The sequence below is a fragment of the Acuticoccus sp. I52.16.1 genome (assembly GCF_022865125.1).
GTDB lineage: Bacteria > Pseudomonadota > Alphaproteobacteria > Rhizobiales > Amorphaceae > Acuticoccus.
Genome location: NZ_CP094828.1, coordinates 1708128 through 1764336, shown reverse-complemented (window position 1 = coordinate 1764336; position 56209 = coordinate 1708128). Strand labels below are relative to the sequence as shown.

Sequence of the window (56209 nt, the reverse complement as noted above, 5' to 3'; positions counted from 1 at the left end):
TTTCGGGTTCGCGACAGCGGGCGTGGCCACCGCGCTGACGATGAGGAGAACGCTGAGGGCTTTGGCCATCCAAAGCACAAAAGCGCTGCGATGACGGGGGCTTGAGGCGTGCATACGGTCCTTCGGCGCTCCGGCAGCGGATATCCGCACATTTGCCGGTCGGGCTTGAGCAAACACGCACCGCATTGCACACGATGAAGGGTTACGTACCGCTCAACCGACAGGGTTAATACGGATATACCGACATCGTCTGGATTGGACCTTGTCGCAGCACAAGCGCCGTTCCGGGGGATGATCGCCCGCCCGCTGGATTTTTAGCAAGCACTGAGGAGTTCGTGCAACATGCAGGCCGCCGACACTCTCGCCGCCGCCCGCGCGGGGACCCGCGCGAACGACACCCCGAGGGCGGGTCGCAGCGCGCCGGACGCGGTCGACCTGGCCGAGCTCGCCGCCGCGCGCGATGCGATCCGCGCCGTCCGCCCGGATCTCGGCGCGGCCGAGGCGGTTGTGCATCCGGCCGGATGGGACTGCCTGGCCGTCGAGATGGGGGGCGCGCTGTTCAAGTTTCCGCGCACGGAGGCGGCGGCGACGCGGCTGCGCGGCGAGCCGGCGCGGCTCGACCTCGCGCGAGCGGGCCTCGCGCGGCGGCATGTCGCAATGCCGTGCGTGCCGCAGATGCGCCTCCACACGGCGCCCCGGCTCTTCTCCGAGCACGCGATGCTGCGCGGGGCGATGGTCGACCCCGCCGCCTATCACGCGATGGGCCCCGCCGCGCGCGAGCGCCTGGCCGACGACGTCGCCGCCGTGTACGTCGCGCTGCACGAGGTCGACACCGCGCAGGCGCAGGCCGCCGGGGTCGGCCGCCTGCCGCCCTGGCCGCCGGCGGCGCAGCTCTTCGACGCGGCCGCCCGCGTGCTCGACCCGCCGTTGCTGGCGCGCGTCGCCGCGACGATGGGGCGGGTCGCGGTCAGCCACCCGGACGCGCTGGTCTTCGGCCACTTCGACACGCACGGCTGGAACATGGCCTACGATGCCGAGGCGGGCCGCTTGACGGGGCTGTTCGACTTCGGCGACGCCGGCCTCGGGGCGCGCCATACCGACCTGTCCTATCCGTCGTTCGTCTCGCCGGAGCTGACGGCGCGGGTCGTGCGGCGATACGAAGCGCGGGGCGGACGCCCCGTGGATCTGCCCCATGTCCTCGATCTCCACACGGTGCTGCGTGTGATCGAGATCGTCGACGCGGGGGATCGCCCGGCGCCGTTCGTCTGGGCGTTGACAGACTGGCTGGCGGCGCTCGATCGGTTACGCGCAAGGGGTGGCCCGTGGGAGGGCTAACGCCTTGGCATTCGGGGGAGCCTTGTCCCCACAAGATTGGATTCCCATGTTTGACGATGTCGGCGTCGGCCTCTTGCCAAGCCCTGCGTTGGGTTTACCATCGATCCCAGACGCCAGAATCTCCCGATCGACCGAGCCGGTATCATCGACAGGTACCGGCTTGCGCGATGTTCTTCGACGTTCCAGGATGGCGAGCATGACGAGGGTTCCGGACCGATCGGCACCGAAGCGGATGACGAGGGCGTTCGCGCGCCTGTCCGCGTCGCCGAGTGGGCCGGGTCCAACGGCCTCGGACAAGGACGAGGGCGATACTGGTGATGAGAACGGTGACGGGAACGACGCCGGCACGTTGGTCATCACACGGCCAAAACCGAAGACGAAGCGCCCGAACATGTACCGGGTGCTTCTGTTAAACGACGACTACACGCCGATGGAGTTCGTCGTTCACGTCTTGGAGCGTTTCTTCCAGAAGAATAGGGAAGAAGCGACCAGAGTTATGTTGCATGTCCACCACCACGGCGTCGGCGAGTGCGGCGTTTACACCTACGAGGTCGCCGAAACAAAGGTGACGCAGGTGATGGACTTTGCGCGAAAGCATCAGCATCCTCTCCAGTGTGTGATGGAGAAGAAGTGAGGAGCGACTGTGCCGTCATTCTCCCGAAGCCTTGAAAAGGCGCTGCACCAAGCGCTCGCCGCCGCCAACGAGCGTCGCCAGGAATACGCGACGCTCGAACACCTCCTCCTCGCACTGGTCGACGACCAGGACGCGGCCTCCGTCATGAAGGCCTGCAACGTCGATCTGGACCGGCTACGCCGCGACCTCAGCGACTACATCGACACGGAGCTCGACAACCTGGTCGTCGATGGCGACGACGATTCCAAACCCACGGCCTCATTCCAGCGCGTCATTCAACGCGCGGTCATCCACGTTCAGTCTTCCGGCCGAGAGGAGGTGACGGGCGCCAATGTCCTCGTCGCCATCTTCGCCGAACGCGAAAGCCACGCGGCATACTTCCTGCAGGAGCAGGAGATGACGCGCTACGACGCTGTCAATTACATCAGCCATGGCATCGCAAAGCGCGCTGGCGCCGGTGCCGAGCGCACCCGCGAGGCCGAAGAAGATATGCCGCAGGATGAAGCTGCGGGCCCGAAGCGGAAGACAGACGCCCTCGAGGCCTACTGCATCAATCTCAACGAGAAAGCCCGCAAGGGGAAGGTCGATCCGCTGATCGGCCGTGATCAGGAAGTCCGCCGCACCATCCAGGTCCTCTGCCGCCGGCAGAAGAACAACCCGCTCTTCGTGGGCGACCCCGGCGTCGGCAAGACCGCGATCGCCGAAGGCCTCGCCAAGCGCATTACCGAGGGCGACGTCCCGGAGGTCCTCAACGATTCCACCATCTTCGCGCTCGACATGGGCGCGCTGCTCGCCGGTACCCGCTACCGCGGCGACTTCGAGGAGCGCCTGAAGCAGGTCGTCAAGGAGATCGAGGAGTACCCCGGCGCCATCATGTTCATCGACGAGATCCACACCGTGATCGGTGCGGGGGCGACGTCGGGCGGCGCGATGGACGCCTCCAACCTCCTCAAGCCGGCGCTGTCGTCCGGCGCGATCAAGTGCATCGGCTCCACGACCTACAAGGAGTACCGCCAGTTCTTCGAGAAGGACCGCGCCCTGGTGCGCCGCTTCCAGAAGATCGACGTGGCGGAACCCAACGTCGAGGACGCGATCGAGATCCTGAAGGGCCTGAAGCCGCGGTACGAGGAGTTCCACGGCCTCAAGTTCACCAACGAGGCGATCAAGTCCGCGGTCGAGCTCAGCCACCGCTACATCAACGACCGCAAGCTGCCGGACAAGGCGATCGACGTGATCGACGAGACCGGCGCGTCGCAGATGCTGCTGGCCGAGAACAAGCGCCGCAAGAAGGTCGACGTGAAGGAGATCGAGGCGACGGTCGCCACGATGGCCCGCATCCCGCCCAAGTCCGTCTCCAAGGACGACGCCGAGGTGCTCCAGACCATCGAGCAGAACCTCAAGCGCGTCGTCTACGGGCAGGAGAGCGCGATCGAGACGCTGTCGTCGGCGATCAAGCTGGCCCGCGCTGGCCTCAGAGAGCCGAACAAGCCGATCGGCTCCTACCTCTTCTCCGGCCCCACCGGCGTCGGCAAGACCGAGGTCGCCAAGCAGCTCGCCGAGCTGATGGGCGTGGAACTGCTGCGGTTCGACATGTCGGAGTACATGGAGCGCCACACGGTGAGCCGCCTCATCGGCGCGCCTCCGGGCTACGTCGGCTTCGACCAGGGCGGCCTCCTGACCGACGGTGTCGACCAGCACCCGCACTGCGTCCTCCTGCTGGACGAGATCGAGAAGGCCCACCCGGACCTCTTCAACATCCTCCTGCAGGTGATGGACCACGGCAAGCTGACCGACCACAACGGCAAGAGGGTCGACTTCCGCAACGTCATCATCATCATGACGACGAACGCGGGCGCGGCGGACATGGCCAAGGCGCCGATCGGCTTCAACCGCTCGCGCCGCGCCGGCGAGGACGAAGAGGCGATCAACCGCCTGTTCACGCCGGAGTTCCGCAACCGGCTGGACGCGATCGTCCCGTTCTCGCCGCTGCCGGCCGAGGTGGTCCACCGCGTGGTCGAGAAGTTCGTCATGCAGCTGGAAGCCCAGCTCGCCGACCGCAACGTCACCTTCGAGCTGTCGGAGGCGGCCATCGCGCTTCTGGCCGCGGAAGGCTACGACGAGAAGATGGGCGCCCGTCCGCTCGGCCGTGTCATCCAGGAGCAGATCAAGCGGCCGCTGGCCGATGCGGTGCTCTTCGGCGAGCTGCGCAAGGGCGGCACCGTGAAGGTCACGGTCGAAGAGGACGAGAGCGGCAAGAGGAAGCTGGCGCTCGAGGCGATCGCCGATCCGAACGCCCCGGCCGACGACATCGAGGACGACGACGACGACGAGACCAACGAGGCGGAGGCGACCACCGGCCCCGGCTCGTCCGGCATCCCGCGCGTCCCGCTGTCGGGCTGACCGCCGCCGGCGGCCGCAGCCCCGACCACATACGACGACGAAAGCGCCCCGGCCTCCGGGGCGCTTTTTTCATGCGGCCCGCGCGGCGCGCCATGCCCGGGCGGCGGGCTCTGGGTCGGGGAAACGACCCGCGAATGCCGCCTCGGGGCCACGCAATACCGGCCAGGGGTATTGTCCTGCGCTCAAATCGACCGAGAACAAACCCCTCCGACGTGCCGATCCGTGACCGGACGCTCCACCCCCCGCAGGGAGCGCCCGTCTCGCGCCGCGCACCTCGAACCTGCCGCCGGGTTCCGTCGCGACGGTCTGGCCATCGTCGAGTTTCGCCGGAGAATTTCGGCTGTGCCGGAGGTTCGGGAGGTGCGCCGGGCTGCGCGTCGCGCTGGTGCGTCGAACCGACAACTGATGGAGGGCCCATGGCCGATGCAATCAAGACAACGCCAACGACCATCGACGATATCGACTACGAAGTCGGTCAAGACAACATAACCAAGAAGGTCGGGCCCATCTGGTTCGACATTCACAATCCGGTCTTCATCATCGCCGCGCTCGGGATCATCGGCTTCGTGGCGGTGACGCTCCTGTTTCCCATCGGCGCGACCGCGCTGTTCGAAGGTCTGCGGGGCTGGCTGACGTCGAACTTCTCGTGGTTCTTCATCCTCGCCGGCAACATCTTCGTGCTGTTCGGGCTGATGCTGGTCGTGACGCCGCTCGGCAACATCCGCCTCGGCGGCCCCGATGCGAAGCCGGACTACGGCTACATGGGCTGGTTCGCGATGCTCTTCGCCGCCGGCATGGGCATCGGCCTGATGTTCTACGGCGTGTCCGAGCCGCTGTCGCACTATAGCGCTGCGGTTGCGGACGGAGCCGGCGGGCCCGACAGCTGGGCGCCCATCGGCGGCGCCGCCGGCAACCCGGAGGAGGCGGCCCGCCTCGGCCTTTCGGCGGCGATCTACCACTGGGCGCTTCATCCGTGGGGCATCTATGCCGTCGTCGCGCTGGCGCTGGCGCTCTTCTCCTACAATCGCGGCATGCCGCTCGCGATCCGCACCGCCTTCTACCCGATCTTCGGCGACCGTGTGTGGGGCTGGACCGGCCACATCATCGACATCATCGCCGTTTTCGCCACCCTGTTCGGCCTTGCCACCTCGCTCGGCATCGGTGCCGAGCAGGCCGTCGCAGGCTTCAACTTCCTGTTCGGCACCGGCAGCGTCGAGGACGGCACGCGCACCGTCTTCGGGTTCGAGTTCGGCGGCGGGTCGGGCGAGGCCGGCAACAAGGGCGTGACGCTGAAGATCCTCTTCATCTGCGCGATCACCGCGATGGCGACCATATCCGTCGTGACCGGGCTCGACCGCGGCGTGAAGCGGCTGTCCGAGGCGAACCTGGTGCTCGCCACGCTGCTCCTGCTCTTCGTGTTCTTCGTCGGTCCGACGGGGGATCTGATCTCGATCCTGTTCGGCTCGCTGGCCGACTACGTCACCAACCTGCCGGCGCTCGCCAACCCCTTCGGCCGCGAGGATACCAACTTCGCGCAGGGCTGGACCGCCTTCTACTGGGCCTGGTGGATCTCCTGGTCGCCGTTCGTGGGCATGTTCATCGCCCGCGTGTCGCGCGGTCGCACGGTGCGTGAGTTCGTCGTGTGCGTCCTCCTCATCCCCTCGCTGGTGTGCGCGACGTGGATGGCGATCTTCGGCGGCACCGCGATCCAGCAGGTGATCGCCGACAACTTCCAGGGCGCGGCCGACGCGGACCTGCCGGTGCAGCTCTTCGAGATGCTCTCCCAGCTCCCGCTGGCGCAGATCACCTCGCTCATCGGCATCGTGCTGGTGGTCGTCTTCTTCGTCACCTCGTCGGACTCAGGCTCGCTGGTGATCGACACCATCACAGCCGGCGGCAAGATGAACGCCCCCGTGCCGCAGCGCGTTTTCTGGTGCGTGTTCGAGGGGGTGGTGGCGATCGTGCTGCTGGCCGGCGGCGGCCTCGCCGCGTTGCAGGCGATGGCGGTGGCGACCGGCTTCCCGTTCGCGATCCTGCTGCTCCTGATGTGCGTGTCGATCTTCATCGCGCTGGTCCAGGAACGACGCGCCCAGCGTTGACATGGAATCACTCCAATGGTGTGATTTGCCCGCGGCGGTTGTTCGCCGCCGCGGGCGTTCGCCAAGCGCGAACCTGCGCCCGGCCCCCGCTCGAGTGTGGAGGGACCGATGGTGTCGCGTGGCTCGTTCGACGATTATTTCGAGGCGCTCGGCCAACGAGAATCGACGGATAATTATCAGCTCGTCAGCCCGCTCGGCTTTCTCGGCAAATACCAGTTCGGCGAACTGGCGCTGAAAGAGATCGGCTACTACGAGGGCGACGGCACCGCCGCGCACGACTACAGCGGCGCCTGGACCGGCCGCGACGGGATCGACAGCACCGCCGAGTTCCTCGCCGCCCCCGCGATCCAGGACAAGGCGGTCCGCGAATATACCGAATGGAACTGGCGCACGCTGACCGAGTACGGGCTCGACGTCTACGCCGGACAGATCCTCGACGGGCAGGAGATGACGATCTCCGGCATTCTCGGCGGGACCTGGCTCGTCGGCTTCGAGGGGATGAGCCGGTTCCTGTGGTCGGGCGGGTTCGACGCGGCGGACGACCCCTACGGCACGCCGATGCAGGAATATATCGACCTCTTCAACGGCTACGACACGCCCTTCGCCACGACCCTGCGGCTGGACAATGCGATCGACGGCGGGGCGGGGGACGACCTCTTCATCGGCCTGGCGGGAAACGACACGATCACCGGCGCCGCGGGCGAAGACGGCGCGCGCTACCGCTTCCCGGCGGCCGAATATACGCTCACCAAGAGCGGCAACACGCTCCAGGTCGCTCACGGCGGCGCGGACGGGAACGACCTGCTCCACGGCATCGAGTACCTCGTCTTCGCCGACAGGACGGTGACGGTGGACGACCTGCCGCAGGGCGTCAGCCTCGGCGCCGCCCCCGGCGACGGGGAGACCCCGCGCGAGACCCCCGGCGGACCGCCGGTGCGGGCCGACGGTGACGGCCTCCTGCGCGGCACCCCCTTCGGCGACCTGCTGTTCGGCACCGCCGGCGACAACGTGATCAACGCCGGCGGCGGGTTCGACACGGTGCGCGCCAAGGGTGGCGACGACCTCGTGCGTGGCGGTGACGGGGGCGACGCGCTGATGGGCGCGGCCGGGGCGGACACCGTCTACGGCGGGCCCGGTGCCGACACCCTCTACGGCGGTGCGGCGGACGATGCGCTCGCCGGAGGGCGCGGCGGCGACCTCCTCAAAGGGCAGGCCGGCGCGGACACGTTGGACGGCGGGCAGGGGCGCGACCGTCTGGTCGGCGGTCCCGGCGCCGACGTTCTCACCGGTGGCGCGGGCGCCGACCGCTTCCTTTTCCATGCGGACGACGGGATCGACACCGTCACCGACTTCGAGCCCGGTCACGACACCCTCGTCATCGGCGGGGCGACGGCGCTGGTGGTCGCGGCGGACGGGCTCGGCAACACCGTGCTGGTGGGCGACGGCGTCGCCGTGACGCTGGAGGACATCACCCCCGGCCAGCTCCTCGAAGGGGACGTCATCGCCTGACCGTCATAGGCTGGCGCGATATGGTGCGCCGCCGGGCGAGGGGCTAGGGAAGCGGCATGTCGTCTCAATCGCTTTCCGCGCCGTCCGCCTCCCGGTGGTTCCTGCGCGGGGTCCTCAACGTCTTCTCGATCCCGGCGCTGGTGCTCTTCTCGGCGCAGATCGGCTTCGCGGCGTTGGCGCGGGAGGCCGGCTTCACCGCGGTCGAGGCGATGCTCATCGCGCTGCTGACCTACGCGTTGCCGGCGCAGGTGGTGTTCGTCGGCTTCGTCGCGGCGGGGACCAGCCTGCCGGCGGTCGCGCTGGCCGTCGCCCTCTCCTCGGTGCGGTTCCTGCCGATGGTGCTCGCCTGGACGCCGATCGTGCGGCCGCAGAACGGCGGACGCCTCGCCATGCTCGCCGTCTCCTGGTTCGTCGCGGTGACGTCCTGGGTGTTCTCGATGGTCACGCTCCCCACCCTGCCGCGCGAGGTACGGCTCCCCTTCTTCGCCGGCTTCGGCATCATGCTGGCGGTGGTCAGCACCATCGTCGTCGGCGTCAGCCACGTCATGATCGACCGACTGCCCGAGATGGTCGGCGGCGCGCTGGTGTTTCTGACGCCGATCTACTTCATCTGCGCGCTGTGGGGCGCGGCGCGGGTGGATGCGGACCGGCTGGCGCTGCTGTTCGGCCTCGCCATGGGGCCGGTCGCGGCCGCGTTGGTGCCGGGGGTCGATCTCCTGGTCTCCGGCCTCGTCGCCGGCACGCTCGCCTACGTCGTCGGGCGGATGTGGAAGCGGTGCGCATGACGGATCCGGTGACGCCCGCCGACGTGATGCCCGCTTTCGCGACCCTCGGCCCCTACCTCTCGATCTTCGTCGCGAGCTGTCTGCCGACGCAGGTCTGGCGCTGGCTGGGCGTCCTCTTCGCGGGCCGGGTGTCGGACACGTCGGAGGTGTTCGTGTGGGTGAAGGCGGTGGCGACGGCGCTGGTCGCGAGCGTCGTCGCCAAGCTGATCCTCAGTCCGGGCGGGGCGCTGGCGGAGCTGCCGCTGGCGCTGCGCATCAGCGCCGTGGCCTTCGGCTTCGCGTTCTACCTGACGACCGGCAAGCGCCTCGCGCTCGGCATCCTGTCGGCCGAGGCGGTGCTGATCGCCGGGTGGTTCATTCTGCGCTGAGGGCGGCGCGGAGCTTCGCGGCGGCGGTGCCGATCTCGTCCGCCGGCGCCATCTCGCCCGAGTGTGGCTTCAGCGGCACCCCCTCGTGGCGCGGCAGCACGTGGAAGTGGGTGTGGAACACCATCTGCCCGCCCGCGCCCTCGGAGAACTGCTGCACGGTGACGCCGTCGGCGGCGAAGGCGGCCTTGGCGGCGCGGGCGACCCGCTGCACCGTGGCGATCGTCGCCGCAAGGGAGGCGGGCTCGATGTCGAGGATGTTGCGCGAGGCCGCCTTCGGCAGCACCAGCGCATGCCCGTCGGCGCGGGGCATGATGTCCATGATCACGCGGGTCGCTTCGTCCTCGTAGACCGTCTCCGACGGGATCTCGTTCCTGAGGATCTTGGCGAAGATGTTGTCGGGGTCGTAGGTGGGCGCGCTCATGGGTCTCTCCGGTCGGGCAGAAGCGGGCGCATCCTAACGGCTGCGCCGCGTGAAGGAAGGTGCCGGCGGCCTACTCGCAGCGGCCGCCGTCCTTGCGGAAGGGAAGCGCCGCCTCGAGGTAGTGCTGGTGCATGTCCACCTCGCGCCGTTCCGCCTCCAGGTAATGCGCGACGGCGCCCCTGAGGCCCGGGTGGTCGATGTAGTGGGCCGAGACGGTCTGCGTCGGCTCGTAGCCGCGGGCGAGCTTGTGGCCGCCCTGCGCCCCCGCCTCCACCCGCTTCAGCTTGTGCGCGATGGCGAAGTCGATCGCCTGATAATAACAGACCTCGAAGTGCAGGAAGGGGTGGTCCTCGGTGCAGCCCCAGTAGCGCCCGAACAGCGTCTCCGAGCCGATGAGGTTGAGCGCGCCGGCGATCGGCCGCCCCTCCCGCTCGGCGAGAATCAGGCAGACCGAATGGCCGAGCCGCTGCCCCAGCAGCGAGAAGAACTCGCGATTGAGGTAGGGCCGGCCCCACTTGCGCGACCCGGTGTCCGTGTAGAACTCGTAGAAGGCGTCCCAATGCGCTTCGGTGATCTCGTCGCCGACGAGCCAGCGGATGGCGATGCCGTCGGCCAGCGCGTCGCGCCGCTCGCGCTTCACCTGCTTGCGCTTGCGCGAGGCGAGGGCCGCGAGGAAGTCGTCCGGCGTCGCATAGCCGTCGTTGGTGAAGTGGAACTGCGTGTCGACGCGCAGGAGGTAGTCCTCCGCCTCCATCGCCGCGACGTCCTCCGGCTGCAGGAAGGTCGCGTGGACGGAGGACGCGTCCACTTCGTCCGCGAGTGCCACCAGCGCGCGGGCGACGAACCGGCGCGACTCGGCCGTCCCGTCACCCACGAGCAGCCGCGGCCCCTGGGCCGGCGTGAACGGCACCGAGACCTGGAGCTTGGGATAATAGCGCCCGCCGGCGCGCTCGAACGCGTCGGCCCAGCCGTAGTCGAAGACGTACTCGCCCTTGGAGTGGGTCTTCAGGTAGGCCGGGGCGGCGCCGACGAGCCCGCCCTCCGCCCCGCGGACGAGGAGATGGCGCGGATACCAGCCGCTGCGCCCGCCGACGCAGCCGGCGTCCTCCAGCGCGCGCAGGAAATCGTAGGCGACGAAGGGGTTGAAGGCGTGCGCGCCGCCGCCGGTGACGCGGCCGCCGTCGCCGACGCGCCAGCCCGGATTGGCGAGTGCGTCCCAGTCCTCCCTGTCGACGGTGTCCAGACTGCCCGTGGCCTCGACGGTCATGGTTGGCATGACGGTCCCCCTACACTGACCACCGCGATACGCGGCCGAACCAACGAATAGGATCCTGTCCCGGCGGTCGAGCCGGTGGAGCGCGGCGATGTGGCCCGCGCGCGTCGTTCCGCGGCCGACCGGCGTCGGTCGGTGCGCCTCGGTCCGCGCGCCCGCTCAGGCGCGAAAATCTTCGAAGATGATCTGGTCGACATGCCGCGAAAGCCGCTGCGCCTCGGCCTGCGAACGCACGGTCCATGCCAGCACCGGCCGCCCGCGCCGCCGCGCGAGGGCGGGGCCGGGGTGGGGCAGCGCGGTGGCATAGTAGCCGACGAAATCGGGCTTGGTGCGGGGCGTGTGCAGCAGCATGTCGCGCCCGAAGCGCGAGACCAGCGAGCCGTGTTCCTCGCCGCCCGCCAGGATGCCGAGGGGCGTGTCCGGCAACGCCGAGCGCAGGAGGGCGAGGAGGTCGGGATCGAAGGTCATCACCGCCGCCGCGCCGCCATACTGGCCGAGCGCGCGCGCGATGACGCCCGCCATCGAAGCCTTCGCCGCCTGTCCCACCGGGGCCTTGGCCTCCAGGAAGAGCGGCGCGCGGCCGGCGGTGAGCGCCAGCAGGTCGGTGAGCGAGGAGAAGGTCTCGCTCGAGCCGGTGATGGTGATGGCGCGCAGCTCGTCCAGCGTGCGCTCGGCGATGCGTCCGCGCTCGGCGGTCATGCGGTCGAGCGTCTCGTCGTGGGTGACGACGAGGCCGCCGTCGACCGTGAGCTGCAGGTCGACCTCGACCGCGTAGCCCGCGTCGATCGCGTCCTCGACCGCGCCCAGCGTGTTCTCGACCTGCGCGGCGCCGTGCAGGCCGCGATGCGCGACCGGACGACGCAGCAACCAGTCGGGAAGGATCCCGGTTATGATGCGACCTCGATGACCGCCTCGACCTCGACCGCCACACCGAACGGCAGGTTGGCGACGCCGACGGCGGCGCGGGCATGCTTGCCCTTGTCGCCGAACAGCTCGAGCATCAGGTCGGACGCGCCGTTGATCACCTTGGGGTGGTCGCCGAACGCGGGCGAGGAGTTCACGAAGCCGTTCAGCTTCACGATCCGCGACACCTTGTCGAGGCTGCCGATGGCGGCCTTGGTGTGCGCCAGGATCGCCAGCGCGCAGCGCTGCGCTGCCGCCTGGCCTTCCTCGACGCCCATGGTCTCGCCGCAGCGGCCCTTGATCATCGTGCCCTCGGCGTCGACCGACACCTGGCCGGAAACGAAGAGCAGGTTGCCGGTGCGCACCGTCGGCACGTACGAGCCCGCCGGGGCGCCGGCCTCGGGAAGGGCGAGATCCATCTCCGCCAGCTTCTGTTCGACTTGGGACATGGGTCTTCCTCGCATTAGCCTGTCGATCCGTCGTCTACGAGCGACGGCAGCTCGGCGCAAGCGCCAGCTTTATGTGCCGTCACTTGACGCCTAAGTGACACCGTGCGCAATGCCGCCTGTTCCCCTCTCGGAGGCGTATATGTCCGTTCTCGTTGGCCGCGCTCGTCCGGCTCCCTCCGCTGGTCGCCTCGCCCGCGCCGGTCTGGTGCGCGGGGCGGGAGGCGTGGCGCTGGCGCTCGTCGTGGCCGGGCCGACCGCCGCCGCGGCGCCGGATGCGGCCCTCGTCCCGCACCGCGCCGTCTACGATCTGACGCTCGCGCGGGTGGAGCCCAGCGTATCGATCCTTTCGGTCAACGGCACTCTGGTCTACGAGCTGGAGGGGTCGGCCTGCGACGGCTACACGGTCACCTCCACCTTCCAGACCAACACGGTGGACCGGGAGGGCGAGATGTCGCGCACGGACCTGCGCACCTCGACCTACGAGACGCTGAGCCCGGCCGAGTTCCACTTCCTCAACCAGACCTTCCTCGCCGGCGACGGGCAGACGGTGATCGACGGGCAGGCCCGCGGCACGCCGTCTGGCACCATCGTCGAGCTGTCCAAGCCGAAGATGGGCCGCTACGATCTGGCTCGGGCGATCTTTCCGACGCAGCACACCCGTCTGGTGCTCACCGCGGCGGCCAACGGCGAGCGTGTCCTCGAGGTGCCGATGTTCGACGGTGGCGGCACGGCCGACACCGTCTACGACACGACGACCGTCATCGGCCCGCCGACGATGGGCCTCCCCGACGCCAGCCAGCGCGAGCGCGCCGCCTTCGCCGCCCTCGGCGACGCGGACGAGCGGGCGACCTACACCACCTCGATCTCCTACTTCGACCAGGCCGGCGAGAATGGCGAGACCGTGCCCGACTACGTCATCTCGTTCCGCATGATGGACAACGGCATCTCCTACAACGCCACGTTCGACTACGGCACCTTCGTGCTGAGCGGCCGGCTGACCGAGCTGGAGCCGATGCCGATGCAGGAGTGCCCGGCCCCCGGCGCGCAATAGTCGCGCCCGGCGCCCGGCGCGCCCGCGTCGTCCTCGTGCGGATGGGCGACGCTCGCGGCGGGCTTGGGCACGGGCGAGAGTGTCGGAACCAGGTCGGCGAGCTTGCGGGAGCGGGCGGGGATGCCGCGGGTCAGCGTCTTGTGCCCCTCGAGGGCGACGAGCCCGGCGAACCGCGGGATGACGCGCTTGCCGATCCGCTCCCACGCCCGAGCCGAGCCGAGCACGAAGCGCGTACTCGTCGGCGGCACGTAGAGGCAGCGGCGCAGGTCCTTCGGCTCCAGCCAGCAGGCGTCCATCACCCGGGCGAGCTGCGCGCGCGAGAACGGGCGGCCGAGGCCCATCGGTGTCCAGTCGGCCCGCGCCCAGGCGCCGGCGCGGTAGGGGACGAAGACCAGCACCCGACCCGCCGGCACCAGCACGCGCCATGCCTCGCGCAGCACCTCGTGCGGATCCTTCGTGGTCTCCAGCAGGTGGATGATGAGGAGCTTGTCGATCGAGTTGTCCGGCAGCGGCAGCCGGTCCTCGTAGGCGAGGGACGTGACGTTGGGGCCCTCCGGCGGCCAGTGCAGCACCCCCTCCGCCGCCGGCATGACCGAGACGACCCGCTCCGCCTCGCCCAGGAAGGGGCGCAGATAGGGCGTCGCGTGGCCGAGACCGACGACGCGCTCGCCGCGCACGTCCGGCCACACCGAACGCACTTCCGCCGACACGATCTGCCGTGCGATCCGCCCCAGCGGCGTCAGGTAGAATGCACTCAACTGCCCGACGTCGAGGTGCATGCGCGCCATCCTTGTTTTGCAGCTTCGCATAGCATGCGGAGCGATCACGTCCCAAATAGGTCCCGAGGTGGACGCGGTGCAGTCGCTGCGCCATGGTTCAGCCAAACGACAAGGGAGTGAACATGGCTGACGTGCGGCTTATTGCGTGCCTGTCGGACAACTACGCGGTGCTCGTCCACAAGGACGGCGAGACGATCCTCGTCGACGCACCCGAGGCCGGCCCGATCAACGCGGCACTCGCCGAAACGGGGTGGACGCTCACCAGCGTCCTCATCACGCACCACCACTCCGACCATGTCCAGGCGCTGGACGAGGTGCGCGGTTCGGCGACCGTCTATGGCCCCGCGGCCGAGGCGGACCGCATCGACGGGCTCGACCGGACCATCGCCGACGGGGAAGAATTCGCCGTCGGTCCCGTCAAGGTCCGCGCGATGTCGACACCCGGCCACACCGCCGGCCACATCAGCTATCACCTGCCCGAGGAGGGGATCGCCTTCACCGCCGATACCTTGTTCGCGATGGGCTGCGGCCGCCTCTTCGAGGGGGACCCGCCGACCATGTGGCGCTCGCTCCAGACCCTGCGCGCCGCCCTGCCGGACGACACCGCCATCTATTGCGGCCACGAATACACGCTGACCAACGCCCGCTACGCCCACGACGCGCTGCCCGCCGACGCCGCGATCGCCGAGCGGCTGGAGGTCGTTCGCGCGGCCCGCGACCGCAAGGAGCCCACGGTGCCGACCACGATGGCCGCCGAGAAGGCGACCAACCCCTTCCTGCGCGCCGACGATCCGGCCGTCGCCGAGGCTCTCGGCATGGCGGGCGCGGACCCGGCCGAGGTGTTCGCACGGCTGCGCAAGGGCCGGGACGGCTTCCAATGAGTGCGGCGAAGGCGATTATCGAGGCGCTGGGGATGCAGCCGCACCCCGAGGGCGGCTACTTCGTCGAGACCTTCCGAGACGCGCCGGACGGCGGCCGCGGCCACTCCACGGCGATCTACTATCTCCTCGAGGCGGGCGACTGCTCGGCCTGGCACCGCGTCACCGACGCGGCGGAGGTGTGGCACTACTATGCCGGCGCGCCACTGGCGCTGACGATTTCGTCCGACGGCCATGATGCCGCATCCATCCGCCTGGGGCCGAACGTCGCCGCCGGCGAGCGGCCGCAGGCGGTGGTTCCGGCCGGCCAGTGGCAGACCGCGGAATCCCTGGGCGAATACAGCTTGGTGGGCTGCACGGTGGCCCCCGGGTTCGCCTTCGAGGCCTTCGAGATGGCACCCGCCGACTGGCGCCCGACGCCGCGCCCGTCGAATGACTGACCGTTGAAGCGGGGCCGCCGGATACCTACACCCCATCGGTCCGATCGGCCCCACCCAAGGTAACCTTCATGACACTTGCCCTCTCGATCGTCGGCGGGCTCTTCGGCCTGTTCGTCGGCGGCGAACTCCTGGTCCGCGGCGCCAGCGGGGTCGCCGTGCGCTTCGGCATGTCGCCCTTGGTGGTCGGCGTCGTGATTGTCGGGTTCGGCACGTCCGCGCCGGAGCTGGTCACCTGCGTGGCGGCCGCGCTGCGCGGCTCGCCGGGGATCGCAGTCGGCAACATCGTCGGCTCCAATATCGCCAATATCCTGCTGATCCTGGGCGCCGCGGCGCTGATGCGGCCGTTCCTCACCAGCCGCACCGCGGTCTTGCGCGACGGCTCGCTGGTCATCGTCACCGCGGTCGCCTTCATGGGCGTCGCGATGACGGGCGAGTTCACCCGTCTCGCCGGCTCGGTCTTCGTCATCGCGCTGATCTGCTACATCGTCTACACCATCCGCTCGGACCGCAAGTCCGCGGCCAAGGCGCAGGAGGTCCCGGCCGAGGCGGGCACGCCGTTCGGCCTGTCGCTCCTCTTCGTGGCGCTGGGGCTCGCCGGCGTCATCATCGGCGCGGAGTACCTGGTGTCCGGCTCGGTGGAACTGGCCGAGCGCTACGGGGTGTCCGAGGAGGTCATCGGCCTGACGATGGTCGCGGTCGGCACCTCGCTGCCCGAACTCGCGACGTCGATCATCGCGGCCTTGCGCAAGCAGTCGGAGATCGCGCTGGGCAACGTGCTGGGCTCGAACGTCTACAACACCATCGGCATCGGCGGTCTGACCGCGGTGGTCCAGCCGGTCCCGGTGTCGCCCGGGATGCAGGCGTTCGATATCCCGCTGATGGTGGCGATCTCGGTGCTGCTGGTGATCGTGGTGGCGACCGGCCAGCGCGTCACCCGGTGGGAGGGCGGGCTGCTGGTGCTGCTCTACGCCGGCTACATCGCCTTCCAGACGACGATGGGCGGCACCACCTGAGCCCCCCGCCGAGGCGGCGACGAGGGGCCGCGCGCGGCCCCTCGGGCGGTCAGGTGATGTACTGGCCGCCGTTGATGGTGAGCGTCGAGCCGGTCATGAACGCGGCGGAGTCGGAGGAGAGGTAGACGCAGAGCGCGCCGATCTCGTCCGCCTTGCCGAGGCGCCCGACCGGGATGCCGGCGACGATCCCCTCCAGCACCTTCTCGGGCACGGCGGCGACCATGTCGGTATCGATATAGCCGGGGGCGATGGCGTTGACGGTGATGCCCTTCCGGGCGTTCTCCTGCGCCAGCGCCTTGGTAAAGCCGATCACGCCGGCCTTGGCGGCAGAATAGTTGGCCTGCCCCATCTGCCCCTTCTGGCCGTTGATCGAGGAGATATTGATGACGCGGCCGAAGCCACGGTCGCGCATGCCGTTGATGAGCGGGCGCGTGACCGCGAACATCGACCCGAGGTTGGTGTCGATCACGGCCTTCCACTGCTCCCACGACATGCGGTGGAAGGTGCCGTCGCGGGTGATCCCGGCGTTGTTCACGACGATGTCGATCGGCCCGACGCTTTCCTGAATGCTGGCGAGCCGGGACTCGCACATCGCCGGGTCGCCGACGTCGAACTTTTCGACGTGGATCCCGGTTTCATCCTTGAAGGCGTTCGCCTTTTCGTCGTTTCCGGCGTAGTTCGCCACGACGGTATGACCAGCGGCTTTCAGAGCTTTCGATATGGCCGCGCCAATTCCGCGCGTTCCACCCGTTACCAATGCAACGCGTGCCATCGTTTCCTCCCCATGAATCGTCCGCTGCGCGGATCTGTTTGTCCTGAATTCATGACGTTTGACAATGAGGTGCGTCAATCGCCCAGGCCCAGGAAAAAGGAAAGTTGGTCAGCGCGATAGCGGTTCCATAAACTTAAGGGTGTTCTTTGCCACAATCTCGGGCGCCGCGAGTTGGGGGAGATGCCCGGCGTTTTCGATGCGTACGAAATCGGCGTGCGGGATCAAGGCTTTCAGCGCCTCGCCGCGAGCGAGCGGAATCCACGGATCGTCCACTCCCCAGAAAATCGCCGTGGGGCAGCGTATCGCCTCGAAGAGGGGCTCGACTTCGGCGGTATACCGCTCGTCCGCCTGGGTGAACTGCTTGTAGAAGGCGATGCGGCCGTGCGCGTCGAGATCCGGGCCGTCACCTCAGCGGACCGCCGCGACGGCGCCTGCGCGCGTCGCGACGGTCTCGTCGAGCGTAAAGGGCAAGCCCGGATCTCAGTTCAGGCTCTCGACGCACAGGGCGACGCCCATGCCGCCGCCGATGCACAGCGTGGCGAGGCCCTTCTTGGCGCCGCGGCGCTTCATCTCGAAGAGCAGCGTCGTCAGCACGCGGTTGCCGGATGCGCCGATCGGGTGGCCGATGGCGATCGCGCCGCCGTTGACGTTCACGATGTCGTCGGCCCAGCCCATGTCCTTGTTGACCGCGCAGGCCTGAGCGGCGAACGCCTCGTTGGCCTCCACGAGGTCGAGGTCGGAGACCGACCAGCCGGCCTTCTGCAGCGCCTTCTTCGAGGCGGGGATCGGCCCGGTGCCCATCACCTTCGGGTCGACGCCCGCGGTCGCCCAGGAGACGATGCGTGCCATCGGCGTGATGCCGCGCTTGGCCGCGTTCGCCTCGCTCATCAGCACCATCGCCGAGGCGCCGTCGTTGATGCCGGAGGCGTTGCCCGCGGTCACGGTGCCGTCCTTGTCGAACGCCGGGCGCAGCTTGCCAACGCTCTCGATCGTGGCGCCGTGGCGGATATACTCGTCCGCGTCGACCACGGTGTCGCCCTTGCGGCCCTTCACCGTGACGGGGACGATCTCGTCCACGAATTTGCCGGCCTTCTGCGCCGCCTCGGCCTTGTTCTGCGACTTCACCGCGAACTCGTCCTGCGCCTCACGGGTGATCTGCCACTCGCGGGCGACGTTCTCGGCGGTGCCGCCCATGTGGTAGCCGTTGAAGGCGTCCCAGAGGCCGTCCTTGATCATCGTGTCGATGAACTTCATGTCGCCCATCTTGTGGCCGGCGCGCAGGTGCGCGGCGTGGGGCGACAGGGTCATGTTCTCCTGGCCGCCGGCGACGATGATGTCGGCATCGCCGGTCAGGATCTGCTGCATGCCGAGACACACCGAGCGCAGGCCCGAGCCGCACACCTGGTTGAGGAGCCAGGCGGTCTTCTCCTTGGGGATGCCCGCGGTCATCGCGGCCTGACGGGCGGGGTTCATGCCGCAGCCGGCGGTCAGCACCTGGCCGAGGATCACCTCGTCTACCTCGTCCGGCGAGACGCCAGCCCGCTCCAACGCACCACCGATGGCGATGGCGCCGAGATCGGCAGCCGCTACGGTGGCGAACGATCCGCTGAACGCGCCCACGGGAGTGCGGGCGGCGCTGGCGATCACGACGCTGTCGTCAGCCATGTCAGGTCTCCTCTTCCTCGGCCGCGCGCGCAGGGGCGGCCGTTCTTTTCAAATTGTGCGGGAACTCAAGAACCCGCATCCGTGTGCTGTCAACCAATGCCTCGGAACGCGGGGCGTTCGCAATCGCAGCAATTTCTCTGGTGCAGCGCGGCGTTTGCCCTTAAGTTGCCGAGGTTCAAGGCATACGCAGGGGTCCGTCACCCATTCCCGCGGGCGTGGGCCGGCTGTGCGCCGACAACATATCCCGTCTTCACGAGGTAGCGATGACACTCGAAAAGACTTCGACGGTCATCAAAAAGTACGCCAATCGGCGCCTGTATCACACCGGAACCAGCGCCTACGTCACGCTGGACGATCTGGCCGAGATGGTGCGCTCCGGCGAGGACTTCGTCGTTCTGGACGCCAAGTCCGGGGAGGATATCACTCGTGGTGTCCTCGGCCAGATCATCTTCGACGCGGAGAGCAAAGGCGGCGGATTGCTGCCGATCGCGTTTCTGCGCCAGCTGATCACGTTCTACGACGGCCGGATGCAGACGATCGTCCCCACCTACCTGGAGCACTCGCTCGCCTCCTTCGCGCGCGAGCAGGAGAGGCTGCGTCAGCAGTGGAGCGAGGCGGTGGGCGAGGGGGCCTTCTCGGTCGTCGAGGATCAGGTGCGGCGCAACATGGACATGTTCCAGCGCTCGATGCGCATGTTCATGCCCTTCACCCCGGAGGCCGCCCCTCAGGCGCAGTCGCCGGAGAACCTCGCCGCCGACGTGAAGGCCCTGCGGGCCGAGCTCGCCAACCTCCAGGCGCGTATGGAATCGCTCTCGCGCGACGAGGCGGAGGACGCGCCCGCCCCGGCCCGCCGGCCCGGCGAGTAGCCGCTTCCGCAACCCCCTCCGCCGGCGGGGCGAGGATCGGAGCAGACGCACAAACGCGAAAGGGCCGGCACGCCTGGCGCCAGCCCTTCGCAGATCCGTGTCGGCTCGTCGCCGGTCAGTCCGGCACAGCCTCGACGTTGCTGTGCGACGACACCAGCGACACCGACACCGTCGCCAAGGTGTCCACCAGCGCCACCATCGTCAGCAGGAAGAAGGTCGACGTGCCGGCGAACTCCACCGTCAGGAACATGACGATGTAGACGCACAGGACGAGCACCATCACCATGTTGCCGAGCACGGTCATGCGGCTCTTGCTGGCCGTCCGCAGGATGCTGAACAGCAGCAGGATCACAGCGAAGCCGATCAGCAGGTCGCTATAGCTGAGCGTCCACTCCTGGCCCGATACCAGCGTCACGTCGACGACGGTGTTGCTCCAGAACGGGATGACGTTCGGATCGCCCGCGTTCGGTGCGACCAGCGGCTGCTGGTACAGGAACAATCCCGCAAAGACATACAGGACGAGCGGAACGAGAGAAAACGGGAAGAGGCCCATTGGAACTGCCTTGCGATCATTTCATACGCTCGTTTGGTCGAGCGTTACCAAAGGATCAAGCACCGCAAGGCGGGATCGGTTCCATCGGCCGACGTCGGAACGGTCGGCCGGCGCTCCCGTGCCGAAACGGCTTAGTCGTCGCTCTTCTGCGTCAGGACTTGGCGGCCCCGATAGCGGCCGGTCTTCAAATCGATGTGATGCGGGCGGCGCAGCTCGCCCGAGTCCTTGTCCTCGACGTACGTCGGTGCCTTCAGCGCGTCCGCAGAACGGCGGAAGCCACGCTTCATGCTGGAGGTCTTGCGCTTCGGCACAGCCATGGTCGAAACTCCAAATACCGCGCAACCCATAGCGCGGGGCTCGTCTCAAGAATGTCGGGAGGCGGATAAAACCGCCAGAAGCGGAGCCAATACAGGCTCGCGCGCGACGACGCAACCGCCCTCACGGGCGAAAGGGCGCCGCCAGACATGTAAACACCCACGGCGCGCGGTCAAGCTCCCTTTCGACATGCGCGATCACGGCACGCTGGCGCTTCGAGGGACGGGCCGCGTTCCGGGCGGCCGGCGCCGGCAGGACGGTCGCCAGCGCCAGCGCCTCGTCACGCGTCAGATCCGCGGCGCTGCGGCCGAACGCCTGCTGTGCCGCGGCCTCGACCCCGTAGGCCGAGCCGGTGAACTGCGCCGTGTTGAGGTAGATCTCCAGGATCCGGTCCTTCGACAGGACGAGGTCCATCCATAGGGCCAACGGCACCTCGATCGCCTTGCGCAGGTAGCTGCGCTCCGGCCAGAGGAAGAGGTTCTTGATCACCTGCATCGTGATCGTGCTCGCCCCGCGCGGTGCCTCGCCGGCGATCGCCTCTTTCACCACCAGCCGCATCTGCCGCAGGTCGATGCCCCAGTGCAGGCAGAAGCGCGCGTCCTCGGCCATGATGACGCCCCGCACCAGCTCCGGTGACATTTCCGTCAGCGGGATCCATGTCTGCACCACCGTGTCGCCGTCGGCCTGGCGGCGCCAGATAGCGAGCGACGGCGGGTCCTTGACGCCGTAGGCCAGCGTGAGGATCAGCGGGATCAGGACCACGGTCACCATGACGGCCCCGAGCGCCTTCAGGATCGGCCGCATTCGATCTCCCTCGCCGGCAGCATACTATCCACCCCCCGGACATATGCGACGGTGGCGACCATGGCGATGGGACGAACATTTGCCTATCATGTCTCGCGTACGACGAGGGAGGATAGGATGGATTTCGCCGCACGGCTGGCCGCGGCTGCCGAGGCGACGAACCGGGTCTTGGACGAAACGCTGCAGCCGACCTCGTCGATCCCGGGACGTCTGCAGGATGCCACCCGCTACGCGACCCTCGCCGGGGGCAAGCGCTTCCGCCCCTTCCTCGTCCTCGAAGCGGCCGCCCTCTTCGGCGCCGATGTCGCCGCGGCCGAGCATGTCGGCGCCGCGTTCGAGTGTCTGCACTCCTATAGTCTCGTCCACGACGACCTGCCGGCGATGGACGACGACGACCTGCGCCGCGGCCAGCCGACGGTCCACAAGGCCTACGACGAGGCGACGGCGATCCTCGTCGGCGACGGCCTGCAGGCGCTCGCGTTCGAGATCATCACCGGTCCGCCGGTGCCGCCGGACCTCGCCGGTCCGCTCGCCCACCTCCTGGCGCGCGCCTCGGGCAACGCCGGGATGGTCGGCGGCCAGTACCGCGACCTCAACGCCCTCGGTCTCGACGCGGACGGGATCCGCGACATGCAGGCGATGAAGACCGGCAGGCTGATCGTCGCCGCCTGCGAGGCGGGGGCGGTGCTGGGTCGCGCCGAGGCCGCCGAACGTCGCGCGCTCGTCCGCTACGGCACGCTTCTGGGCGAGGCGTTCCAGCTCGCCGACGACCTCCTCGACGTGGAGGGCACGGCGGAGGAGACCGGCAAGAAGGTCGGCAAGGACGCGGCGGCGGACAAGGCGACGCTCGTCGGCCTGATCGGCCCGCAGGCGGCGCGTCAGCGGTTGACGGAGATCGTCGCGGCCGCGTCCGAGGCGCTGGCGCCGTTCGGCGGGCGGGCGTCGCCGCTGCGCGAGGCGTGCCGCTTCGTCGCCGAGCGGCGGTCGTGACGGCGGGCGGCGGAACCTGACGTCGGGCTGAACAGTCGGCTCAGCGGCGCTTCAGTCGCGGCCTGCGAAGGTCCTCCCGCACCAACAGGAGGACCGACGATGAAGCTTCTCGGCACCGCACTCGCCACCGCCGTCCTGGCCGCACTGCCGCTCTGCGCCGCTTCCGCGGCGCCCGGCGCGCCTGCAGCCGCCGCCGCGATCACGGCCGGCGCCGGCCTGACCCTCGCCGGCTACGACGGCGACCGCCACGGCGGGTACCGCGGCGGAGACCGCGGGCGACACAAGGGCGGTCACCACGACAAGGGCGGCCACCACGACGGAGGCGGCCACCGCGGCGGTCACCACGCGGGCGGCAAGCACCATGGCCACCGCGGCGGCCCGCACGGCTACAAGCGGCCGCCTTACGCCTACGGCAAGGCGCCCTACCGGCGGCCGCCGGGCCATGCCACGGTGACGCGGTTCGTCAGCCGCGACGGATGCCGTGTGCGGGTCGTCCGGCGCACGCCCTACGGCAAGCAGGTCCGCGTGGTCGACCGTTGCGGCTACCGCTACTGACCCGCCGGCCGGGACGGGACGCCGCCGCGCCGGACGATCAGGCCAGCGCGGCGGCGACGGCCTGGGCGGCGAGGCGCCCGGTCTGCGCGCCGCCGTTCATGTATCCGTAGTAGGCGTCCGAATACTGCTCGCCGGCGAAGGCGAGGCGATCCCGCATGACGGCGTTGTCGACCCCGCCGCTCGCCGTCTCTGTCCAGAAGCATTCGGCGAAGCGGGTCTTCTGGCCCGGCCCCAGATTGGTGTAGCTGCCGCCCAGCCAGGGCGTGCGCAGCCATGCGGTATTGCCGGCGAGGCCGTTGTAGGCCTCCGCCATGCCCGGAAAGCCGCGCGCGAGGCCGGCCAGCGTGTCCGCCACGAACGCCTCGGGGCCGAACCGGTGGATGTCGCGCGTCTCGGCTCCGCCGATCAGGAAGGTCATGCCGCTGTTGGTGTGGCCGGGCTGGCGCACGCCGTCGTCCCACATGACCGAGGCGCCGGCGTCGCTCCACAGGTCCAGCGCGAACCCGTCCGGTCGCTGCCAGGCGCGCCGGTCGAACCCGGCGAAGACCTTCTCGTTGCGCCCCAGCCGCACGGAGGCGGCGAACGCCGGCAGCATCCGCGGCACCGGCACGCGCACCTGCATGCCGCCGATCGCCGGGAAGGGGATCGCCAGCACCGTCGCGTCGACGACGACCTCGCTGCCGTCGGTGAAATTGATGCGGTGGCCGTCGCCCTCCGCGTCGATGAAGGCGGCGCGCTTGCCGCGCTCGATGCGGTCGCCGAGCCGACGCGCCAGCGCGTGGACGATCGCCTCGCTCCCCCCCTCGACCATGTACATCTCGTCGCGTGCGGACATCAGGTCCACCGAGCCGGCGGTCACCGCGGGGAGCGCCGCGATCAGGCCCAACACCGAGGTGCTGCCGGTCTCCACTCCGTATTCGGCCCGGATCAGCGCCGCCACCAGGCCCAGCGCCTCGGCGTTGATCTTGTCCTTGTGCCAGACGAGATATTCGGCGACCGACCGGGCGTCGAGCGTCGGCGCGAGGCCCGCCCAATCGGCGTCGAGGCGCGCGGCGTCGTCCGCGATCTGGCGCGCCAGTGGGGCCAGGGCGTGCGCCACCTCTGCCTCGTCGAGGCGGCGGCCGGCGAAGTGATAGGCCGTCTCGGGTGCGGCGATGCCGGCGGCGTTGGCCGCGACGTCGACCAGGGGGACGCCGAGGGTGCGCGACAGGGCGATCATGTCGGCATGGTCGGAGCTGATATATTGGCCGCCGAACTCGGTGACGATTCCATCCGCCACGAGGCCGACCATGGACCGCACGCGCCCGCCGATCCGGCCCGACGCCTCGTAGACCACCGGCTCATGCCCTGCGGCGAGGGGGTGCCACGCCGCCGAAAGTCCCGCGAGGCCGCCACCGATGACCGCCACGCTCGCCCCGCGGGCGCGCGCCTGGGCGAGCGGGGCGGAGCCGGCGAGGACCGAGGCGGCGGCCATCTGCTGCAGGACCCGCCGCCGCGTCAGCGCTCCGGTGCGGGGGCGCTGCGGGGCACCGGCGAGCGCCTGGCCGAAGAGCTGCTGCGTGCGACGGGAGAAGAGCGAGTGCGCCATGGTCGTGCCCCCTGCGGCGGGCCGCCCGGCGGTCGCGGGCCGCTCTCGCCATGGAGAGCCTAACGCATCCTGGGGTTGCACTCAAACCTGAAGCGCAAAAATTGCGCCTCTTGTGGACGCGCCGGCCGGGATCCGCCGCGCTGCGCGGCAACCCGATTCCCGTTCCCGGAACGATCGTGCCTAAGTTCCGCCGGCGAGCCGCAGGTTCGGCCGAACATGGGCGGAATGTCGCGCGGTAGACTGCACGATCGTCGTCTCGGTGTTCATGACGGCGCCCTCATCGGCGGCGTCGCGGTCGCCCGCCCACGAAAAAGCCGGCCCGACGGTGCGCGTCGGGCCGGCTGATCGCGAAGGCGGGCCGCCGCGGCGGCCGCGCGGTATCAGAACTTGCGCACGTCGACGAAGTGGCCGGCGACGGCGGCGGCCGCGGCCATTGCCGGAGACACCAAATGCGTGCGACCGCGGAAGCCCTGCCGGCCCTCGAAATTGCGGTTCGAGGTCGAGGCGCAGCGCTCGCCGGGGTTGAGCTTGTCGGCATTCATGGCGAGGCACATCGAGCAGCCCGGCTCGCGCCACTCGAAGCCGGCGTCGGTGAGGACCTTGTCGATGCCCTCCGCCTCGGCCTGCGCCTTCACCAGGCCCGAGCCCGGCACGACCATCGCGGAGACGCCCTCGGCCACCTTGTGACCCCGGACGACGGCCGCCACCGCGCGCAGATCCTCGATCCGCCCGTTGGTGCAGGAGCCGATGAACGCCTTGTCGATCGCGATCTGCGACATCGGCGTGCCCGGCGTCAGGCCCATGTATTGCAGCGCCCGCTCCATCGCCTGGCGCTTGTGCGGGTCGGTGATGTCGGCCGGGTTGGGCACCGCGCCGTCGATGCTCATCACCGCCTCGGGCGAGGTGCCCCAGGTGACGATCGGCGGAAGCGCCGCGGCGTCGAGCCGGATCTCGCGGTCGAAGTGGGCGCCGTCGTCGGACGGCAGCGTCTTCCAGTAGGCGACCGCATGGTCGAACGCGGCGCCTTGCGGCGCCTTGGGGCGGCCGGCGATGTACTCGAACGTCGTCTCGTCGGGCGCCACCATGCCGGCGCGCGCCCCGCCCTCGATCGACATGTTGCAGACGGTCATCCGCCCTTCCATCGACAGCGCCCGGATCGCGTCGCCGGCATACTCGATCACGTAGCCGGTGCCGCCGGCCGTGCCGATGGTGCCGATGATCGACAGGACGATGTCCTTCGCCGTCACGTGCGCGGGCACGATACCGTCGACGTCGATCCGGAAGTTCTTCGCCTTGCGGGTCACCAGCGTCTGCGTCGCCAGGACGTGCTCGACCTCGGACGTGCCGATGCCGTGCGCCAACGCGCCGAACGCGCCGTGCGTGGAGGTGTGGCTGTCGCCGCAGACGATGGTCATGCCCGGCAGCGTGAACCCCTGCTCGGGGCCGACGATGTGGACGATGCCCTGCCGCGCGTCGAGCTCGTTGTAGTACTCGATGCCGAAGTCGGCCGCGTTCTGGGCCAGCGTCTCGACCTGGGTGCGGGACTCCGGATCGTCGATCCCGGCGGACCGATCGGTCGTCGGCACGTTGTGATCGACCACGGCGAGGGTGCGCTGCGGGGCGTGGACCTTGCGGCCGGCGAGGCGCAGCCCCTCGAAGGCCTGCGGGCTGGTGACCTCGTGGACGAGGTGGCGGTCGATGTAGAGAAGCGCCGTACCGTCGTCCTGGAGCTCGACGAGGTGGTCGTCCCAGATCTTGTCGTACAGCGTGCGCGCCGCCATGGCTCTCGTCCTCCTTTGTTTTGAACGATACCAGATGCCAACGCGCGAGCGCCTTGGCAAGCGGGCATCATCCCGACCGGAGATAGGGATCGCCTATAACCGGCGCAGCCGTCGTGCCGACGGCGGGTGGCGCCCGTCGGCGGCCCGCCGCGGCGCGGTCAGCTGGCGGCGACGGGGGCGCGGGTCAGCAGCGTGTAGAGCTCGGCCGCGTTCTCGGCATCGCGCAGCTGGTCGGTCATGCCGGGCTGCTTGATCGTGCGGGCGATCTTATTCAGCGCCTTCAGGTGGTCGGCGCCGGCGTCTTCGGGCGCCAGCAGCGCGAAGACGAGGTCGACGGGCTGGTCGTCCAGCGCCTCGAACTCGATCGGCCGGGCGAGCGTGAAGAAGAACGCGGACAGCTTGGGCAGGCCGACGAGCTTGCCGTGCGGGATCGCGATGCCGTGGCCGACACCGGTCGATCCGAGCCGTTCGCGTTGCAGGAGCGTGTCGAACACTTCGCGCTCCGGGAGGCCGGTCCGCCGTGCGGCGAGACTGGCGATTTCCTGGAGCGCCTGCTTCTTCGAGCCGACATCGAGGCCTTGGACGACAGCGTCTGGAGCAAGGAGGTCGGTCAGGTCCACGGGATTAATCCGCAGCGGTGTGAGACGCGCCGGACGAAGCGTTGCCCGAGGCGAGCGACGGATCGATCCAGCCGACATTCCCGTCCGCGCGTCGGTAGACGACGTTGAGCGACCCGTTGGCCGCGTTTCGGAACATGAGCGCTGGGGCATCGATGAGATCTAGCTGCAAGACCGCCATGGAGACGGTCATGGTACGGATTTTGGTCGGTGTCTCGGCGACGACGAGGGGCGCGTAGTTCTCTTCGAGCTCCTCGTCCTCGTCCGGGGCGGCGAGAACGGTATAGTTGGCGACCGCGGCCTCGACTTCCGCCGTGGACGGCCCGGTCTTGTGGGCCTTCAGGCGGCGCTTGTAGCGGCGCAGTCGCTTGTCGATCCGCTCGGCGGCCTGGTCGAACGCCGCTGTGGCGTCGCCGGCGGTGGCGGAGGTCTTCAGAAGGACGCCCGTGTCGAGGTGGATCGTGCAATCGGCCTCGAAGCCGGCGCCGGTCTTCGAAACGGTCACTTGCCCGGAATGGTTCCCGTCGAAGTATTTCCCGACGGACGCTTCGACCCGCTCTTCGATGCGTTGCCGCAGAGCGTTGCCGACGTCCATATTCTTGCCAGCGATGGTGAGGGCCATGACAATCCCGAATCGTTTCTATGTCGTCTTCGATAGACGTGGGGCGGAGGCCAGAGCCGGACGACGGTCCGACATCTCCGCGACACGCGAAACAGGGACTGTCACGGGGACGCGATCGTCGGTGGCGCCGAGCCGTGGCGCGGCCTTCTAGGCGCGCGCGCCAGTGGTGTCAATGTTCCAGATCGAGCGTGTACGATTTGCCCGATCTTGTCGATCACCTGCGCGACCCTACCGAGCCGAACCCGTCATGACGGGCCATGCGCCGTCTTTCCACCGACGAAGGGATGTTCATCGCCTCGCGATATTTCGCCACCGTCCTCCGCGCGATCACGATGCCGCTGTTCTTCAGCGTCTGCACGATCTCGTCGTCGGACCTCACATTGGTGGCGCTCTCGGTGTCCACAATGCGGCGAATTTGTGCACGCACCGCCTCGGCCGACACCGCGCCGTCGCCCGCGTCGATCGCCACCGCGAAGAAGGCGCGGAACGGGAACACCCCGCGCGGCGAGGCGAGCGCCTTGTTGGACACGACGCGGCTGACGGTGGACTCGTGCATGCCGATGTCCTGCGCCACCTCGCGCAGGGTGAGCGGCGAGACATGCTGCGCCTCGCCCTCGAAGAAGGCTCGCTGCCGCGACACTATGGCAGAGGCGACCTTGACGATCGTGCGGGCCCGCTGGTCCAGGCTGCGGGTCAGCCAGTGGGCCGAGCGCATGCACTGGTTGGCGAAGGACGTCGCCGTCTGGTTGCCCATCGCGGTGACTTCGGCGTGGTAGTCGGAATCGACGAGGACGCGCGGCAGGCGCTGCGTGTCGAGCGCGACGATGAACCCGCCCTCGGCACGGCGGCGCACGATGACGTCCGGCTCGATGGCGACGAGGGGCGTATTGTCGAACGCGAGGCCCGGCCGCGGGTCGAGGCCGCGCAGCCGGCTCAGCACCTCGATCACCGCCGCTTCGCTCGCCTGGCACACGTCCGCGAGACGGCGCACGTCCCGCTTGGCCACCAAGGCGAGGTTCTCGATCACCCGCTCGGCGAGCGGGTCGAAGTCGCCACGGGCCTGGAGCTGGAGGGCGAGGCACTCGGCGAGGTCGCGCGCGAAGAGGCCCGCCGGCTCTATCGTCTGCAACTTCGCCAAGGTGCCGGCGACGTCGGCGGGGGAGACGCCCAGCGCGACGATGGTGTCGTCCTGCGTGTCGGGCGGGAGGCGTCCGTCGGGGGCGAGCGAGCCGATCAGAAAGTCGGCGATGGCGCGCTCTTTCGTGGTGAAACGAAGGCCGACGATCTCGCGGCGGCAATGGTCGGCGAGGGTCTCGCGGACGGCCACGGTGGCGAAGGGGTCGAGCGGGACGGCGGAGCTGGAAACGTCACGCTTGGGTGCGACACGCCCGTCGCCCCGCGGCGAAAGCGTGAGAAACGGGTTCTGGTCCACCTCTTCGCGGACAGCAGCCTCCAGCTCCAGATTGGACATTTGCAGCAGCTTGATGGCCTGCATCAGCTGCGGAGTCATGGCCAAAGTCTGTCGCTGGGACTGAACGAGCCGGAGAGATGGTGTCACGATTGTGAAGTCCGTTTGGCGCGATCCTTGCTTCCCAATTGATTAAACATCGGGCGGCCCGAGTCAAAGCCGGAATTGCTCTCCGAGGTACAACCTTCGAACATCTCTGTTTTCGACGATCTCCTGCGGCGTGCCTTCCGTCAGCACGGCGCCGTTGGCGATAATTGTCGCACGGTCGATTAAACCGAGTGTTTCCCGCACGTTATGATCGGTGATCAGAACGCCGATGCCGCGGTTGGTCAGGTGCCGCACCAACGTCTGGATGTCCGAGACGGCGATCGGATCGACGCCGGCGAACGGCTCGTCGAGCAGCATGAAGTCCGGCTTCGAGGCGAGGGCCCGCGCGATTTCGACGCGCCGGCGCTCGCCGCCGGAGAGTGCCGTGGCCGGCGAACCGGCGAGCCGCGACAGGCCGAACTCGTCGAGCAGCTCCTCCAGCGTCGCCTTGCGCTGGCGCTTGTCGGGCTCGGTCAGCTCCAGGATCGCCATCACGTTCTGGGCCACCGTCAGCCCGCGAAAGATCGAGGCTTCCTGCGGCAGATAGCCGATGCCGAGCCGCGCGCGCCGGTACATCGGCAGGTGCGTGATCGGAAAGCCGTTCAGCGTGATGGCGCCGTTGTCGGGCTTGATGAGGCCCGTGATCATGTAGAACACGGTGGTCTTGCCCGCACCGTTCGGACCGAGCAGACCCACCGTCTCGCCCTGCGACAGGCTCAGCGAGACGTCCCGCACCACCGTGCGGCGGCCGTAGGTCTTGGCGAGGCCACGGACGATGAGGCCGCCGACCTCGTCACCCGGTGCGTCATCGGATCCCGATCCCGCCGCCGCGCTTGACTTCGCGGCACGAGCCTTGCGGGATGCGCGCGTCGCGCCGGGTCGGGGAAAGGCTGTCTGATCCATAGCCTGAATTTTACCGCCTTACGTGTTGCACTCAACGCGGTGAACCGCATCTGGCATGTGCGATCGCGCGAAGCCCGCCGCTAGCTGGAGGACATATGGCCACGCACCAGAAAAATAGCGTGCTCAAGCTGATTCTGGAGCTTGGACCACTCATCACCTTCTTTGTCGTTAACGCCCGTGCCGATACCTGGGACCTCACCCGGCTCGGCCCGTTCGCCGACGTCGACCCGGACACCGTGCCCATCATGGCCGCCACCGCCGCGTTCATGTTCGCGACGGTCGCCGCCTTGACGGTTTCGTTGATAGCCTATCGTAAGGTGCCGGTCATGCCGTTGATATCCGGCGCGATCGTGATCGTGTTCGGCGGGCTCACGCTGTACCTGCAGAACGACACCTTCATCAAAATGAAGCCCACCATCGTGAACCTCATCTTCGCGGCGACGCTGCTGGGGGGGCTCTTCCTGTTCCGCCGCCCGCTGCTCGCCCTCGTGTTCGACAGCGTGTTCCAGATCGACGACGAGGGGTGGTGGAAGCTGTCGCTGCGGTGGGGCCTCTTTTTCCTGGTTCTGGCGGCGCTGAACGAGATCGTCTGGCGCAACTTTTCGACCGACACCTGGGTGACCTTCAAGGTGTTCGGCACCATGCCGCTGACGATCCTCTTCACGCTCAGCCAGCTCCCGCTGCTGCAAAAGCACGCCATCGCGCAGGAGACCTGACGCGGCCGCCGGCCCGGCACCGAGGACGGATGCCCCGCCGGCGGGGCGTCGCGCCTAGAACTTGCCGCGCCTAGAACTTGAAGACGCTGGCCGCCGCCTCGCGCGAGCGATCCTTGGCGCCGATCTCCCGGTCGATCCGGGCCAGCTCGGCCTCTAACGCGGCCTTCAGTTCCTCCAGATCCCGCACCGACAGCCGGTCCAGGCTGTCACCCAGCGTGTGGGCCGTCCGCGGCTGACGCGGCTCGTCGTCTCTGTCCATGGCGCACTCCCACGCGTTCCCCGCCTCATCCTGGCGGCGACAGGGGGCGCGAGGCAAGGACCGGTCGGCACGACCCCCTTCGCGAACCCGTGATCGCGGCGCTACGTTGACCCCTGCGGCCTGAGCCGCGGATCACGATATCGGAGACCTCACCATGTCCATCCCCACCACCATGCGCGCCGTCACCGCGCCGACCCCCGGCGGTCCCGACGTCCTGGAGGTCGGCGAGCATCCGGTGCCGAAGGTCGATGCGGGCGAGGTGCTGATTAAAATCGAGGCAGCCGGCGTCAACCGGCCCGACTGCCTGCAGCGTGCCGGCAACTACCCGCCGCCCCCCGGCGCCGGCCCGATCTTCGGCCTCGAGGTCGCCGGCGAAGTCGTCCACGCCGGCAGCGCGGCGCAGCGCTTCGAGGTGGGCGACAAGGTGATGGCCCTCGTCGTGGCCGGCGGCTACGCCGAATACGTCGCCGTGCCCGAGTCCACGGTTCTGCCGATCCCCGACGGCCTCTCGATCGAGGAGGCGGCGGGAATCCCGGAAACCTATTTCACGGTCTGGAGCAACGTGTTCGACCGCGGCCGCCTGGCATCGGGCGAGACCTTTCTCGTCCACGGCGGGACCTCCGGCATCGGCACCACGGCGATCCAGCTCGCCAAGGCGTTCGGCGCGACGGTGATCACCACCGCCGGCTCGGACGACAAGTGCGCCGCCTGCCTGGGGCTGGGCGCCGACCGGGCGATCAACTACCAGAAGGAGGACTGGGTCGCCGCCTGCAAGGACGCCGCCCCCGACGGCGTTCACCTGACGCTCGACATGGTCGGCGGCGACTACGTGGCGAAGAATTGGAAGGTCGCCGCGGTGGAGGGCCGCATCGTCCAGATCGCGACGCTGAACGGCCCGTCGGAGGCGAACTTCTCGCTGCTGATGATGAAGCGCCTCGTGCATACGGGGTCGACGCTGCGGGCGCGCGAGGTGCCGTTCAAGGCCGCCATCGCCCGGTCGCTGGAGGAGAAGGTCTTCCCGCTCTTCGCCGACGGGCGCACCAAGGTGGTGATGGACCAGGTCTTCGCCCTCGACGACGTCGTCGAGGCGCACCGGCGAATGGAGGGCTCCAGCCACATCGGCAAGATCGTGCTGAAGCCCTGACGCTGCACCCGGAGCGTCGCATCGGCGGCGGTGCAATTGCGTCCGCGGCCGATGCGACTTATATCAAGCTCATTCCTCAAAACCCCGGCGTGCGTTCGGGTTCTCGCGCTCCTTCGGCGCGAGAGCGCAAGGAGACTTTATGCAATCCGATCCCGACACTCCCTTGATGCCCAAGGCGACTGCGGTCTGGCTGGTCGACAACACGTCGATGACGTTCGAGCAGATTGCAGCTTTTTGTCGCCTTCATCCGCTGGAGGTCGGCGCCATTGCCGACGGTGACGCCGCGCAAGGGATCAAGGGGGCCGATCCGATCCAGACCGGACAGTTGACGCGGGCGGAGATCGAGCGGGCGGAGACCAATCCGGGCTACCGCCTCAAGCTGTCGAAGCCGAAGACGATCGTGCCGGAGCTCAAGCGCAAGGGCCCGCGTTATACGCCGGTGTCCAAGCGCCAGGACCGCCCGAACGCGATCCTGTGGCTGGTGCGCCATCACCCCGAGCTGAAGGACCAGGCCGTGATCCGCCTGGTGGGGACGACGAAGGCGACCATCGCCGCGATCCGTGACCGCACGCACTGGAACTCGGCCAACCTGACCCCGCTCGACCCCGTGACGCTGGGCCTGTGCAGCCAGGTCGATCTCGACCGCGAAGTGGAGACCGCCGCCCGCGAGTCCGGCATCACGAGCCCGGCGGTGCTGCCGGCCGGCCTCGGCGAGCAGCCCGATGCGCTGATGCCGGTGGAGCAGAGCCTCGACCAGGCCGACGACGACGGCCGCAACGACCGCAGCCGCGTGGACCCGGACGCGGTCTTCTCCGGCCTCCAGGCCTGGAAGAAGGGCGAGCGCCACGAGGACGAAGACGACGAGGATTGAGCCGGCCCGCCGTCCGCGCACCGCGGCCGGCCCCGGCTTCCGGCCCCCGGCTCGCGCGCCTGATCGAGCGTGCCGGTGCCGGCACGCGCCCGGGACGATGCGGTGAACATCAGTGAGCCGAAGCGGCCCTAGCCGCGGACCCCGAAGGTCTCGCGCAGGGCCCGCTCGCCGGCGGGCGTGACGATGATGGAGCGGGTCCCCGTGACCCGCCGCACCCAGTGCCGCTCCACGAAGGAGGCCAGCAACGCCCCGCCCAGCGCGCCGGCGAGATGGTGGCGCCGCTCGCTCCAGTCGAGGCAGGCGCGGCACAGTGGCCGCTTGGCGCCTCGCAGGGCGGCGATGTCGATCCCCAGCGTGCTCAGCCGCCGTGCCCCGTGCGGTGTCAGCGAGACGGCATCGTCCGCGCGGACGAAGACGCCATCCGCGACCAGGCAGTCGAACAAGGAGACGGCCAGCGTGCCGGCGAGGTGGTCGTAGCACACGCGCGCCCGCCGCAGGGCCGGGTCGCGCGGCCCCGGCACCCGCTTGGGGCCCACCGGCCGCGCCGCGAAGACGCCGAGGCTCTCCACCAGCGCCGCCGCCTCGGGCCCCGCGAAGCGAAAATAGACATGCCGCCCCTGCTTCTCGCGGGCGATCAGGTCGCCGTCCTCCAACTGGGCGAGGTGGGCGCTGGCGGTCTGGCGCGTGACGCCGGCCGCTTCGGCCAGCTCGCCCGCCGTCAAGGCCATGCCGCCGAGCAATGCGGTGAGCATGGCCGCGCGCGCCGGATCGCCGACCAGGGCGCCGACGCGGGAGATGTTGGGGCCCTCGCCCATAGCCTCCTCCTTCGGTTGCCCGCATTCTACACCGCCGCGCCGGCCAACGCTTCGGCACGGCGCGAACCGTCTCGCCGCATCGCCGGCCGTATCGGCGGCCGCACCGCCGGCAGTACCGCCGCGCGCGTTCCGCCTGTGGCGGGATATGGCGGTGCCGGCGACGGTTCGGCCTGCGCCGAAGCATCGGGCGGGCGCGGCGGGCTACTCCGGTGGCGTCGCCGCGAGGGCCGGATGGGCCGGATGCGGCCTGCCTGGAGATCGCACGATGGCCGACCGCGTCTCATCCATTCCCCTGAAGCGTCCGCTCGCCGGCGGTCCGGCGTTCTGGCGGCTCGTCGACGGGATCCGCGGGGCGTTGCGGCGGCGTGCCACGGTGCGCGCACTCGCCCGGATGGACGATGCGGCACTGGACGACATCGGCGTCAGCCGCGCCGTGCTCCCGCATGCGACCCTCTACGCCGCGCCGCCGGTGTCGCCGGGAGCGCAGAAGAGGTAGGCTGCGGCGACACGACCATGGACGCCGCGATGACGCTCGAAACCCTGCTCCTCTTCGCCGTGACGGAGTTCCTTCTGTGCCTGTCGCCGGGCCCGGCGGTGCTGGCGGTGGTGATGCTCACCTTGCGCGGCGGCGCGCGGCCCGGCCTCGCCGCCTCGGCCGGCGTCGTGGCGGCCACGGCGGTCTACTTCGCGCTCTCGGCGCTGGGGCTGGGGGCGATCATCGTCGCCAGCGCCACACTCTTCACGCTCGTGAAGTGGCTCGGCGCGGCCTATCTCGTGGTGCTGGGCATCGGCGCGGTGCTGCCGCTGGCGCGCCGGCTGTGGCGCGGGGGCGGGGCGGACGCGGCGGCGAACACGCCGGTGGTGCGACAGCGCATCCGCGCCGGCGACGGGTTCCGCCGCGGCTTCGCGGTGCAGCTCTCCAGCCCCAAGACGATGATGTTCTTCATCGCCCTCTTCCCGCAGTTCATCTCGCCCGAGGCCGCCGTCGCGCCGCAGTTCGTCGCCATGGGGCTCGTCTCGGCGTCGATCGAGATGCCGGTGCTGGCCGCCTACGTGCTGGCCACCACCGCCTCCGCCCGCTTCATGCGCGAGCGGGTGGCGCTGTGGCTCGACGCGGCGGGCGGTGCGGTCCTCGTCGCCCTCGGCGCCGCGCTCGCCACCCAGCGCCGCTGAGCCTCACTCCACCCGGAACGACACGCGCTCGGAGGCCCCGCCCGCCGTCACGACGGTCAGCGTGTGGGCGCCGGCCTGTACCTCGATCTCGGCCGTACGGCGGCCGGGGCGCACATCCAGCGGGCGCCCGTCGAGGAGCCACGCGTCGACCCGCTCGCCCAGGACGCGCGCCATCAGCGGCTGCCGCGCTCCGCCGGGCATGCCGAGCGCCACGGTGGCGCCGGCGGGCGGGAAGGCGATGGCGAGATCGGACGCCTGCGCCGCGCCGCGTCCGCGCGGCAGGAAGCGTTGCAGCGGCGGCGGCAGCTCGGCGGTGGGGGTCTGCGCCGGGCGCGGCGGCCGCGGCGCGATGCCGATGCGGGCGAACGCGTCGAACAGGAGCGGTGCGGCGTCCGTCCAGCCGGTCAGCTCGGCGACCGGGGTGCCGTCCGGCCGGCCGATCCACACCGCGACGACGTGGCGCGCGTCGTAGCCGACCGCCCAGGCGTCGCGGTAGCCGTACGAGGTGCCTGTTTTGTAGGCAATGAGGCCGGCGCGCGCGTTCTGCGGCGGCTTCATCCCGGCCAGGATGGCGTCGACCGCGGCGGCGGCGCGCCGCTCCAGCAGGCGATGGGGCACCGGGGGCGGCGCGCCGTGGGCATAAAGCGGCAGCGGGTGCCCGTCGCGGGCGAGCGCGGTGTAGAGCGAGGCGAGGTCGACGAGCCGGGTGCCGAAGCCGCCGAGGCCGATCGCCAGCGTCGCGGACGCCGACTGCGGCAGCGCCACCGTCGCCCCGGCTTCCTGCAGGCGCACCGCGAGGCGGACCGCCCCCAGCGCGTCGAGCAGCATCACCGCGGGGACGTTGAGCGAGCGCTTCAGCGCCTCGGTGGCGGTGACGAGGCCGTGAAACGTGTCGTCGAAGTTGTCCGGCTCGTAACCGCCGAAGGTGGACGGGGTGTCCTTCAGGAGCGTGTTGGCGGCGATCAGGCCCGCCTCGATCGCCATGCCGTAGATGAACGGCTTCAGCGTCGATCCGGGCGAGCGCACGGCGTGCACCATGTCGACATGGCCGGCGCGGCGCGGGTCCAGGAAGCGTGCGGAGCCGACGCTGGCGCGGATTTCGCCGGTGGCGATCTCGGCGACGAGGATCGCGGCGGAGACGTCCGGACCGACGAGGTCGACCCGCTCGCCCGCCAGCGCCTCCAGCCGCGCCTGCCACTCGGCGTCGAGCGTGGTCTCGATCCTCTTGGCGGTCGGGTCGGCGGCGACGAGGTCGCGGGCGAGGTGCGGGGCGAGGCGCGGCACCGGGCGGCGGCGCGTCGGCACCGGCTCGCGCTTCGCCTCGGCCGCGTCGCGGGCGGAGATGACGCCGCGCGCCTGGAGCCTGTCGAGCACTCGGCCACGGGCGGCCTGCGCCGCCTCGGGGTGGCGGTCGGGCCGGCGCGCCTCGGGCGACTGTGGCAGCGCCACGAGCAGCGCCGCCTGCGCCAGCGTCAGCCGCGCCGGCTCACGGCCGAAGTAGGCGAGGGCGGCGGCGCGCACCCCCTCGATGTTGCCGCCGTAGGGCGCCTGGTTGAGGTAGATGGTGAGGATCTCATCCTTGGAGAGCCGCCGCTCGACCTGCAACGCGGTCACCGCTTCGCTGAGCTTGCGCCATGGCGTGCGGCGGCGCGCGTCGGTCATTAGGCGCACGGTCTGCATCGTCAGCGTCGACGCGCCGGACACGATCGCGCCCGACACCACCGCCTGCCCTGCCGCGCGCACGATCGCCCGCGGGTCGACGCCGTTGTGGTCGTAGAAGCGCTGGTCCTCGTAGGCGACGAGGAGGTCGACGAAACGGGGGTCCACCTCGTCCACCGTCACCGGCAGGCGCCAGCGGCCGCCGTCGTCGGTGAAGGCGCGGAGGAGCGTGCCGTGGCGGTCGACGACGATGGCCGAAGGCGTCGCGCGGGTGATCTGCGGCGCAAAGGCGCGGTCGAGCGCCGGCAGCGCCGCCGCGCCGGCCGCGACGACGAGGGCGACCCCCGCGAAGGCGCCGACCCACAGCCGCGAGGGCGCGACGGGGCGGCGCCGCCGCGGTGCGGCGCCGGGGGGCGAGGCGGTCGGCTCGCTCAGCGGGTCGGCACCACGGAGAGGAAGCCCGCCTCGGTGCGGGCGACGAAGCCCGGCTGATACATCGCGCTGACCTCGCTCGCCGGCAGGGTGAACGTCCCCGGCGTCACCGCTCGGACCATGTACGACACGGTGATCGGCCGGCCGACGCCACCGCGCGACAGGTCCCACGCCGCGGCGAACCGGTCGTCGCGGAACTCGGTATGCTCGGGCGCCTGGCCGCCGGAGGCCATCGGGATCGCGGCGAGGTCGGACGCGCCGACCAGCCGCGGGTTCTCGATCTCGAAGCCCGCCGGGAGGAGGTCGGTCAGCATCACCTGCATCGCGTCCTCGACCGTCTTGGAGAAGGTCACCGTCACCACGAGGCGGGTGTTCTGCGCGACGCTCGCGACGTCGACCGCCTCGCCCTCCAGCGTCTTGAAGGTCCGCTCCACCGTGAGGCCGGCGGACACCGGCGGCTGCGGCGCCAGAGGCGAGCCCGTCACCGTGGTGGCGACGGCGATCGGCTTGTCCTCGTGGTTGGCGAGGGTGAGGCCGGCGTCGAGTTCTTCGCGCGTGACGCCGCGGCTGAACGGCGCTTCGGTGGCGACGCCGCCGACCGACACCTCGCGTCCCGTCTCGGAGAGGGCGTTGGCGCTGAGGAGCAGCCAGGCGGCCTCCTGCGTGGAGTACGACCGGTCGACCCCGCTGCGCAGCGCGTCGAGCTTGCCCTCCAGCGTGTCCAGCACCGGGGTCGCGACGCGCGACTCGGCGGCGAGCGCCACGATGGCGGCCGCGTCGCGCACCGGCGTGCCGTAGTCGGCCCGGTAGACGCGCGGTTCGCTCAGGTTTGCTGCGACGGCGGTGGAGAACAGCCGCTCGGCGAGGCTCCCGTCGCCGCTCAGCGCCAGGCTGGCGGCGAGCTGGGCGCGGGCGAGCGGGGCGGGGAAGTCGTCCAGCCGCTCCTCGGCGAAGTAGCGCACGTCGCCGATGGCGGCGCGGCCGTTGCGGGCCAGCACGTAGGTCGCATAGGCGATGTCGGTGCCGCGCTCGCCCTCGATGTCGCCCACGTAGGAGAGGACCGACTGCAAGCGGTCGAGGCCGGACTGGAAGGCGATGGCCGGCACCTCGTAGCCGGCCTCGCGGGCGCGGGTCAGGAAGTCCATCACGTAGGCGGTCAGCCACAAGTCGTAGCCCGGCCCCCAGAGGCCGAACCCGCCGGCGGACGACTGGTTGGCGAGCACCCGCGTGATCGCGCCGCGGATCCGCTCCGGCAGCTCGGTGTCGGGGTCGATGCCGAGCGCTGCGCCGACCTTGTTCACGTAGAGGAGCGGCAGCGCGCGGCTCACCGTCTGCTCGGCGCAGCCGTAGGGGAAGCGGTCGAGCATCCGAAGGAGGCCGACGGTGTCGAGGTTGGCGTTGCCGACCGCGAGCGTCACCGAGGCGTCGTTGTCGAACGGGCGCAGGATGTCCGATTCCAGGGTGTAGGTGTCGCCGGGATTGAGGACCAGGAGCCGCCGCTCGCGCACCTCGGCGGCCGCGGGACGCACGGTGAGGACGTAGTCCTTGGTGATCGAGAGGCCGTCCGGTCCGTCGAGCCGGGCGATGATCGCCGCCTCGCCGACGCCCGTCGCCGAGACCGGGATCTCCACCGCGGTGCGCTCGTCCTCGTCGAGGGTGAACGTGTCGCGCCCGCCGTCCAGCACCACCGGGCCGCCGGCCATGACGGCGAGGCTGTATTCACCCGCCGCATGGGCGACGTTGTGGAGGTCGAAGCGCATGCGCGTCGCGTCGCCCGGCGCCAGGAAGCGGGGGAGGGTGCCCGCGACCACCACCGGATCACGCACGATCATGTCGGCCGACGCGTTGCCGACCTTGGTGTCGGTCCACACGATCGCCATGAGCTTCAGCGTGCCGTTGAAGGACGGCAGCTCCAGGCTGGCGGTGGCGTTGCCCGAGGCGTCCGCCTCGATCACGCCGGTGAAGAGCGCGACCGGCTCCTCCGAGAGCGGCAGCGCTTCGCCGCCCGAGCCTGGCCCGTCGCCGCCGGAGCGCACGCGCCCGCGCATCGCGCCCGAGGCGTCGATCAGGTCGCCGTAGAGGTCACGCAGCTCCACCGCCAGGCGGCGCTGGCCGAGGAAGTGCCCGGCCGCGTCCGGCGGGGTGTAGCCGGTGATGTTGAGGATGCCGACGTCGACGGCGGCCAGCGTCAGATAGGCGGTCTCGCCGGGGTCGAGGTTGCCGATGGCGATCGGCACGTCGACCGTCTGGCGCGGCGTGGTGGTCGACGGCGCGTCGATGGCGACGTCCAGCCGGTGGGCCGCGGTGCCGACGGCCATGTGGGCGATGCCGACGGCACGCTGCGGCAGCGGCGGCGCGCCGGGCGTCGCCTCCACCGGGCGGAACAGCGTCACGCCGACGTAGGCGCCGGGCGCCCAGCCCTGCGCCACGGTGAGCGGCACCTCGGCCCCCTCGGCCGGGACGGCGACCGTCTGGTGATGGCGCACGCCGCCCGACAGGACGGTGACGAGCGCCTGACCGGCGTAGCGCGGCACGATCTTCAAGGTCGCGGTGTCGCCGACGGCGTAGCTCTCCCTGTCGAGGTGGACCTCCAGGATGTCGGGCGTGTCGGCGGCGGCATTGTCGCTCACCCAGCCGGCGTTGAAGGCGACCGAGCTGGCGATGTGCGGGTCGGCGGCGTCGACGACCTCCAGCCGGTAGCGGCCCCAGTCGACCGGGACGGAGACGGCGGCCGGCGTCTCCGTGCCGATCTCGACCGTGCCGCCGGCGATCTCCTCCAGCCGCTCGGTACTGTCGTAGAACCAGCGGCCGTCGCGGCGGTACCACTGGAAGTTCCGGGTGATGCGGGTCAGCGTCCATTCCGCCGCGCCGCCGATGCGGGCGCGGGCCGGGTCGAGGGCGATCACGTCGAACCCGGCGCGCGTCCCCTCGGCGACCTGACCGTCGTCGAACTTCGGCTTGATGCCGATGAGCGGGCGGTCGGTCGCGACCGGCACGGTCAGCGCGTCCGACACCTGCCGCCCGCCCGGCTCGCGCACGGAGACGACGACGCGCGCTTCGAGCGTCGCCGAGATGTCCTCGAGGTCGGGGATCGGTACGGTGAGGGCGGCGGACCCGTCGGCCCCGGTGCGCGGGACGTCGAAGAGCGGGGTTCGGGTCGGCGTGAACGGCTCCTGCATGAGGCCGAAGCGGTAGCCCTCGAACCCGGCGAGGCTCGCCGCCGGGCGCACGATGAGCGAACCCTCGACGATGAGGTCGGCCGCCGGTGCGCCGTAGAGGAAATCGGCCTGCACGGCGGCGTCGATGGCGCCGCCGGCGACCGCCTCGGTCGCCTCGGTGGTGACGTCGACCTCGATCCGCTGGGGCACGTAGTCCTCGACGAGGAATGTCGTTGTGCCGACGGCGGGGCCCTTGGGGTCGATATGGGCCGAGACGGTCCAGGTGCCGGTGGCGGCGTTGGTGGTGAGCGGCATGTCGAGCGCGAGGCCGCCGGCGTCGTCCGCCCGCGCCGTCAGGGTGCGCGAGACGACGCCGTCGGGCCGCTCCAGCCGCACGGTGACGGGGAGCGCCAGCGCGCGGGCGGTGTCGTCGCGCACCAGCGTCGTGAGGTGCACCGTCTCGCCGCCGCGGTAGACGCCGCGCTCGGTGGCGAGGAAGGCGTCGACCGGGCCGGGGGCGGTGCGGCCGGCGACGCCGCGGTCGGTCAGCTCGAACGCGCCGCCGACGAGGGAGAGGAAGGCGTAGTCGTCGCCCACGCGGGCCGTCACCAGCGCGGGGGCCCGGCTGCCCGAGGTGGACGCCGAGGACACCAGCTTGGCGTGGCCCTCGGCGTCGGTCGTCGCGGTGGCGAGCACCTCGTCGTTGCGGGCGAGCAGCGCCACCTCGACGCCCGCCAGCGCATCGGCGCCATGCAGCGAACGGGTGAAAACGTCGACCGTGCCGCCGGCCGAGAAGGTGGACAGGCCGAGGTCGGAGACCACGAACCACTGCGTCGCGAACCGGTCCGAGCGGTCGGCGAGTTCGGCCGGGATGGCGGTCATGACGTAGACGCCGGGCTCCGTCCGCTCGATCACGTCGGCGAGGGGGATCAGCGTGCGCACGTCCTCGTTGGGCGTCGCCTCGACCGAGACCGTTCCCTCCCAGGCGAGGGCGCCACGCTCCTCGGCGATCTCCTCGACCTCGTAGGGGTAGAGCGCGCGCTTGAATTCGTCGCGCCGCACCACGTCGGCGATGTTGCGGTCGTTCACGCGGTAGAGCTTCAGCTCCAGCTCGTCGGAGTTGACCGAGGTGACGGGGATACCCTCGGCGCCCGCGGGCAGCACGTAGCGGTTGGTCTCGAACCTGGCCATCGGCGAGCGGTCGCGCACGTAGGCGCGGAACTCGGCCGGCGCCTGCAGCGTCTCGCCGACGGTGGAGGGAACGCCCGCGCGCACGCTGACGACATAGCGCTCGCCGTGAGCCAGCCCCTCGACGCACAGCTGCCGGGTCTCGACCGAGAGGGTCGGGTCGGTCACGCCGTCGAGCGTGACGAAGCGTTGCAGGTCCGTCGCGTCGCCCACCAGCGGCTCGGAGAACTGCACGCACAGGCGCGGCGAGGTGGTGTCGCTGTCGACCTCGTAGTCGAGGACGCGGAAGCCGTGCTGCGAGCGCAACGTCGCCAGCCGGTCGCGCTCGGCGGCGTCGAGGTTGAGCGCGACGCTGGCGGCCGACGCCTCGATCGCCGGGCGGAAGAGCCCTTGGGTCTCCATCACGCGCGAAATCAGCGCCAGGGCCCGGCCCTGCTGCGGCGGCGAGATCGCCGCCTCGAGGCCGAGATAGGCCGCGGCGCCGGCGAGCTGGATGGCGTCCTGCTGGTCCGAATAGTCCTCGAACTCGGTGCTGCGCAGGGTCTCGGCGAGGGCGAGATAGTCGTTCGAGCGCTGCCGGTCGGCGGCCTGGGCGAGCGCGGGGGTGATGACGCCGACCGTGCGGTCGAGCCGGCGCACGGCGGAGAGCTGCGCCTCCAGGCGGGTGGCGTCCGCCTCCAGCGCGGCGGGGAGGTAGGCGATGTCGGGCAGTGGCAGGGCGGGGCCGCCGTCCTCGGTGACGCGGATCACGCCCGAGGTCGCGCCCGGATAACCGACGCGCTCGCCGACCGCCGACTTGAGGAAACACCAGCGGGCGCGCTCATTGTACGTGAACGCGGCGCAGGTGGCGTCGCCGAGGCAGGCCTCTTCGCATTGCGCCAGCGGGACCGAGCGGAGCGTGCGGTAGTCCGCCCCCGGGAGGTCGAAGTCGCTGAGACGCTCCAGGGAGCGCTCCGCGCGGGCGGTGCCCGCACCGAGCAGCACGGCGGCGAGCGCGGCCGCGGTGAGCCAGGCGCGCGTGAACCTATTTTGCATCGTTCCCTCCCCCTCGTTGCACCATTTCTAGCCGCTTTCGGGGGCCGGTGGAACGCGAGGCGTGTTCAACGCATAGTGAGAGAAAGGGAGTGATCGTATGGGAGAAGGGCTGGCCACAGGCCTCCCGGAGATGAAGCATTCGCGTTGGGCACGTTTTCTGCAGACGCTTCGCGAACTCTACTTCGGCTTCTCGTCCGCCTCCCGCCGCTTCCGCCTGACGATGCTGACGTTCGACGTGGTGACGATCAGCTATTTCGTCGTCACCACGGTGACCGGCACGGCGGACTGGTTCCCCTATGTCGACGTCGCGATCGGTGTGGTTTTGACCCTCGACCTCGCCGCGCGCACGCTAGCGATGCGCCGCTCGCTGCTGCAGCTGCGCAGCGTGATGTTCTACGTCGACCTCCTGGTGATCATCGCACTGTTCGGCTCGCTGGTGGCGCAGGACCTGGCGCTGGCGCGCGTCCTGCGGCTGCTGCGCGTGCTGCGATCCTACCGTCTGGTGGTCGACCTGCGGCGCGATTCGCAGTGGTTCCGCCGGCATGAAGAGCTCGTCGAAGCCGCGCTCAACCTCACCGTCTTCCTCTTCATCACGACGTCGCTGGTGTTCGTCATCGAGCGTCCGGTCAACGACCAGATCAACACATTCGTCGATGCATTATATTACACGATCGCCACGCTGACGACGACCGGCTTCGGCGACATCACCGTGAGCGACACCTGGGGGCGGGTCCTGACCATCGTCATCATGGTGTTCGGCGTCGGCCTGTTCCTGCGTCTGGTGCAGACGATCTTCCGCCCCAACAAGGTCGCCTACGAATGCCCGACCTGCGGGCTCGCCAAGCACGACCTCGACGCGGTGCACTGCAAGCACTGCGGCGAGGTGGTCAACATCCCGACCGAGGGGGCGGTGTAGCTCAGTAGCGGATGCGGATGCGGGTGTTGCCGGGGCCGTGCTGCTGCACGAGATTGTACAGGGTCTTGGCGTTGCTGGGGTGCAGGCGCACGCAGCCGTGCGAGGCCGGGCGGCCGAGGTTCTTCACGTAGCCGGTGCCATGGATGGCGTAGCCGCCGCGGAAGAAGATCGAGTTCGGCATCGGCGACCCGTCGTACTTGCGCGAGTAATATTTGCGATACATCCGCGTCGGGCGATAGGTGCCCGTCGGCGTCCGGTAGCCCTTGCGGCCGGACGAAATCGCCCAAGTATAGGCGTGGCTCTTGCCGACCGACACGTACATCCGCTGCTGGCTGAGGTCGATCGTCGCCGTGACACGCGCCGCCTGCGCGGTGGAGGCCGTGGCGATCATGCCGCTGAGGACGAGAGCGGCGGCGAACACTCCGGTAAACACCTGACGCATGAGACAGCTCCGCAAATTCAAGAAATTGATATTTGCAAGCGTCCCGGATGTGGTCGGCGTGATCAATCCAAAAGGCGTCGAAGACTTACACATTTTTGGCATCTTGTTGCGAAGATGCACCGTTCGGGAGTGTCGTTAACCAAGCCGGCTGTTATGCTTTGGGAATATTTGACGGAGGCAAGTCAAATACGGGCCGTCCGCGGTCACGAGCCCGTGAGCCGGCGACGGCTCGCCGGGCGGCGCCGCGATGCGGGCGGACGCGGTCAGTGCGCGGCGACCGCGGCGTCGACGAGGGCCTTGGCGTCCGCGCCGTCCCACGGTGCGGCGCCGGCCAGCACGCCAGCGACGCAGGCGTCCGGACCGAGGAGCAGCGTGGTCGGCATCCCCTCGGTCAGCCCGGCGCTGCGCAGCGAGTTGAAGAGCGTCAGCGTCGGCTCGCGATGGTAGGCGAGGGCGGTGGCGCCGGTCTCCTCGAGGAAGGCTTCGGGCCGGTTGGCGTCGCGGTCGTCGATCGAGGTTGCGATCACGGCGAAGTCGTCGCTCCCCTTCGCCTCTTGCAGGGCGGCGAGCGAGGGCATCTCCGCCCGGCATGGCGCGCACCATGTGGCCCACAGGTTCAACAGCGTCACGCGGCCCTTCAACTCGCCGATGGTGCGGGCGTTTTCGCCGCTGCCGTCGAACGGCAGAGTGGACACGTCGGCCGGTGTGACGGGCCGGAAGGCGGCGACCTGGCCGCGGGCATAGGGGGCGACCGCCTCGGCGATGGCGCGGGTGGCCTGGCATTGCGGCCCGCGGACGAGGTCACTAAAGAGGGTCGGACGGGCGGTGATGACCACCGTCGCCACGAAGATCGCCACGGCGCCGAGCGCGGCCCCACCGTAAGAAAGCCATCGATGCCGCGACACGCAGTCGTCCTTTCGCTCAAGCCCCGTTGGAGGCACCCATGAACCGCCCCGTGACCCCCTCCGGCAACGCCCTCTGGGGTGGCCGCTTCGAGGCGGGACCCGGCGCCATCATGGAAGAGATCAACGCCTCGATCGACGTCGACAAGGCTCTGGCGACCCAGGATATCGCCGGTTCTCTGGCACATGTGGCGATGCTGGCGGAAACCGGCATCGTGTCGCACGCGGACGCGGCGGCGATCTCCGCCGGGCTGCACCAGATCGCCGGCGAGATCGCGGGCGGGACGTTCCCCTTCTCCCGCGCCCTCGAAGACATTCACATGAACATCGAGGCGCGGCTGAAGGAGATCGTCGGCGATGCCGCCGGCCGCCTGCACACCGCCCGCTCGCGCAACGACCAGGTCGCGACCGACTTCAAGCTCTGGGTCCGCGACGCGCTCGACGCGCTGGACGCAGAACTCCTCGACCTCGGCCGGGCGTTCGTGGAGCGCGCCGAGGAGCACGCCGAGACGGTGATGCCCGGCTTCACGCACCTGCAGTCCGCCCAGCCGATCACGTTCGGCCACCACATGCTGGCCTACGTCGAGATGATCGCGCGGGACCGCGGCCGGCTCGCCGACGCGCGCCGGCGGATGAACACGTCTCCGCTGGGCGCCGCCGCCCTCGCCGGCACCGCCTTCCCGATCGACCGTGAGATGACCGCCCGCCAGCTCGGTTTCGACGGGCCGACCCGCAACTCGCTGGACAGCGTGTCCGCGCGCGACTTCGCGCTGGAGGCGCTGGCCGCCGCCTCGATCTGCGCGGTCAACCTTTCGCGCTTCGCCGAGGAGGTCGTCTTCTGGTGCTCGGCGCCGTTCTCCTTCATCCGCCTGTCGGACGCCTATACGACCGGCTCGTCGATCATGCCGCAGAAGAAGAATCCGGACGCGGCGGAGCTGGTGCGCGCCAAGGTCGGCCGCATCGTCGGCGCCTTGAACACGTTGCTCATCGTCATGAAGGGCGTGCCGCTGACCTATTCGAAGGACATGCAGGAGGACAAGCCGCCGCTGTTCGACGCGATGCCGGCGCTCTCGCTGTGCGTGCGCGCCACGGCCGGCATGGTCCGTGACCTGACACCGAACGTCGACGCGATGCGCGCGCTCGCCTCAAAGGGGCACACCACCGCGACCGACCTTGCCGACTGGCTGGTGCGCGAGGTCGGGCTCCCCTTCCGCGAGGCGCACCATATCACCGGGGCCGCGGTCCTGGCGGCGGACAAGGCCGGCAAGGAACTCGCCGAGCTGAGCCTTGAGGAGTTGCGGTTCGTCGACCCGCGCATCACCGCCGACGCGCTGGAGGTGCTCTCGGTCGACAAGTCGGTGGCCAGCCGCACCTCGCTCGGCGGCACCGCCCCGTCGCGGGTGCGCGAAGAGGCCGCCCGCTGGCGGGCCGTGTTGTGGCCGGAGGGAGCATGAAGGCAGCGCTCGTCATCGTGATCGCCGGCGCACTGGCGCTCGGCGCCTGCGGGCGCCGCGGGTCGGGAGAAATCCCGGAATCCGCGCAGGGCCTGCCGACCGTCGAGCGCTTCCCGAGCGATCCGAACAGCACGAAAGTGCCGGATCGCAGCTTCATCCTCGATCCGATATTGCAGTAATGCATCATTTCGCCGACCGCGCCGGAACCCTCTACGCCGAAGACGTGTCCCTGGCCGCCATCGCCGAGGCGGTGGGTACGCCCTGCTACGTCTACTCGTCCGCCACGCTGACGCGGCACTACCGCGTCTTCGCGGACGCCCTCAAGGAAGCGGGCGTGCCCACGCTGGTGTGCTACGCCATGAAGGCGAACTCGAACCAGGCGGTGCTGTCGCTCCTCGGCCGCCTCGGCGCAGGGATGGACGTCGTCTCCGGTGGCGAGCTGATGCGCGCACTGGCGGCCGGCATCCCGGGCGAACGGATCGTGTTCTCCGGCGTCGGCAAGACGGACGCGGAGATCGCCGCCGCCCTCGACGCGGGCATCCTTTGCTTCAACGCCGAGTCCGAGAGCGAGCTGCACCGCCTCTCGGCCATCGCGACCGAGAAGGGGGTCCGCGCCCCGGTCTCGCTGCGGATCAACCCGGACGTCGACGCCAAGACCCACGCGAAGATCGCGACGGGCGCCTCGGAGACCAAGTTCGGCATGCCGGCGTCGCGTGCCCGCGCGATCTACGCCGAGGCGGCGGCGTTGCCGGGCCTGCGCGTGTGCGGCGTCGACATGCACATCGGCTCGCAGATCACCGCGCTCGAGCCGTTCGACCGGACCTTCATGGTGATGGGCGACCTCCTGGAAATCCTGCGCGCCGATGGTCACAAGATCGACCATATCGACCTCGGCGGCGGGCTCGGGGTTCCCTATGATCCCGCCTTGCCGGACCCGCCTCTGCCGCTGGACTACGCGGCGCTGGTGGCGCGCCACGCCAACCGGTTCGGCTGCCGCGTCGTCCTGGAGCCGGGCCGCATGATCGCCGCCAACGCCGGGATCCTGCTCACTCGCGTCGTCCACACCAAGGAGGGCGAGGCCAAGGCCTTCGTCGTGGCGGATGCCGCGATGAACGACCTCATACGGCCGACGCTCTATGATGCGCACCATGAGATCCTCCCTGTCCTGCCGCGCGAGGGCGCTCGCCGCCGCGTCGACGTCGTGGGGCCGGTGTGTGAGACGGGAGACTACCTCGCCTTGGGGCGCGAAATGGCGCCGGTGGAGCGGGGCGATCTCCTCGCCGTGATGAGCGCGGGGGCCTACGGTGCCGTGCAGTCCTCCACCTATAATACGCGTACATGGGTGCCGGAGGTGCTGGTCTCCGGCGATCGCTTCGCCGTGGTACGCCGGCCGATGACGCCGGCCGAGCAGATCGCCCGCGACACCGTCCCCGACTGGCTGGCGGACGCCGCGGCGCCGGATTTCGATAGCACGTCCTAGCGTCGCACGCAAAGGTTGCATTCGTCGTCTCGACGCCTTAAGGTTCCTTCAGCCGATCGGTGGGCAGGGTAGATCGGTCGAGCAGTTCGTGGCTCTCGGCAAGGTCGATCCCGGCGTGCGGTGCCGGGCCGGTGGCCGCGCTGTCAGGGCGCAGGTACGCATGGGCACGGTATGCTAGAATTCTCCGACGATGAGGCGGGCGGGACGTTCCGCCACAGCCGGAAACACTGTTTCGTGACGTGAATAACCCCCGCATGGCTTGCCGCCTGCTTTCTCGCGTTTAAGCTCGGCGTCGGCTTGCGCCCACCATGCGTATCAAGGGGACGTGCACTATGGCCTCACCGCTCAACACGCGCCTGTCGCGCCTGATCCTCTCGGCGAGGGCGGCTCTCGCCTGGGAGCGGCTGTGGCCCGCATTGGCGCCCATGGTGGGTGTGGTGGTCCTCTTCCTCGCCTCGGCGTGGATGGGGCTGTGGGTCGGCCTGTCACCGGCCGCCAAGCTGGTGGGACTGGCCGCCTTTTTGGTGCTCTTCGTGCTGGCCGGCTGGCGGTTGATCGCATTGACGATGCCCGGACGGGCCGACGCCATGCGCCGCCTGGAGGCCGACGCCAAACTCGATCACCAGCCCCTCAACACCTACGAGGACAGCCTCGCCCCGGGTGGCGACGCCTTTTCGCAACGCGTCTGGCAGGCGCACCGGGCGCGCGCCGAGAAGCGTCTGGCCGCCCTGCGCGTGCCCCTCCCGCGGGCCGACCTCGTACCCCACGATCCCTACGCGGTCCGCGCCGTGGTCGGCATCGTCGGCTTCATCGGCATCGTCGTCGGCGCCGGCGCACTGGCCGAGCGTCTGATCACCCCGTTCGACTTCACCGAGCCGGCCGAGGTCGCGACAGGTCCGCAGTTCAGGCTCGACGCATGGGTCACGCCGCCATCCTATACCGGCCGCTCGCCGCTCTTCCTGTCGTCCGCCACGCGGGTCGACACGGGTGACGGTATCCGGGTGCCGATCGGGTCGATCCTCACCGTCCGCACCCAGGGCATCGCCGGCGCCACGCTGCACGTCATGGGCCCCAAGAATGCCGGCCCGCGCGAGATGACGATGCTGGACGGGGCCGAGGCCAAGGCCGTCAGCGCCATGGAAGGCAAGGTCGAGATCGACAGCTCGATGTCGGTCGACGTCCGGCAGGACGGGGAACCGGTCGAATCCTGGCGTTTCACCGCCCAGCCCGACGCCGCCCCTCGTGTCCGCTTCACCGAGGCGCCCACGAACGCCCAGCGCGACACCTTCGAGCTGCGCTACCAGCTCGACGACGACTACGGCATCGCGACGGCCGAGGCGACCGCCCGTCCGGTCGAGGCCGACGGCGACCGGCGGCCGCTGGTCGAAGATCCGACCTTCGCGCTCACCCTCCCTGGCGGGGCGGGCATGCGCGGCGCGGCGCGCACCGTCCACGACCTTACCGCCCACCCTTATGCCGGCCGGGAAGTCGAGCTGACGTTGAAGGCGACCGACGGGCTGGGCCAGGTCGGCCTCAGCGACCCGGCGATCTTCCGCCTGCCGTCGCGCCCGTTCACCAACCCGGTCGCCCGCGCGGTGATCGAGCAGCGCGCCGAATTGGCGATGGACGCGAACGCCGCCGCACGGGTGATCGACGCGTTCGACATGATCCTCCTCGACCCCGAGGCGCTGGAGAGCGCCGGGCATTTCCTGGCGGCCCGGGTCGCCTATTCCGAACTCGTGGCCGCGCGAAGCGACGACGAGCTTCGCACCATGCTCGACCACTTGTGGGAGCTGGCCATCCTCCTGGAGGACGATGGACTGTCCGATGCGGAGCGTGCGCTCAAGGCGGCGCAGGAGCGGTTGCGTCGCGCGCTCGAAGACGGCGCCCCCGAGGAGGAGATCGCCCGCCTCACCGACGAGCTGCGTCAGGCGATGAACGAGTATATGCGCGCCCTCGCCGAGAACATGCAGAACATGGAGCAGCAAGGCGAGATCGACCCCAACGCGCAGATGATCACCCAGCGCGACCTCGACGATATGCTCGAGCGCATCGAAGAGCTGGCCAAGCAGGGCCGCCACGCCGAAGCCGAGGCGCTGTTGGCCGAGATGCAGCAGATGATGCAGAATATGCAGATGGCGCGCGGCCAGGGGCAGGGCCAAGGCCAGGGACAGGGCCAGAACGGGCAGATGGGCGAAGAGGGCCAGACGCTCGACGAGCTGGGCAAGATGATCCAGCGTCAGCAGCAGCTGATGGACGAGACCTACGGGATGAACCCGGGCCAGGGCCAGCCCGGACAGGGTCAACAGAACGGGTTCGGTCAGCAGCGCGGCCCGTTCGGCCAGCCCAGCAGTCCCTTCCAGCAGCCGTTCGGCAACGGTCAGCCCGGCCAGGGGCAGAATCCGCTCGGCCAGCCCGGCGGCGAGAACGGCCAGGGCATGAGCCCGCAGGAGCGCACCGAGGCGATGGACCGGCTGCGCCGCGAGCAACAGGCCCTGCGCGAGCAGCTCGGCGAGCTGATGGACCGCCTGGCCGAGCGTGGCTTCGCCCCCGGCGAACGGATGGGCGACGCGCAGCGCTCGATGGGCGACGCCGGCGACGCGCTGGGCCAGAACCAGACCGGCGAGGCGGTGGAACAGCAGTCCGACGCGCTGCAGGCCCTGCGTGAAGGCGCCCAGGATATGGCGCGCCAGCTCGCCGAGGCACAGCAGCAGCAGGGCGGCCAGGAGGGCGAGCAGATGGGCCAGGGGCAACCCGGCCCCGGCCGGGATCCGCTCGGCCGCTCCCGCCGCGAGGGGACCTACGCCGACACCAGCCGCATCGGCGTCCCGGACGAGATCGAGATGCAGGCGGCCCGCCGGATCCTGCAGCAACTCCGCGATCGCCTCGGCGACATGACCCTGCCGCGCCTGGAGCGCGACTACCTGGAGCGGCTCCTGCCGTAGTTCTCCACGCCGCCGACCCGGTTGCGGCGGCGAGACGGCCCTGATGCGTCCGGCCGCTCGCTGTCGGCGGACGGATCGGGGGCCGAGCGCCGTCGCGGGCCGACCCGCCGTCCCGGCCATCGCCGCGGCCATTTGCGAGGATCGGCGGCGCCGGCTCGAGCATTGGCGGATCATCCCTTGCGCAAACCCCTGCCGGGCCGATATCGCGGTTGTGGACGTCACCGGCCGCATGCGCGGGTCGCATGGAACCTGTGGTACCCTCGCAAGACGATGGACGTGGCGTCCGGTCGGCTCGCGCGGGCGGGCCTCGGGCCATCAACAATGCGCGATGGAGTAGCCGGGCCCGGGGAGGCTCATGATCACGCTGGAAAATGTCGGTCTGCGCTACGGGAACGGTCCGGAAATCCTGCGCGACCTGTCGTTTCAGATCCCCCCGCGCTCGTTCCAATTTTTGACCGGCCCGTCAGGCGCCGGCAAGACCACGCTGATGCGCCTCCTCTCGTTGTCGCTCACTCCCTCGCGCGGGTTCATGAGCCTGTTCGACGCCGACGTGTCGACCCTGGCGCGGCGCGAGATCCCGGGGCTACGGCGGCGGATCGGCGTGGTCTTTCAAGACTTTCGCCTGCTCGATCATCTGTCCACATACGACAATGTCGCCCTGCCGCTGCGCATCCAGGGGCGCGACCCGGCGAGCTACCGGGCGGATGTCGGCGAGCTCTTGAAGTGGGTCGGTCTGGCCGAACACAAGCATGCCTTCCCGCCGGTGCTGTCCGGCGGTGAGAAGCAGCGCGTGGCGATCGCGCGGGCATTGGTGACGCAACCGGACGTCCTCCTGGCCGACGAGCCGACCGGCAACGTCGACCCGCCGATGGCCAAGCGCCTGCTGCGGCTCTTTCTGGAGCTCAACCGGCTGGGAACGTCGGTCATCATCGCCACGCACGACATCAACCTGATGGACCAGATCGACGCGCGCCGCCTGATCCTGTTCGACGGCCACCTCGAGACCTCGCCATGAGAATGTCGGCGGGCCGGGGGACGGGACCCGGCGGCGGGCGAGGGCGCGCCTGATGGAGGACGAGTTCGAGCGGCGCCGCCCGGAGGCACGCCGGCCCACGGACGACCGCGGCACGGACCCGCGCGCCGGCGACCCCCGTGCGCAGCGGCCGCGCGTCAGCCGGCCGCGCGACCGCGACTCACGTCACGCAGACCCGCATGACAGAGACCCGCGCGACAGAGACCCCCGTGGCGCCGATACCGGCGGTGCGCCGGCGGGATCGTCGGAGCCCCGCGCCGGGGATCCGCGGGCGGCCGACCCGCGGCAGCGGCGGGAGGCGCCCCAGCGTCGAGCCGAGGCCCCCCGACCGGGTGGCGGGCAGGGCGCGCCGAGCGAGGATCCGCGAGCCTATCGCCCCGGCCGGTCGCGGGCGACACCGTCGGCGCCCAAGCCGGTGCCCGTCGCCGGCCGCCCGGCCGAGCGAGCGGAGGCACCGCGCCCGCGCCGCCTGGGCCCCGGCGCGCAAGGCGATACCCCCCACGGCCACGCCTACGACGACGCCGGATCCGAGGCGGTGCCGCCGCACGACGAGCCGAGCGAGCCGCCGCGTCCCTCGCGCGGGCCGATGCGCGCACGCCGCTCGGCCCTGCCTGGAGGGGAGGCGGACGACGCACTCTACGCGCGCGAGCCGGAGCCGGAGCCGGAGCCGGACGACGACGACGACGCCGCGCCGCCGCCCGTTCGCCCCCCTCGCCGCCCCTCGGCCGAGAGGCCGCCGGAAGCCCCTCGCGCGCCGCGTTCGCCGCAGCGGGAGGGCGAGCCTGCGGCGCCGGAGCCGCGCCGGCCGCCGCGTTTTCCCCGGCAGGAGGCCCGGCCGGAGGCGGCCGAGCCGAGCCGCGCACCGCGGCCGGCCGAACGGGGGCCCGCACGGGATCGGCCCAACGCCCCGGAGGCGCACCGCTCGCCCGAACCGGCGCGCGGGGCGCAAGGACGGGCGGCGTCCGCCGCATCGCGCGAACCCGCCCCGGAGCCGCAGGTGGCCCCGCGACGGGCCGCGCCCGCCGCCCGGGAGGACCGCGAGGGTGAGACGGGGCCACGCCGGGCACCGCCGACCGCGCCACCAGCCGCGGCGCCGGAGCCGGACGCGCGCGAGCCGCGCCGCGCGCCGCGCACTGCACCGCCGGCGGAGGACGAACTCGCCAGCGCCTACGTGCCGGCCGACCGGGGCGCCTCACGCAAGCGCCGCCGCGAGTCTCCGTCGCAGCGCGCCCGGCGCGAAGCCCCGCGGGCCCGCCCGGTCGACGTCGCCGACGAGGACCGTCCAGTGGAGGAGGGGCCGATCGTCTCGCCGCGCTCGATTGCCGGGCGCGGGTTGACGGTGGTCATCGCCATCATGACCTTCCTGTGCGGCCTCCTGGTGGGCGGCGCGGTCCTGATCGACCGGGCGGCCGACGCCTGGAGCGCCAACGTGCTCGACGAAGTCACCGTCACCGTGCTGCCGCTCGACGGCGACCCGGTCGAGGCCCGCCTGGCGCGTGTCGCCGAGATCCTGGCGCAATCCGGCGGGCTCGGCGCCGTCGCCATCGTGCCGGCCTCCGAAACCGAGGCGCTGCTGGAGCCCTGGCTCGGCGATACCATCGACCTGTCGCCGCTGCCGATCCCGCGCATGGTCACCGCCGAGCGGCAGGGCGAGATCGACGCCGGCCGCATCGCGTCGGCGCTGTCGCAGGTGCGCGGCGCCTCGCTCGACGATCACACGGCCTGGAGCGAGCGGCTGTCGAACATGGCCTCGGCGGTGGCGGGCGGGGCGATCGGCGCACTGGCGCTGATGCTGGTGGCGACGGGCATCTCCATCGTCTTCGCGACGCGCTCGGCGATCGCCACCAACGCGGCGACGGTCGAGGTCCTCAACGCGCTCGGCGCCGAGGACCGCTTCATCGTGCGCGCCTTCGGGCGGCGCTTCGTGGGTATCGGCGTGCGCGGCGCGGCGCTCGGGATTGCCGTCTCCCTCGGCCTCTTCGGGATGCTGGACCTCTGGGCGTTGATCAGCAGCGGCGCCCAGTCCATGCAGTCACGCGCGCTGTTCGGCGACCCGAGCGTCGGGCTGGCGGGCTACCTCGCGCTCGTCGCGGTCGCCGCCGGGGTCGTCGTCCTCGTGGCGGTGACGTCGGCGATCTCGGTGCGGCGGCATCTGGAGAAAATGTACCATTGAGCGACACGAACGCCCCCACCTCTGAAACGCCGCCCCTGCCTCGGCGCTCCGGCCTGGAGAGGGCGGTCGCGCTGGTGCGCACGGCGACCTACTCGGTGCTGGCGACCGTCATCTTCATCGTCATGACGATCATCTGCTCGCCGGTCCTGCTCTTCCCGGCACAGCCGACCCGCGGCCTCCTGCGCTTCTGGGCCGCCTCGGACCTTTGGATCCTGCGCGTGGTGGTGGGCCAGCGGGTCGAGATCCGCCATCCGGAAAACATCCCCGAGGGGCCTGCGCTGGTCGCCTCCAAGCATCAGTCGGCGTGGGAGACGCTGGCGCTGGTGCCGATGATGCCGAAGGGGGTCATCATCCTCAAGAAGGAGCTGTTGAAGATCCCGCTCTATGGCTGGTACGCGGCGCACTACGGGATGATCCCCGTGGATCGCACGGCCGGCGCGGCGGCGCTGAAGCAGTTGGCGGTGGACGCGCAGCAGGCGCTCGACGCGGGGATGCAGATCGTCATCTTTCCGGAGGGCACGCGCCAGCGCATCGGCGCCCCGCCCGACTACAAGCCCGGCGCCATCTTCCTTTATGACAGGCTGAAGGTGCCGATGGTGCCGGTCGCTCTCAATTCGGGCGTCTTCTGGCCGCGCGACGGGTACGCCAAGTACCCCGGGACCATCACCGTCTCGTTCCTGCCGCCGATACCGCCGGGTGTGACGAAGGCGGAGGCCAAGGCGCGCCTCGTCACCGCCGTGGAGACCGAGACGGCCGCCCTGGTGCGCGAGGCCATCGCGCGGACGCGCTAGGTCGTGAACTCATGGTCCGGGATTCTCAAATGGTCGCGCCCATGATTCAATCTCCTGTCAGTCAGGAGTTGGGGCGTGGCACGTTACGATCTGAGCGAAGTGGAATGGTCGATCATCGAGCCGCTGTTGCCGCCGGCGCCGCCCGGAAAGCAGCGTGTGGACGACCGGCGTGTCCTCAACGGCATCTTCTGGGTGTTGCGGACCGGGTCACCGTGGCGCGACTTGCCGGCGCGCTATGGCCCATCGACGACGGTCTACAATCGCTTCAACAGATGGGCCAAGCGCGGCGTATGGCTGGCGGTGTTCGAGGCACTTGCTCGAGAAGAGCCGGCCGCGCTCCAGCTCATCGACAGCTCCATCGTGAAGGCTCACCAGCACGCAGCCGGCGGAAAAAAGGGGGCCCGGATCACGCCATTGGCCGTTCTCGTGGAGGACTGACGACCAAACTCCACGCCGTCGTCAACGAGCGGGGCCTGCCGATCCGCTTCGTAATCACGGCTGGTCAGGCCTCCGACAAGACAACAGCGCCGATCCTCCTCGACGGGCTCCCACTCGCACCGGACATCGTGGCCGACCGCGGCTACAGCGCCAAGGCGCTGATCGAATGGTGTGCGGCCAGAGGCGCCACCGCCCACATCCCGAGCCAGCGCAACGTTCGTGTTATGCGCACCGTTGCGCCACCGCTCTATCGGCTGCGCAACCTCGTCGAGCGGTACTTCAACAAGCTGAAGCACTTCCGCCGCATTGCCACCCGATTCGACAAACTCGCCCGAAACTTCATGGCCGCCGTCGCCTTGGCATCGACCCGCCTATGGCTACGACACCATGAGTCCACGGCCTAGGCGGCGTCCCGCTGGCGCAGGCGCTCCGCTAGGGTGTGGAGCCGGGGGTCGGCGATCCCGGCCTCGGTGAGGAGGTCCGCGGTGGACAGGACATATTCCTCGTTCGGGCCGGACTTGCCGACTGCGCCGGAGACCTGCGCGAACGTCTCGTCCAGCGACAGGCGGCCGGCATATTGGGCATGCTTGCGGTCGACCACGTAGGTGAGCGCGTCGAGCTGGCTGCCGTCGTCGAGCCGGGCGGTGACGGTGGTCTCCAGGTAGACCATCGTGACCTGCTCGCGGGCGCGCAGGTAGGCGACGACCTCGTCGCGCTTGGCCTCGGCGACGGTGTACACGATGCCGCGGCACGCGCCGCCCCGGTCGAGCCCCAGGACGAGGCCGGGCCGCGCCTCGGTGCCGCGGTGAACCCAGGAGTAGACGCACAGCCGGCGGTGACGGCCGCGCACGGTGGCGAACGCCTTGTCTTCGAAGTCGAAGCCCGGTCGCCACATCAGCGATCCGTACCCGAAGACATACAGTGACATCAGTTCGCACCCCCCCCGGCCCGCGCGCATACGTCCCGCCCATATCGGGCGCAAGGGTGCTAGTGTCCACAACATCACTTGTCGAACGATGTGCGGTGGCTGTACGGCGTATGGTCAGATAAGGGAGGACTATGGCCGCTCGATCAGGGACCCGTCGTTTCAAGCTGCTCCTGGTGGGAGTGCTCTTGGGAATAGTCGCGTGGTCCGTCCTCTGGTTCGTGGCGGCCACGATCGTCGATCGGCAAATCGCACGAGCCGAGCGAATGGCGATCGACCGCGACGCCATCCTGATCTGCGCCGAACGCCGGGTATCGGGCTACCCCTTCCGTGTGGT

The 56209-nt window shown here is 70.0% G+C and carries 54 protein-coding genes (2 of these 54 only partly in view); 29 read left to right on the top strand and 25 right to left on the bottom strand.

Translation table 11 applies throughout. The annotated features are described in order from the left end of the window. Window positions 1-69, bottom strand: partial view of a serine hydrolase gene (locus MRB58_RS07990; protein WP_244781197.1) — the start only. Its footprint begins 1686 nt before the window's first position; 69 of the gene's 1755 nt are visible here — the first part of the coding sequence; the start codon lies at window positions 67-69; its stop codon lies off the left edge, out of view. A gap of 273 nt (window positions 70-342) precedes the next feature. Between MRB58_RS07990 and MRB58_RS07985 the strand changes: the two genes are divergently transcribed. From MRB58_RS07985 to MRB58_RS07955, 7 genes are all read left to right on the top strand, one after another. Further along, window positions 343-1335, top strand: a complete 993-nt coding sequence (locus tag MRB58_RS07985; protein WP_244781196.1) for a phosphotransferase family protein — start codon at window positions 343-345, stop codon at window positions 1333-1335. 253 nt (window positions 1336-1588) lie between these two features. Next, window positions 1589-1969: an ATP-dependent Clp protease adapter ClpS gene (gene clpS, locus MRB58_RS07980; protein ID WP_371747284.1), complete on the top strand. Its 381-nt coding sequence runs from the start codon at window positions 1589-1591 to the stop codon at window positions 1967-1969. Window positions 1970-1978: 9 nt separating this feature from the next. After that, complete coding sequence (gene clpA / locus MRB58_RS07975) at window positions 1979-4369, top strand: ATP-dependent Clp protease ATP-binding subunit ClpA (protein WP_371747247.1); 2391 nt, start codon at window positions 1979-1981, stop codon at window positions 4367-4369. A gap of 416 nt (window positions 4370-4785) precedes the next feature. Further along, window positions 4786-6468 carry a BCCT family transporter gene (locus MRB58_RS07970; RefSeq protein ID WP_244781195.1) on the top strand — a complete coding sequence of 561 codons (1683 nt, stop codon included), beginning with the start codon at window positions 4786-4788 and terminating at the stop codon, window positions 6466-6468. Between the two features lie 108 nt (window positions 6469-6576). Continuing rightward, window positions 6577-7977 (top strand): calcium-binding protein, encoded by a 1401-nt coding sequence (locus MRB58_RS07965; protein ID WP_244781194.1) that lies wholly within the window; start codon window positions 6577-6579, stop codon window positions 7975-7977. Between the two features lie 56 nt (window positions 7978-8033). Next, window positions 8034-8762 carry an AzlC family ABC transporter permease gene (locus MRB58_RS07960; RefSeq protein ID WP_244781193.1) on the top strand — a complete coding sequence of 243 codons (729 nt, stop codon included), beginning with the start codon at window positions 8034-8036 and terminating at the stop codon, window positions 8760-8762. Continuing rightward, a complete protein-coding gene (locus MRB58_RS07955; RefSeq protein WP_244781192.1) occupies window positions 8759-9130 on the top strand; it encodes an AzlD domain-containing protein in 372 nt (123 codons plus the stop codon). Before MRB58_RS07960 ends, MRB58_RS07955 begins: the two co-directional genes overlap by 4 nt. Here the strand turns inward: MRB58_RS07955 and MRB58_RS07950 are convergent. From MRB58_RS07950 to MRB58_RS07935, 4 genes are all read right to left on the bottom strand, one after another. Then, a complete protein-coding gene (locus MRB58_RS07950; RefSeq protein ID WP_244781191.1) occupies window positions 9117-9551 on the bottom strand; it encodes an HIT family protein in 435 nt (144 codons plus the stop codon). The two genes, MRB58_RS07955 and MRB58_RS07950, sit on opposite strands and share 14 nt — an antisense overlap. Window positions 9552-9621: 70 nt before the next feature. After that, the gene (locus tag MRB58_RS07945) at window positions 9622-10827 is read right to left on the bottom strand and encodes a GNAT family N-acetyltransferase (RefSeq protein ID WP_244781190.1); all 1206 of its coding nucleotides are present in this window, start codon (window positions 10825-10827) and stop codon (window positions 9622-9624) included. Window positions 10828-10983: 156 nt separating this feature from the next. Next, the gene (locus tag MRB58_RS07940; protein WP_244781189.1) at window positions 10984-11691 is read right to left on the bottom strand and encodes a glycerophosphodiester phosphodiesterase family protein; all 708 of its coding nucleotides are present in this window, start codon (window positions 11689-11691) and stop codon (window positions 10984-10986) included. Between the two features lie 20 nt (window positions 11692-11711). Then, window positions 11712-12176, bottom strand: a complete 465-nt coding sequence (locus tag MRB58_RS07935) for a RidA family protein (protein WP_244781188.1) — start codon at window positions 12174-12176, stop codon at window positions 11712-11714. A gap of 139 nt (window positions 12177-12315) precedes the next feature. On the opposite strand from MRB58_RS07935, the gene MRB58_RS07930 reads away from it, so the two are divergent. Beyond that, window positions 12316-13227, top strand: coding sequence for an EipB family protein (locus tag MRB58_RS07930; protein ID WP_244781187.1), 912 nt, complete (start codon window positions 12316-12318; stop codon window positions 13225-13227). On the opposite strand, the gene MRB58_RS07925 is transcribed toward MRB58_RS07930, so the two are convergent. Then, window positions 13143-14006 carry a class I SAM-dependent methyltransferase gene (locus MRB58_RS07925; RefSeq protein WP_244781186.1) on the bottom strand — a complete coding sequence of 288 codons (864 nt, stop codon included), beginning with the start codon at window positions 14004-14006 and terminating at the stop codon, window positions 13143-13145. The two genes, MRB58_RS07930 and MRB58_RS07925, sit on opposite strands and share 85 nt — an antisense overlap. A 122-nt stretch (window positions 14007-14128) precedes the next feature. On the opposite strand from MRB58_RS07925, the gene gloB reads away from it, so the two are divergent. From gloB to MRB58_RS07910, 3 genes are all read left to right on the top strand, one after another. Next, window positions 14129-14887, top strand: a complete 759-nt coding sequence (gene gloB / locus MRB58_RS07920) for a hydroxyacylglutathione hydrolase (RefSeq protein WP_244781185.1) — start codon at window positions 14129-14131, stop codon at window positions 14885-14887. After that, window positions 14884-15324 (top strand): cupin domain-containing protein, encoded by a 441-nt coding sequence (locus tag MRB58_RS07915; protein WP_244781184.1) that lies wholly within the window; start codon window positions 14884-14886, stop codon window positions 15322-15324. Before gloB ends, MRB58_RS07915 begins: the two co-directional genes overlap by 4 nt. Window positions 15325-15392: 68 nt before the next feature. Continuing rightward, the gene (locus tag MRB58_RS07910; RefSeq protein WP_244781183.1) at window positions 15393-16337 is read left to right on the top strand and encodes a calcium/sodium antiporter; all 945 of its coding nucleotides are present in this window, start codon (window positions 15393-15395) and stop codon (window positions 16335-16337) included. Between the two features lie 49 nt (window positions 16338-16386). Here the strand turns inward: MRB58_RS07910 and phbB are convergent, their stop codons facing one another. The 3 genes from phbB to MRB58_RS07895 all read right to left on the bottom strand — a co-directional run bounded on the left by phbB (window position 16387) and on the right by MRB58_RS07895 (window position 18774). Beyond that, complete coding sequence (gene phbB, locus MRB58_RS07905; RefSeq protein WP_244781182.1) at window positions 16387-17109, bottom strand: acetoacetyl-CoA reductase; 723 nt, start codon at window positions 17107-17109, stop codon at window positions 16387-16389. Window positions 17110-17217: 108 nt separating this feature from the next. Continuing rightward, window positions 17218-17484 carry an alpha/beta fold hydrolase gene (locus MRB58_RS07900; protein WP_244781927.1) on the bottom strand — a complete coding sequence of 89 codons (267 nt, stop codon included), beginning with the start codon at window positions 17482-17484 and terminating at the stop codon, window positions 17218-17220. A gap of 105 nt (window positions 17485-17589) precedes the next feature. Further along, a complete protein-coding gene (locus MRB58_RS07895; RefSeq protein ID WP_244781181.1) occupies window positions 17590-18774 on the bottom strand; it encodes an acetyl-CoA C-acetyltransferase in 1185 nt (394 codons plus the stop codon). Window positions 18775-19037: 263 nt separating this feature from the next. Between MRB58_RS07895 and phaR the strand changes: the two genes are divergently transcribed. Beyond that, window positions 19038-19640: a polyhydroxyalkanoate synthesis repressor PhaR gene (phaR, locus tag MRB58_RS07890; RefSeq protein WP_244781180.1), complete on the top strand. Its 603-nt coding sequence runs from the start codon at window positions 19038-19040 to the stop codon at window positions 19638-19640. Window positions 19641-19755: 115 nt separating this feature from the next. On the opposite strand, the gene MRB58_RS07885 is transcribed toward phaR, so the two are convergent. From MRB58_RS07885 to MRB58_RS07875, 3 genes are all read right to left on the bottom strand, one after another. Then, the gene (locus MRB58_RS07885) at window positions 19756-20139 is read right to left on the bottom strand and encodes a hypothetical protein (RefSeq protein ID WP_244781179.1); all 384 of its coding nucleotides are present in this window, start codon (window positions 20137-20139) and stop codon (window positions 19756-19758) included. A gap of 185 nt (window positions 20140-20324) precedes the next feature. Beyond that, window positions 20325-20510, bottom strand: a complete 186-nt coding sequence (gene rpmF, locus MRB58_RS07880) for a 50S ribosomal protein L32 (RefSeq protein ID WP_244781178.1) — start codon at window positions 20508-20510, stop codon at window positions 20325-20327. A gap of 121 nt (window positions 20511-20631) precedes the next feature. Beyond that, entirely contained in the window at window positions 20632-21312 is a 681-nt protein-coding gene (locus MRB58_RS07875) for a biosynthetic peptidoglycan transglycosylase (protein ID WP_244781177.1), read from the bottom strand. Window positions 21313-21429: 117 nt separating this feature from the next. On the opposite strand from MRB58_RS07875, the gene MRB58_RS07870 reads away from it, so the two are divergent. Continuing rightward, entirely contained in the window at window positions 21430-22302 is an 873-nt protein-coding gene (locus tag MRB58_RS07870) for a polyprenyl synthetase family protein (RefSeq protein ID WP_244781176.1), read from the top strand. 99 nt (window positions 22303-22401) lie between these two features. Next, window positions 22402-22857: a hypothetical protein gene (locus tag MRB58_RS07865; protein ID WP_244781175.1), complete on the top strand. Its 456-nt coding sequence runs from the start codon at window positions 22402-22404 to the stop codon at window positions 22855-22857. Window positions 22858-22894: 37 nt separating this feature from the next. On the opposite strand, the gene MRB58_RS07860 is transcribed toward MRB58_RS07865, so the two are convergent. The 6 genes from MRB58_RS07860 to lptB form a co-directional block, all read right to left on the bottom strand. Then, window positions 22895-24445: an NAD(P)/FAD-dependent oxidoreductase gene (locus MRB58_RS07860; RefSeq protein ID WP_244781174.1), complete on the bottom strand. Its 1551-nt coding sequence runs from the start codon at window positions 24443-24445 to the stop codon at window positions 22895-22897. A 380-nt stretch (window positions 24446-24825) separates the two neighbouring features. Next, window positions 24826-26226, bottom strand: a complete 1401-nt coding sequence (leuC, locus tag MRB58_RS07855) for a 3-isopropylmalate dehydratase large subunit (protein ID WP_244781173.1) — start codon at window positions 26224-26226, stop codon at window positions 24826-24828. A gap of 158 nt (window positions 26227-26384) precedes the next feature. Further along, complete coding sequence (ptsN, locus tag MRB58_RS07850) at window positions 26385-26846, bottom strand: PTS IIA-like nitrogen regulatory protein PtsN (RefSeq protein WP_244781172.1); 462 nt, start codon at window positions 26844-26846, stop codon at window positions 26385-26387. 4 nt (window positions 26847-26850) lie between these two features. Beyond that, window positions 26851-27465 (bottom strand): ribosome hibernation-promoting factor, HPF/YfiA family, encoded by a 615-nt coding sequence (hpf, locus tag MRB58_RS07845; protein ID WP_244781171.1) that lies wholly within the window; start codon window positions 27463-27465, stop codon window positions 26851-26853. A gap of 214 nt (window positions 27466-27679) precedes the next feature. After that, window positions 27680-29023 (bottom strand): RNA polymerase factor sigma-54, encoded by a 1344-nt coding sequence (gene rpoN / locus MRB58_RS07840; RefSeq protein ID WP_256461710.1) that lies wholly within the window; start codon window positions 29021-29023, stop codon window positions 27680-27682. 63 nt (window positions 29024-29086) lie between these two features. Continuing rightward, window positions 29087-29923 (bottom strand): LPS export ABC transporter ATP-binding protein, encoded by an 837-nt coding sequence (lptB, locus tag MRB58_RS07835; RefSeq protein ID WP_244781170.1) that lies wholly within the window; start codon window positions 29921-29923, stop codon window positions 29087-29089. Between the two features lie 95 nt (window positions 29924-30018). On the opposite strand from lptB, the gene MRB58_RS07830 reads away from it, so the two are divergent. Continuing rightward, window positions 30019-30639 (top strand): septation protein A, encoded by a 621-nt coding sequence (locus tag MRB58_RS07830; RefSeq protein WP_244781169.1) that lies wholly within the window; start codon window positions 30019-30021, stop codon window positions 30637-30639. 70 nt (window positions 30640-30709) lie between these two features. On the opposite strand, the gene MRB58_RS07825 is transcribed toward MRB58_RS07830, so the two are convergent. Continuing rightward, window positions 30710-30898, bottom strand: coding sequence for a DUF1192 domain-containing protein (locus MRB58_RS07825; RefSeq protein WP_244781168.1), 189 nt, complete (start codon window positions 30896-30898; stop codon window positions 30710-30712). Window positions 30899-31052: 154 nt separating this feature from the next. Between MRB58_RS07825 and MRB58_RS07820 the strand changes: the two genes are divergently transcribed. Next, the gene (locus tag MRB58_RS07820) at window positions 31053-32042 is read left to right on the top strand and encodes an NAD(P)H-quinone oxidoreductase (protein ID WP_244781167.1); all 990 of its coding nucleotides are present in this window, start codon (window positions 31053-31055) and stop codon (window positions 32040-32042) included. Between the two features lie 139 nt (window positions 32043-32181). Further along, complete coding sequence (locus tag MRB58_RS07815) at window positions 32182-32913, top strand: DUF1013 domain-containing protein (protein ID WP_244781166.1); 732 nt, start codon at window positions 32182-32184, stop codon at window positions 32911-32913. Window positions 32914-33041: 128 nt separating this feature from the next. Here the strand turns inward: MRB58_RS07815 and MRB58_RS07810 are convergent, their stop codons facing one another. Further along, window positions 33042-33728 (bottom strand): helix-turn-helix transcriptional regulator, encoded by a 687-nt coding sequence (locus tag MRB58_RS07810; protein ID WP_244781165.1) that lies wholly within the window; start codon window positions 33726-33728, stop codon window positions 33042-33044. 265 nt (window positions 33729-33993) lie between these two features. On the opposite strand from MRB58_RS07810, the gene MRB58_RS07805 reads away from it, so the two are divergent. Both MRB58_RS07805 and MRB58_RS07800 read left to right on the top strand, forming a co-directional pair. Beyond that, the gene (locus tag MRB58_RS07805) at window positions 33994-34224 is read left to right on the top strand and encodes a DUF1127 domain-containing protein (protein ID WP_244781164.1); all 231 of its coding nucleotides are present in this window, start codon (window positions 33994-33996) and stop codon (window positions 34222-34224) included. Window positions 34225-34253: 29 nt separating this feature from the next. After that, the gene (locus tag MRB58_RS07800) at window positions 34254-34901 is read left to right on the top strand and encodes a LysE family translocator (protein ID WP_244781163.1); all 648 of its coding nucleotides are present in this window, start codon (window positions 34254-34256) and stop codon (window positions 34899-34901) included. Window positions 34902-34904: 3 nt separating this feature from the next. Here MRB58_RS07800 and pbpC read toward each other — a convergent pair whose 3' ends face one another. After that, a complete protein-coding gene (gene pbpC, locus MRB58_RS07795; RefSeq protein WP_371747283.1) occupies window positions 34905-36869 on the bottom strand; it encodes a penicillin-binding protein 1C in 1965 nt (654 codons plus the stop codon). A gap of 122 nt (window positions 36870-36991) precedes the next feature. Next, window positions 36992-42373: an alpha-2-macroglobulin family protein gene (locus tag MRB58_RS07790; RefSeq protein ID WP_244781162.1), complete on the bottom strand. Its 5382-nt coding sequence runs from the start codon at window positions 42371-42373 to the stop codon at window positions 36992-36994. Between the two features lie 130 nt (window positions 42374-42503). Here MRB58_RS07790 and MRB58_RS07785 point away from each other — a divergent pair, with 130 nt between their 5' ends. Further along, window positions 42504-43289, top strand: coding sequence for a potassium channel family protein (locus tag MRB58_RS07785; RefSeq protein WP_244781161.1), 786 nt, complete (start codon window positions 42504-42506; stop codon window positions 43287-43289). A 1-nt stretch (window position 43290) separates the two neighbouring features. Here MRB58_RS07785 and MRB58_RS07780 read toward each other — a convergent pair whose 3' ends face one another. Then, the gene (locus MRB58_RS07780) at window positions 43291-43731 is read right to left on the bottom strand and encodes a L,D-transpeptidase (protein WP_244781160.1); all 441 of its coding nucleotides are present in this window, start codon (window positions 43729-43731) and stop codon (window positions 43291-43293) included. Between the two features lie 263 nt (window positions 43732-43994). Beyond that, window positions 43995-44636, bottom strand: coding sequence for a TlpA disulfide reductase family protein (locus tag MRB58_RS07775; protein WP_244781159.1), 642 nt, complete (start codon window positions 44634-44636; stop codon window positions 43995-43997). A gap of 38 nt (window positions 44637-44674) precedes the next feature. Between MRB58_RS07775 and argH the strand changes: the two genes are divergently transcribed. The 8 genes from argH to MRB58_RS07735 all read left to right on the top strand — a co-directional run bounded on the left by argH (window position 44675) and on the right by MRB58_RS07735 (window position 55351). Beyond that, window positions 44675-46087, top strand: a complete 1413-nt coding sequence (gene argH / locus MRB58_RS07770) for an argininosuccinate lyase (RefSeq protein ID WP_244781158.1) — start codon at window positions 44675-44677, stop codon at window positions 46085-46087. Then, entirely contained in the window at window positions 46084-46266 is a 183-nt protein-coding gene (locus MRB58_RS07765) for a hypothetical protein (protein ID WP_244781157.1), read from the top strand. The genes argH and MRB58_RS07765 overlap by 4 nt, the downstream gene beginning before the upstream one ends. After that, complete coding sequence (gene lysA, locus MRB58_RS07760) at window positions 46266-47567, top strand: diaminopimelate decarboxylase (RefSeq protein WP_244781156.1); 1302 nt, start codon at window positions 46266-46268, stop codon at window positions 47565-47567. Before MRB58_RS07765 ends, lysA begins: the two co-directional genes overlap by 1 nt. A 332-nt stretch (window positions 47568-47899) precedes the next feature. Then, the gene (locus MRB58_RS07755; protein WP_244781155.1) at window positions 47900-50512 is read left to right on the top strand and encodes a TIGR02302 family protein; all 2613 of its coding nucleotides are present in this window, start codon (window positions 47900-47902) and stop codon (window positions 50510-50512) included. Window positions 50513-50867: 355 nt separating this feature from the next. Continuing rightward, a complete protein-coding gene (gene ftsE, locus MRB58_RS07750) occupies window positions 50868-51527 on the top strand; it encodes a cell division ATP-binding protein FtsE (protein ID WP_244781154.1) in 660 nt (219 codons plus the stop codon). A gap of 1015 nt (window positions 51528-52542) precedes the next feature. Beyond that, on the top strand, window positions 52543-53718 hold the full coding sequence (locus tag MRB58_RS07745) for an ABC transporter permease (protein ID WP_244781153.1): 1176 nt from the start codon (window positions 52543-52545) through the stop codon (window positions 53716-53718). Next, window positions 53715-54509 (top strand): 1-acyl-sn-glycerol-3-phosphate acyltransferase, encoded by a 795-nt coding sequence (locus MRB58_RS07740; RefSeq protein WP_244781152.1) that lies wholly within the window; start codon window positions 53715-53717, stop codon window positions 54507-54509. The genes MRB58_RS07745 and MRB58_RS07740 overlap by 4 nt, the downstream gene beginning before the upstream one ends. A 75-nt stretch (window positions 54510-54584) precedes the next feature. Beyond that, window positions 54585-55351 (top strand): IS5 family transposase gene (locus MRB58_RS07735; RefSeq protein ID WP_244781151.1). Its coding sequence is split into 2 segments (ribosomal slippage): window positions 54585-54894 and window positions 54894-55351, totalling 768 coding nucleotides; the frame shifts between segments, so codons are not numbered across the junction. On the opposite strand, the gene MRB58_RS07730 is transcribed toward MRB58_RS07735, so the two are convergent. Continuing rightward, window positions 55348-55875, bottom strand: coding sequence for a gamma-glutamylcyclotransferase (locus MRB58_RS07730; protein ID WP_244781150.1), 528 nt, complete (start codon window positions 55873-55875; stop codon window positions 55348-55350). The genes MRB58_RS07735 and MRB58_RS07730 overlap by 4 nt on opposite strands. 131 nt (window positions 55876-56006) lie before the next feature. On the opposite strand from MRB58_RS07730, the gene MRB58_RS07725 reads away from it, so the two are divergent. After that, window positions 56007-56209, top strand: partial view of a DUF2125 domain-containing protein gene (locus tag MRB58_RS07725; protein WP_256461709.1) — the 5' portion only. The gene runs 811 nt beyond the window's last position; the window shows 203 of its 1014 coding nt (coding positions 1-203); it begins with the start codon at window positions 56007-56009; its stop codon lies beyond the right edge, outside the window.

What these genes read in the sequence shown, in the direction of transcription:
- MRB58_RS07870 (WP_244781176.1), top strand. Translation starts at nt 21,430, where the DNA reads ATGGATTTCGCCGCACGGCTGGCCGCGGCTGCCGAGGCGACGAACCGG.
- MRB58_RS07910 (WP_244781183.1), top strand. Translation starts at nt 15,393, where the DNA reads ATGACACTTGCCCTCTCGATCGTCGGCGGGCTCTTCGGCCTGTTCGTC.
- lysA (WP_244781156.1), top strand. Translation starts at nt 46,266, where the DNA reads ATGCATCATTTCGCCGACCGCGCCGGAACCCTCTACGCCGAAGACGTG.
- MRB58_RS07825 (WP_244781168.1), bottom strand. Translation starts at nt 30,898, where the DNA reads ATGGACAGAGACGACGAGCCGCGTCAGCCGCGGACGGCCCACACGCTG.
- argH (WP_244781158.1), top strand. Translation starts at nt 44,675, where the DNA reads ATGAACCGCCCCGTGACCCCCTCCGGCAACGCCCTCTGGGGTGGCCGC.
- hpf (WP_244781171.1), bottom strand. Translation starts at nt 27,465, where the DNA reads ATGGCCCTCACCATCGCTGGCAAGAATATGGACGTCGGCAACGCTCTG.
- MRB58_RS07960 (WP_244781193.1), top strand. Translation starts at nt 8,034, where the DNA reads ATGTCGTCTCAATCGCTTTCCGCGCCGTCCGCCTCCCGGTGGTTCCTG.
- MRB58_RS07915 (WP_244781184.1), top strand. Translation starts at nt 14,884, where the DNA reads ATGAGTGCGGCGAAGGCGATTATCGAGGCGCTGGGGATGCAGCCGCAC.
- leuC (WP_244781173.1), bottom strand. Translation starts at nt 26,226, where the DNA reads ATGGCGGCGCGCACGCTGTACGACAAGATCTGGGACGACCACCTCGTC.
- MRB58_RS07765 (WP_244781157.1), top strand. Translation starts at nt 46,084, where the DNA reads ATGAAGGCAGCGCTCGTCATCGTGATCGCCGGCGCACTGGCGCTCGGC.
- MRB58_RS07805 (WP_244781164.1), top strand. Translation starts at nt 33,994, where the DNA reads ATGGCCGACCGCGTCTCATCCATTCCCCTGAAGCGTCCGCTCGCCGGC.
- MRB58_RS07970 (WP_244781195.1), top strand. Translation starts at nt 4,786, where the DNA reads ATGGCCGATGCAATCAAGACAACGCCAACGACCATCGACGATATCGAC.
- MRB58_RS07875 (WP_244781177.1), bottom strand. Translation starts at nt 21,312, where the DNA reads ATGCGGCCGATCCTGAAGGCGCTCGGGGCCGTCATGGTGACCGTGGTC.
- MRB58_RS07930 (WP_244781187.1), top strand. Translation starts at nt 12,316, where the DNA reads ATGTCCGTTCTCGTTGGCCGCGCTCGTCCGGCTCCCTCCGCTGGTCGC.
- gloB (WP_244781185.1), top strand. Translation starts at nt 14,129, where the DNA reads ATGGCTGACGTGCGGCTTATTGCGTGCCTGTCGGACAACTACGCGGTG.
- MRB58_RS07895 (WP_244781181.1), bottom strand. Translation starts at nt 18,774, where the DNA reads ATGGCTGACGACAGCGTCGTGATCGCCAGCGCCGCCCGCACTCCCGTG.
- MRB58_RS07965 (WP_244781194.1), top strand. Translation starts at nt 6,577, where the DNA reads ATGGTGTCGCGTGGCTCGTTCGACGATTATTTCGAGGCGCTCGGCCAA.
- phaR (WP_244781180.1), top strand. Translation starts at nt 19,038, where the DNA reads ATGACACTCGAAAAGACTTCGACGGTCATCAAAAAGTACGCCAATCGG.
- MRB58_RS07820 (WP_244781167.1), top strand. Translation starts at nt 31,053, where the DNA reads ATGTCCATCCCCACCACCATGCGCGCCGTCACCGCGCCGACCCCCGGC.
- MRB58_RS07780 (WP_244781160.1), bottom strand. Translation starts at nt 43,731, where the DNA reads ATGCGTCAGGTGTTTACCGGAGTGTTCGCCGCCGCTCTCGTCCTCAGC.
- MRB58_RS07955 (WP_244781192.1), top strand. Translation starts at nt 8,759, where the DNA reads ATGACGGATCCGGTGACGCCCGCCGACGTGATGCCCGCTTTCGCGACC.
- phbB (WP_244781182.1), bottom strand. Translation starts at nt 17,109, where the DNA reads ATGGCACGCGTTGCATTGGTAACGGGTGGAACGCGCGGAATTGGCGCG.
- ftsE (WP_244781154.1), top strand. Translation starts at nt 50,868, where the DNA reads ATGATCACGCTGGAAAATGTCGGTCTGCGCTACGGGAACGGTCCGGAA.
- MRB58_RS07730 (WP_244781150.1), bottom strand. Translation starts at nt 55,875, where the DNA reads ATGTCACTGTATGTCTTCGGGTACGGATCGCTGATGTGGCGACCGGGC.
- MRB58_RS07985 (WP_244781196.1), top strand. Translation starts at nt 343, where the DNA reads ATGCAGGCCGCCGACACTCTCGCCGCCGCCCGCGCGGGGACCCGCGCG.
- rpmF (WP_244781178.1), bottom strand. Translation starts at nt 20,510, where the DNA reads ATGGCTGTGCCGAAGCGCAAGACCTCCAGCATGAAGCGTGGCTTCCGC.
- MRB58_RS07785 (WP_244781161.1), top strand. Translation starts at nt 42,504, where the DNA reads ATGAAGCATTCGCGTTGGGCACGTTTTCTGCAGACGCTTCGCGAACTC.
- MRB58_RS07950 (WP_244781191.1), bottom strand. Translation starts at nt 9,551, where the DNA reads ATGAGCGCGCCCACCTACGACCCCGACAACATCTTCGCCAAGATCCTC.
- lptB (WP_244781170.1), bottom strand. Translation starts at nt 29,923, where the DNA reads ATGGATCAGACAGCCTTTCCCCGACCCGGCGCGACGCGCGCATCCCGC.
- MRB58_RS07810 (WP_244781165.1), bottom strand. Translation starts at nt 33,728, where the DNA reads ATGGGCGAGGGCCCCAACATCTCCCGCGTCGGCGCCCTGGTCGGCGAT.
- MRB58_RS07865 (WP_244781175.1), top strand. Translation starts at nt 22,402, where the DNA reads ATGAAGCTTCTCGGCACCGCACTCGCCACCGCCGTCCTGGCCGCACTG.
- MRB58_RS07935 (WP_244781188.1), bottom strand. Translation starts at nt 12,176, where the DNA reads ATGTCCCAAGTCGAACAGAAGCTGGCGGAGATGGATCTCGCCCTTCCC.
- MRB58_RS07790 (WP_244781162.1), bottom strand. Translation starts at nt 42,373, where the DNA reads ATGCAAAATAGGTTCACGCGCGCCTGGCTCACCGCGGCCGCGCTCGCC.
- MRB58_RS07830 (WP_244781169.1), top strand. Translation starts at nt 30,019, where the DNA reads ATGGCCACGCACCAGAAAAATAGCGTGCTCAAGCTGATTCTGGAGCTT.
- MRB58_RS07815 (WP_244781166.1), top strand. Translation starts at nt 32,182, where the DNA reads ATGCAATCCGATCCCGACACTCCCTTGATGCCCAAGGCGACTGCGGTC.
- MRB58_RS07755 (WP_244781155.1), top strand. Translation starts at nt 47,900, where the DNA reads ATGGCCTCACCGCTCAACACGCGCCTGTCGCGCCTGATCCTCTCGGCG.
- MRB58_RS07945 (WP_244781190.1), bottom strand. Translation starts at nt 10,827, where the DNA reads ATGCCAACCATGACCGTCGAGGCCACGGGCAGTCTGGACACCGTCGAC.
- MRB58_RS07860 (WP_244781174.1), bottom strand. Translation starts at nt 24,445, where the DNA reads ATGGCGCACTCGCTCTTCTCCCGTCGCACGCAGCAGCTCTTCGGCCAG.
- MRB58_RS07925 (WP_244781186.1), bottom strand. Translation starts at nt 14,006, where the DNA reads ATGCACCTCGACGTCGGGCAGTTGAGTGCATTCTACCTGACGCCGCTG.
- MRB58_RS07800 (WP_244781163.1), top strand. Translation starts at nt 34,254, where the DNA reads ATGACGCTCGAAACCCTGCTCCTCTTCGCCGTGACGGAGTTCCTTCTG.